Below are 51,711 nucleotides of genomic sequence, written 5' to 3'. Positions count from 1 at the left end.
AAAGCACAATATACTTCCTGAGTTATTTAGCCAAAACTGTTCTCTCACCCCTTTTGCTTTGTATGTAAATTTATTCTTTTGCAAACATAGGAGCCGAAATTTAAAATTAAGTTTTGGCTAAAGCCTTTTGTATTTTTCTTTTTATATCGTATTAAAGCCCAATTCTATTGATAACCTTATTGTATTTTATTTCTTTATAATAAGAGTCTAGTTTCCTTCGGAAAGACAAAGTGAGCGCTTAGATTATCCACACAGTTTGTCATTCCGCAGGAATCTCAACAATTTTAAAACCTTTACAATTTCCTAAAAAAAGCTATGAAAAGTTTTCCATAGCTTCCTGATAATCGATGAGTTCATATTCTCTTTTTCTATATAGTTTTTAATTCTTCAAGATTTGTCCACAAGTGTAGAGTTTTTCAACAAACATTAACTCTCGGTAATTTGTCTATCCGAAAGCTTTGTTTTTATCTTATATTCAAATCCTTTTGTGACTTGCTAATTAAAAAGTTGAATGAATTCTAAAGTACACATAGATTATTTTGAATTCATTTTGAGAATAAAATATTGAAAAATACCTATTTTCAATAATATGATTAACTATTAATCAGTTAATATATTTTTAAATAGCTCAAAGCTATTAAGAGATGTACTTTCAACAGTTAAAAATAATATTTTATCAATTTGGTCTTCTTTGAAATTTTTAGTATTTTTAATTTTATTAATATATAAATAAAAAATAGTTATAAAATCATGCCCCTGCATATAATTTCTAATGTCTAATGTAAAGCTATTAATAATTTCACGATACTTTTCTGTTATAACTTTAGAATTTTTCACTAGATTATTACTATTGATAAATTTATTTAAATATTCTTCTTCATTAAAATTTATATCACCTGTTTTTTTATCAATATTTAAATTACCATCAATTTTAATAAGCTTAGCTCCTTTAAAATTTATTTCCTTTAACAACCTTATTGCAAATATAGGTTTAAGAACTTTGGATAATTCATCAATGATTTTATCGGTAGTAATTGGGAAATTACCTACGGCTATATCAAGGAATTTTTCAACAACGTCTTTACAAAATAGATACGACTCTAAACAACTAAAATCGGTGCGAAGCAGTTGATTGTTAGAAATACTACCTAGATAATCATCAAAATCTTTATCAATGATACATCTTATCTTTATAGTAGGAGAGATATTCTTTAAAATTTCTGAAAAGACAATTAATTTATTCCTATTCGATTTCATATCAAGTCCTAAATTATCTTTTTTTGCTAATTCAGTAAAATCTATTATTTCAATAGGAATAACTGTTCTATCTTTTTTTTGCGTTTTTAAATAGTTTTGAAAAAAAACTTTGTCTGAAGGGCCTTCAACAAATATATCAGTTAGTGTTTTTTCCAATTTATATAAAGCAATAACTTCCTTAAGCTTCTTTTTTACTTCCATTTAGGTTTTCTAGTTTTGTAACATTATCTATATTTGTAGAAAGTAGCTCTAGCGAGTGGGTTGATAAAATATATTGGATATTTTTTTCATTACTGAATTTTAGTAAAGTATCAATCAAGTTTCTTTGCCATTTTATATTTAATGAAATTTCTGGTTCGTCGATGATAAAAATAGTTGCAATTTCAGCTGAAGTGATAGTATTTATAAATAGTAAAAGAAGTTGTTTTTCACCAGATGAGAGATATGAAAACTCAATTTCTTCACCATTTTGTTTAAGTTTAAATCCTGTATTTAGGTGAAATGAAATTGTTTTATTGGTAAAATAATTATTTATAGAAGAGATAAAGGCATTAAGAGTATCTTTAATTTTTTCTAATGCTTCCAGTTTAGCATTAATACTTTCTATATATGGTGCAAGTATAGTTTGAAGTTGCTTTAACTGATTATTGTCTTTTGATAGTGTTATGGTTTCTTTAATTGTTTTGGAGTCAAATTTTTCAATTAGTCCTAATTTAACATATGGTCCAACACGTGATTCAACATTTTCAATTTCTTTAATAAGTTCATTTTTACTCTCAATTTGTTGAATTGCTTTATTTGGAGTAAAAACGTTTTTAATTAAATCAGTAAAAATTACCTGTGAATTCTTTTCTCCAGTTTTTGAACCCGAAATTACTTTGGTTCTTACCCATTCAAATAATCTATCTACAGATGGCTCTAAAGCAACTTTCTTTTCATGTAATAATCTTTTAATGCCTACTTTTTCATAATCCTTAGAAAACAATATATCAGATTCATTTAATATTATATTATTTCTATAAGATTCATTATCTGAAGAATTTATACTGTTAAGTATTTTTCTATCATCAGATAGGTAAAAAACTGAAATGTTTAAATTTTTAATAAATTCTAGGATCTTCAGGTACTTTCTTCCATCTTCGCTACTGTCGTCCAAATCTATTGTAATATCAGGAGTAACCTTTAGGTCAAGTGAAATTGTATTTTTATTATTCTTTTTTACATAGTAATTATACTCACCTATGTAATTGTTATTTTTACGAATTGCACCTATTTCAGCCCCATTGTGGAATTTTATTGAAATTTTTTCAAATTTTGTCTGGGCTAATTTTGTTTTATAACCGCTTTTATTTCTTGTGGAAAGTAGCCAAAATAGCATTTTTAATATTGTCGTTTTCCCAGACCCATTATCACCATATATTATTAGGAGTTGTGATAAATCAAAATTATTATTTGAAGGAATTTCATAATCATAATAGCCAAAAAGCTTTTTGATTTCTATTGATTTGATTGATAGTGGATTCGCTTTGTTTACCATTGATATTAGTTTAATTTATGGTTTATTAATGATTTTTCAGCAAAAAATCATTAATATAACAAATATATAAAAACTTTGTTAGCTGAAATTACGGTTTCCCATAACTCAATACTTACCGCCTCAAAACATCCATTTGTTATTACCTCCTAACCCCTCCAGAACTCTAAAACAACAGCAAAACACCCCTCCCAAGTCCTCCGTTCATTACAAACAAGTATGTTTGAAACTTCCCAAGAACTTGATAACTCTCCTGCAAGTTGGGGGAAACCTCCCAGGACCCCGGGAGGTTTGTTGCAGGTATGTTTGTAACAAAACAAATTTTTCTATATTTGATTGTTAATTTATTAATCCCAAAAAACACAAAAAAATGAAAATTGCCCTCACACAGCTGAGCACTAAAGATCTTGCTACTTTAGCTCAGAGAATTCTTTCTAATGCCCAATCCGGAAAATATCCTGTTATCGACAATCATCCTCTGGTAGGAGCTTTGGCGTCCTCCTATACGGAATACGACAAGGTCTATACAAAGCAGGTCTACAGCGGAAAAGGAAAAGACGTAGCCACTGCCGATCACGAAAGAGATACCGCCTATGCCAATCTGAAATCTTTCCTGAACGGGTATCGTAAGCTGCCTTCTGCGGCCAATTATCAGCTGGCAGAGGATCTCTACGGAGTATTCAAAACTTTTGGGCTGAACCTGGACAGGCTGAGTTACTCTTCACAAACCGCTCAGATGAAGAAGCTTATAGAAGCATTAGAAACTACAGAAAACAAACAGAAGATTACACTTCTTTCTCTGGATGCAGCCTTTGCAGAGATGAAAGCTAAGCAGGATGCTTTTGAAATAGTATTTGCAGAGCAGGCAGGAGCTAATGCCGATCTTCGTCAAATGACGAGTGCGAGTGCTATCCGTAAAGATCTGGAGAAAACATTGAAAACTTATCTTAATCTGCTCACAGTAATGAAAGAAGTATCAGGCTGGGAATTGCTGTACAGTGATACCAATGAGTTGGTGAAGGCTGCAAAGAACTCTACATCAGAGAAGAAAGAGAGTGGTGAAACTCCACAGAAATAAGTTTTGGTTTTTTTGTTGGAGAACCGCGAAGACGCAAGTTTTTAAGCTTAAGTATTTTTTTAGGCGCAGGAACATTTCGACTTCGCTCAATATGAGATTTTCAGCAGGTAATACGTGATTATTTTCCCACAGATTCGCAGATCTATGCCCAAATATCTGCTTAATCCGCCTAATCTGCAGGAGAATATTGAGATTGCTTCACCTTCGGTTCGCAATGACAGTGGTGGTGTGAAATTTTATCGGAGATAAAATCTTTGCGCCTTAAAGCAGTTTTTTTGAATATCATTTTGCGCCTCTGCGTTTACCAACAAAATATGTTTTTTGACGCAAAGCTTTTAATTATTATTCTTTTTAAAATAAGGAAGCAAAGGGATGTGGCTGCGCCACTGATGAAGCGGGATGTAAAACGGCAGCTTCATAAAATCAATCCTGATTGATTCCTCTTTGCCCGCTTGAGTATCGTATTTCTTTAATTTGATCTTTGCGTTTTCAACTACGGAAAAAACTCAGCAATTTGCTGAGTTTTTTATTTTTTCTTAAGGGCATTTAGCTCCTCTTGTAATCTCTGGTTTTCTTTTTTCAAGATTTCTATATAATCTCTTTGGCTTTCTAGAAGGAACTCTGGAACGTTACAATAAAGATTACCATTTATGTTATTTCCAAAACCACTACTTCCAGTAATATTATCAAAATGATTGATCTGCTTTGCTTCCTCTTCTTCAAAGATTTCCTCTACGGGAACTTCCAGAAAACGGGCAATTTTTTCCCATTCATCATTGAAAATCCTTACATCTCCACTTTCTTTTCTGCTGTAGTTAGAGACATCTGTGGCGATGATATCTGCAATCTGTTGTTGCGTGATGCCTTTTACTTTTCTTGCATTGCGTAGTTTTTCTTTTTGCATGACCCGTATTTTCTACAAATATGCAAAATTTTTGTTGGAGAATTGCAAGGGTATAAAGTTTTTATCTTGATGTGTTTTGTAAGATGAAAGAGAATCTGATATTTTCAGCAAGTGGTACGGTATTATTTTCCAAAAAAAATAATAGTAATTCCAACCTATTCTTTCACTAATGCATCTTTATAAGAAAAAAATCCTATGAAAATAACCATACCCAAACCTTGTCATGAAAATTGGAATGCCATGACACCAGATGAGAAAGGAAGATTTTGTGCGGTCTGTTCCAAAACCGTGCGAGATTTCAGAAGAGCCTCGGATGATGAGATTATAGATGTTTTTGCTGATGCTTCGCAGGAAATCTGTGGAGCTTTTAATCCATCACAGCTCAATAGGGATTTGCATTATTCTTATATTAATTCTCTTTTTGTGAAGTTTGCCGTGGGCTTTATGCTGACAACAGGAGGGATTGTAAGTGCTAACGCACAGCAAAATAAAACCTGTGATACCCTAAAGACTGAAGATGAACATGAAATTGTTTTCAGTACTCAGAGAGACAGAAAATGGCTTGGTTCTGTTGCAGTAATGCCTGCCAGTGCTTTATTAGAAGACAAAGAAAAGGAAAATAAAGAAATTGTATCAAAATTATCAGGAGTTATTGGGAAGGTACCTAAAGATAATAGCAATATACGTATTGGTGGAGCTCCTTCAAGCGGAGCAGTCTATAAACCTATGTATATTGTAGATGGGAAAATAAGTGATTTTGAGGCAATAAATGCACTGGATCCTAATCTGATAAAAACAATGAATGTTCTGAAAGGAACTTCTGCTGTAGTAAAGTATGGCGAAAAAGCCAAAGATGGGGTAATCGTAATTACTACAAAAAGAAAAAAATATAAAACAAATTAAGACTCTTTATTTTCCCACAGATCTCACAGATCTTTTTCATATTTATCTGCTTAATCCGCCTAATCTGCGGGAGAATATTGAGATTGCTTCACCTGCGGTTCGCAATGACAGTGGTGGTGTGAAATTTTATCTCCGATAAAATCCTTGCGCCTTACAACAGAAAGTTTTTAATGTCATTTTGCGCCTTAGCGTTTTTCCAACAAAACAGTTATATTATAAAAAACTCAGTATGAAACTGAGTTTTTTTGAAACATTAAGAATATCAATCTTCATCTTAATATTCTTAACTATTTAAATTCACTTAATGGTTTAATGTAATTTATTATTTCACAGCCGCAATAGCCGCTTCATAGTTCGGTTCCTGGGAAATATCCGGCACTTGTTCTTCATAGATAATATTACCTGAAGGATCTATCACCACAACCGCTCTGCTCAGAAGCCCTTTCATTGGAGAATCTACCAGTTCTACCCCGTAGTTCCATCCGAAATCGGAACGGAAATCGGAAAGCATGACTACATTTTTAATTCCTTCTGCACCACAGAATCTTTTCTGGGCAAACGGCAGATCTTTGGAAATACAAAGGACTACAGTATTGGGAAGATTTCCTGCCTCTTCATTGAAATGATGTACAGAAGCAGAACAAACACCGGTGTCTACACTCGGAAAGATATTCAGAATAACGTATCTTCCTTTGAAGGAATCCAGGGTCTGGTCATTCATATTCACATCGGTAAGGGTAAATTTAGGAGCCGGTTTATTCAGTGCCGGCAATTTGGCATAAGTGTGAACTTCTTTTCCTCCCATTAAAACTGTATTGATCGCTTTAGATTTTTGAGCAAAGCCCACCGCAGAGAAGAATAGAAGTGTGCCGCAAACTAATTTTGAAAACATGAAATTTATTTTTAAGCTAAATTATTCTTTTTTCAGGAGCTAAGATTAATTTTAATTCAAATAGATCGAATCTATTGTCAGATTATTTTTTTCAACACAATTTACTTTTACCTTTATATTATTAAACAAGGTTGTTTCAAAGGTGTCATTCTGAATGAAATAAAATGTAATGAAGAATCTCATATAGTAGATTATCATTAAGATTCTTCCTTCGTCAGAATGACAAAAGTCAGATAGTCTGACTTTTGAAACAATTTCAATCTTATCACATAAAAAAATAGAAAGATTTATGAGTTCAGAAAATACAGCATCATTTCATCACAGCATTTTTAAAGGAGAAAACGAAATTCCGGAAGAATATAAAGTTCCGGTTATCCATCAGAGAACCTATCTTTTGAATGGAGAACTGGTAGAATGGAACGGGGAAGTTACCGAAATTTATTCCCCGGTATGCATCCCCACAGAAAACGGATTGGAAAGAAAACTTCTGGGAAGTATTCCGAATATTGGTCCGAACGAGGCGATGGAAGTTCTCGAAGCTTGTGTAAAAGCCTATGATAACGGACTTGGCGAGTGGCCGACAATGTCTGTGGAAGGACGTATCAAATGCATGCAGAAATTCGTATATCTGATGATCCAGCAGAGAGATCTGGTTATCAGACTACTGATGTGGGAAATCGGAAAGACACTGGCCGATTCTACCAAAGAGTTTGACCGTACTGTAGATTATATCAACCAAACCATTGATGCATTAAAAGATCTTGACAGGGAATCTTCCCGCTTTCAACAGGCAGAAGGAACCATTGCACAGATCAGAAGGGCTCCGCTTGGCGTGGTGTTAAGTATGGGACCTTTCAATTATCCTCTCAATGAAATTTTTACCACATTGATTCCGGCTTTGATCATGGGAAATACCATCCTTTTTAAACTGCCAAAACATGGTGTCCTTGCTCATTATCCTTTATTGAACGCATTCAAGGAAGCCTTCCCGAAAGGAACGGTGAATACATTATATGGAAAAGGCTCAGAAATTATCACTCCCATTATGGAAAGCGGGAAAGTAAACGTTCTGGCTTTTATCGGTTCCAGTAAAGTGGCGAACGGATTAAAAAAATTACACCCGAAAGTGAACCGTTTAAGAGCCATCCTGAGTCTGGATGCTAAAAATGCAGCCATCGTTACTAAAAATGCGAATCTTGATGTAGCGGTAAGTGAGTGTATTTTAGGAGCACTTTCTTTCAATGGACAGCGTTGTACAGCACTGAAACTGATATTTGTCCAGAAAGAAGTGGCATTGGAGTTTACAGAGAAATTAAGTGCAGCAGTTTCTGCTTTGAAGGCCGGGCTGCCATGGGAAAAAGACGTTAAAGTAACACCGCTTCCGGAAGTGAACAAACCTGCTTACTTGAAAGAATGTATTGATGATGCCGTGCAGAAAGGCGCAGCAGTCTTGAATAAAGATGGAGGCTATACAGATGAATCTTTTGTTTTTCCAGCCGTAGTATATCCTGTAAACAGTGAGATGAAACTATATCATGAAGAACAGTTTGGCCCTGTGATTCCTGTTGTTCCGTTCGAAGATATAGAAGAGCCTATAGAATATCAGGTGAATGCCTCCCACGGAATGCAGGTAAGTATTTTCAGTGAAGATCCTCATGAAGTAGCAAGACTGATTGATCCTTTTGTAAATCTTGTAAGCCGCGTCAATATCAACTGTCAGGCACAAAGAGGCCCCGATGTTTTTCCATTTACAGGAAGAAAAGACAGTGCAGAAGGAACACTTTCTGTTTTTGATGCACTCCGTTCATTCTCCATCCGGTCTCTGGTGGCGGCAAAACTGACAGATTCCAACAAAGAGCTGCTGAATACTATTGTCAGAGAACATGATTCTAACTTTTTAAGTACAGATTATATTTTCTGATTCTGACTGAAACAGTATTTAACATAAAATAAAAATCCTCAATAAACACCTTGATTTGTTGAGGATTTTTTTAACTTAATACCGGAAATTAGAGTTTTGTGTTATAATAGGATGACATTTTTTATAAATGTCATCTAAGGATCAGTGTGTAAATCATGTCTTCACCCGAAAAAGAATTTTTAGAGAAAATTGAAAAACACAAAGGTGTTATTTTCAAGATCTCTAAAATGTATATGGATAATAAGGACGACCAGAATGACCTCTACCAGGAGATCATTTACCAGGCCTGGAAATCATACGCTGATTTTCAAAAGAGAAGTGATTTCTCCACATGGCTGTACAGAACTGCGCTCAACACAGCCATTGTTTTTCTGCGAAGTGAAAAAAAACGTAGTTTTATACAAAATCAGAATGTGGATGGGCTGAGTGCCAGGCAGGAACCTTATAATGATACGGATGATATGAATATGAAGCGGATGTATGAAGCTATCCATCAACTAAGCCCCATTGATAAAGCCCTTATGTTCTTTTTTTTAGAGGGTTTTTCCGGAAAAGAGATTGCTGTACAGCTGGGAATTACTGAAGTGAATACACGGGTAAAGCTGAAGAGAGCAAAAGAAAAGCTGAAAGAGATCATTACCAGACAGGGAACAGATTCCTATTAAAAATAACACTATGGATTTAGAAAATTTTAAAGAACTTTGGAATAAAGATACAGGACAGGAATCCCCTGAAATTTCTCTGGAAAAACAGAAGGAAATACATTCTCCGCTGCAGATGCTGAAAGTGAATATGGAAACTGAATTCTGGCTGATGATTGTAACACTGCCTTTGCTGTTAACAGGTTTTCCTTTCGCCTCTAAGGATTCTAATATTAAAACGATTTCAGTATTTGTCACGATCCTGACCGTTGCTATTATTGTTTATTTTTATTCCCGCTTCCTGAAATTGTATAAGCTGCTTGGAAAAAACAGTACCAATACAAATTATGATCTGTTTACGCTCAAAACGCAGCTTCTCATCTCGAAAGAAATTTATATCTCATATTATATTTCTTATATCCCGCTTGGATTTCTTTTGTCTCTGATCCAGATCAATTTTCATTTTGACAGGGAATATAACCTGGCTATTTTCGGGATCAGTCTTCTGATTACCCTTTTGTTGATTGCTTTCATTATCAGATACTGGATCTATTATATGTACGGAAGATACATTGATGATGTAGTGCGTCTGGTGGATGAGCTTAACGGAATTGAAATAAGTCCAAAACCTGAAAAGAAAATGACATGGTTTGAACGTTCACAGAGATTTTTTATGAATAAAATGGGAATTAAAGGAAACATCCTGAATACCGTGATATGGTTTGTATCCATGTATTTTTTTATCATTTTATTGCTGACCGTTGTTCTGCTGATCATTATCATAGTGGGAGCAAAATTTGATTTTCTGGATATCGGTTCATTACAGCGAGCTTTAAATAAACTGAATTAGAAATGACTGTATCTTCTGTAAAATTTCTATCTTTAGAACATTGAGTTGTAAAAAAAATATTACATGGATGATTTTAAAAATCAGATGTATTCTATAGAAGAATTTCTGGAGCTTGTAAAGAACAAGCAGGACAGGAAAGCAGCCTTCGACCCGGAATATAATTATGCAGTTTATTCTTCAGCAGACGAATTTAAGCCCGGAATGAAAATTTTTATCGGAGATCCTTTGGATATTGGTGGGGATGATAATGAAATCTTACCTGATTTTGTTTTTCATAACAAGCTCCATTATATGTGTTCTGATGAAAATATTCAGGATGTGGTAGATCTTGCTTTCAGACAGCGTGCTGATATTAGCTCTTCTCAGCTTATCACAGCTCTGAACCATTATCTTGAAAAAGATGATTTCTTAGATTTTAAATAATAAAAGAAGTAAATACACAAAAAACAATCACCTGATATGAAAAAATATCAGGTGATTGTTTTTTTCTCCTAACTGGTCAGGTCAGAAAAAATTATTTCGACTCATGCTATTCCGGGGAAATAGTAAAAAGCTTAAAAAACACACAATGAGACCTGGCAGTATTTTCTGTCAGGTTTTTTTATTTCTTTTGTAAAAATCTGTAACAATTTTTTTAAACGAAAACTAACTCTATAGAGTAAATGCCCATGACCTCATTAGAACAAGAGTTTATAAGTCAGATTGAAAAGCATAAAGGAATTCTGTTTAAGATTTCTAAAATGTATATGACTGAAAAGGATGACCGCGATGATCTTTTTCAGGAGATTACCTATCAGCTTTGGAAAGCATTTCCGGGTTTCAGAGGTGAAAGTGAATTTTCAACATGGCTATACAGAATTGCTTTGAATACAGCTATTATTTTCCTGAGATCAGAAAAGAGAAGAAGCTTTATCGCCCATGAAGACTTTTCTAACCAAATTATTATTCAGGAAGACTATGATTACCGTAAAGAAGAGCGCCTGGCTGAAATGTATCAGGCTATTCATCAGCTTAATCCTATCGACAAGGCCTTTATTTTTTATTATCTGGAGGATTTTTCAGGAAAACAGATTGCAGAACAGATGGGAATTTCAGAGGGCAATGCAAGAGTGAAAATGAACCGGGCAAAAAATAAACTTAAAGATATCTTAAGCCAAATAAAAACCAACCAACATTAAAATCAGTAATCCAATGAATATCGATGAATTGAAAAATACCTGGAACGAAGATATTGTGGAGGAAACTCCCGAAATAACCATAGAACAGAGAAATAAACTGAATCTTCCCCTTGAAAAAATACGTAAAAATATGCGTGTTGAATTCTGGTGGATGATAGGAATCTTTGTCTTTGCTTTTCTGGTGTGCTCTGTGTGCAGACCATTTAAACTTCAGTTGTATATAACAGTTTTGATTGGCTCCATGCTTTTGGTTACCGTTTTCTTTTTCAGTAAGTTCTTTACATTGTACAATGAAATCAGTAATCCCGCTCCAAAAACCTATGATTCTTTGAAAGATCTCGTGATGCAGCTCAATCTTAACAAACAGTATTACCTCTCATACTACATCAGTTTTGCGCCGTTTCTCGTATGCGAGATCCTGATTGTTCTTGAATTTATCCCGTGGCCAAAACCTTTGAGTGAATTGAAGATTGCGGTGATCTTAATTAGTACAGTAACCGTAGGATTATTTTTGCTTTATATTGTAGGAAGGTTCTGGTATAAACGCTACTATGGAAGATATATCCAATATATTGAAGATCTTTTAGAAGAATTAAAAAGATAGAAAAGGTTTCGGCGGGCTGAAAGCCCGCCGAAACCTATATTCATTACTGCCCTTTATGTTCTTTTTCTTTGGCAATTTCGTTTTTTATCCAATCCAGTTGCGGATCTTTTTGATCAATAATATCCTGCATATTTTCAGTAATAGTCACGTCCGGAACAACCCCTTTCCGTGAATCTGAAAAATTAATATTAGGCTGCACCAAAAGCAGCCCTATCGGAAATCTGATTTCAGAATTGGGCAGCTTCTGGTAGGAATAAAATCCGGCCACAGTTCCGTCATTGGCACCTCCGGTTTCTTCTCCCACAAGCGTTGCTCTTTTATCATTCTTAAGTTTGGCGGTAATAATGGAAGATGCTGAGAAGCTGCCTCCGTTGATCAGCACAAAAACTTTTCCATGAAAGGCTTCCTTTTTAGGTTTTGTAGGTTTGTCAGCCTTCATCTTGTAGAATACTTTTCCATCCTTTTTATAGGTACTGAAAGTCTGCGCAAGAAAAAAACTCGGATAAGCGATACTTTTAAGAGCATAATCTAAAGGAGTACTTTTTCTGAAATAATTGGTGCGTAAAGGTGCATTTCTTGAAGTTAGCTGAGAGGGTTTTATCAGAGTAAACGGTGCATCAGCCAAATACGAATACAGGTTATTGATTTCATATAATGAACCGCCGTAATTGTTTCGGACATCTATGATGAGGTAGGAAGATTTTGAATGGTTGATGCTGGCAAAAGCTTTTTTATAAAACTTATCTGAGTAATCCCTTGAGAAGCTTTTTACCTTAATATAAGCAATAGTACTGTCTTTGTCCAGAAACTTGAAGCTTCTGTTATAAGAATCACTTGAAGCTACATAATCATTCAGTTTCTTTTCCGGGGTCTTTTTCTGCATTTCCTTATCCTTTTCAAGATCAGCGTCAGATTTTGTTTCTCTGGTTAAGGTATACGTCTTTTTTTCTCCCTGGTATAGGGTTTCAAGAGTGGCTTTGCTGTCAAAACCATTTTCGGCAGTATAAAAATTAAAGAACAGATCTTTTAAAAAATACGGGTGAAAAGTGGTATTGTCACCATCACTGCTGATCAGGCTTCTGTACTTTTTGATATAATCAGATACAGGTACATTATTGATGGATAAAATTTCAGTTCCCGGCTTTATATGCTCAATAGAATCTTTGTTTTGAATGATATACATTCGGTCTCCCGATATATAATATTCAAAACGGCTGAACATTCCCTTTTGGTGTTCCAGTCTTTTAATTTCTTCTTTCGTAAATTTCTTTCTGGGAATTCTCAATGAAAGATGTCCTTCACGAATTCCGGCAATGACAGGCTGAAGTTTGAAATAAAACTGAAGTGGGGTAAGAGATTCGGTGATCGTTTGCTTGAGACTGTCAAATTTACGCTCCAGTTCCTTTCTGGGAATATACCAGTATAATTGAGGGTGCATTTGCTGTAATTTTGAATACGCAAAGTCCACATCCTCTTTAAGTTGCTCCGGTGGAATACATGAAGCCCGCTGTTCGTTGTGTTTTTTTACAGAGGCACAAGACGAAAAAATAGCGAGAAGAAATATTACCGAATAATTTTTCAATGTATCTGAGTTTTTTTAGGGTGCTAAAATAAAAAGTTTAAAATTAATCCCGACTTAAATGAATAATAAATTTTTAAAATACATGATAAATTTAGTTAAAAAATGGAGTAAAATGGAATATATTTTCATTTAAAAACAAAAGTCAATACATTTGATATTTATTTTGTACAGATGATTTACTGGATTATTACGAGTATAGCTGTTTTAACGGTTACCTTTTTTATCGTGATCAATATGAAGGCGTTTGGCGGCGTGCCAAAAGGGAAAAGACTAAAGCGCATCAGGCAGTCGAAACTCTATAAAAACAGACAATTCCAGAATATCAGCCATACACCTTCCCTTACAGAAGGCTACAAAATGTCAAAAGTGACTTATGATTTCTTTTTAGGAAAAAAAGATCCGCTGCTGAAACCTTTGAAAGAAATTCCATCTCTTCATACCAATCTGAAAAATTTGGATAAAAATAAGGATGTATTGATCTGGTTAGGACATTCATCTTATTATCTGCAGACTGATGGAGTTTCCTTTTTAATAGATCCTGTCCTGAGTCTTTATGGTTCACCTTTCAAATACTTTAATAAAGCTTTCAAAGGATCAGATATTTTTAAACCTGAAGATATTCCGAATATTGACTATCTTGTGATAACGCATGATCATTTTGACCACCTGGATTACCCAACTGTAAAATCTATCGGAGAAAGAACAGAAAAGGCCATTATTCCTTTAGGAGTAGGGGCACATCTGGAAAGATGGGGTTATTCTGAGAGCAAACTTATTGAAGAAGAATGGGGAACAGAAGTTGCCCTGGAAAATAATATAAAAATTGTCTTTACTCCTGCCAGACATTTTTCCGGCAGAAGGGTAAGGCAGAATGATACGCTATGGAGTTCCTATGTTCTGATAACACCTACAAAAAGAATTTTCTTAGGCGGAGATAGTGGCTATGATTCTCATTTTAAAACAATAGGCGAACAATATGGCCCTTTCGATTATGCTGTTCTTGAGAATGGACAATATGGAGAGGCATGGAGGTATATCCATACATTGCCGGAAGATGTTATTCAGGCTGCTATTGATCTTAAAGCAGAACGAATTATCCCGGTTCATGCTGCCAAATTTGCATTGGCACTTCATCCGTGGAATGAACCTTTACAAAAGATAACGGCTCTTGGAAGAGAAAAAAAACTGAACATCCTGACTCCGATGATCGGAGAGGTCGTAGATCTGAATCAGTCAGAACAAAAGTTTACAGCCTGGTGGGAAAGCTGATCAGGCATGCCAGATTTCTTTATATCTTGCGGGATGATTTTCAAACTGTTGTCTTACAAAATCACATTCCGGGTCTACAAGCAAATCTTTCTCTTCTGCGTAGCGTACAAGTTCGTCCAGCAATAGTTTAGCGTATCCTTTTCCCTCACGCTCTTCGTCAAGTTTCGTATAATATACAATTAGCAGTCTTCCGTCAACCTCTATAGACATATAACCTGCCTTTTTCTCATCGATAAGTAGCTGCAATTCATCCTGATATTGAGATACCTGAAACTTTATATTTTCCATAACAATGTAAGATTTGGTTGATCAAAAATAATTTGAGAAAATTTCTTTAAAAACATTCTCTTCATTAAAATTACGAAATTAAACTATATGAAATAATAATTTATGGGAATCTTAACGAATTTTATAACATAAGTGGATAAAAGATAAAAGATAAAAGATAAAAGATATTACCATTAAATATCCGTATGCCAGGATCAATAGAGATGGGCTTAGCCCGCCACACGATATATAATTCTCTACGGCTTTTAGACGAAACTTAAATATGTGTTTTTATAAATCTGCAATGTGTTGATTATTAATGTGTAATAGGGTTGTTACTTAATAATTCTTAGTATATAATCATAACCTTAAAATAATTAATGTTTAAGAATTTAATAAAAAATACAGAAAATAATTCAAAGATAATCAGTTGTTTGTGGTTTTTTTTAACAAATATTAGTATTTGTAATTAATAATTGGCACTTTAATTGACTATCACTTGATAATTATTTTTAAAGTGGAATGAAATGAAAAAGTTAATATTAACAGCATTATTGGTTGGGACATTCAGCTTAAGTTATGCCCAGTCAGATTATTATAATGATTACAGAAGGAGTATCTCTGATATCAACTGGCAAAGAGTAATTACTGATCTTGTGCTTTCAACAACACAGGCTAATCAGATTTATGTGTTAAATGACAGATATCGTGATTATGATACCTGGAATAGAGTGTATGTGGTGGAACCGGGAAGATGGAGAAACGACCGTTATTCAGAGCTGGAAAGAATTCTGGGTAGAGAAAAGTATATCATCTTTAAAAAGAAGTACTACAGAGGACAGAATCCTGTAATTGTTTACGGAAGAAACAAAAACGATTATAAAAAATACCGTAAACAACAGGAAAAGTATTATAAAGATCAGGAGAAATACTATAAAAAACAAAATAAACACCGCGGTCACGGGCATGACGGTGACTGGGATTAAGCCCATTATCAACTCTATCACTTATAACGGCTGACATTTTTTGTCAGCCATATTATTTTTCAATATCTGATGTGATTTATTTTGTTTGATTTTTATAACTTTGATCTATGGAATCACACGAATCACTCAAAGGTTTTTATGAAAGGAATGCTCCCAATCTGGCATCTCAATGTATTGGGGTCAGTAAAATGGGACACTTCAATGTGTTTTCACGGGAATACTGTTCTCCTCTTACCCCATACAGCAGGAGAGATTATTATAAAATTTCATTAATTATAGGAAAGGGAAAGCTTCATTATGCTGATAAATGGATCAAAGTAGACCGTCCTGCATTATTGTTTTCCAATCCCATTATTCCCTATTCCTGGGAAGCGGATGATGAGGATCAGAAAGGCTGGTTCTGCCTGTTTACAGATCAGTTTCTGCATAACGGAAGCCGTATGGGAAACCTTCAGGATTCTCCGCTGTTCAAGATCGGAGGAACACCTGTTTTCTTTGTAAATGAAGAACAGCAGAAAATACTTGCTGAGATCTATACCAAAATGATGACGGAGATCCAGTCGGATTATATTCACAAGTATGATATGCTGAGAGCATATCTTCATCTGATGATTCATGAGACGATGAGAATGCAGCCGGCAGAAAGTTTCGAACCCTATCAGAATGCTTCACAAAGGGTTGCCTCTTTATTTATGGAATTGTTGGAAAGGCAGTTTCCTATCGACAGCCCTGAGGCCTTTTTGAAATTAAAAACGCCGAATGATTATGCCCGGAGTCTTTCCATTCATGTGAATTCTTTGAACCGTTCGGTAAAAGAGATTACAGGAAAAACAACCAGCCAGCAGATCACCGCAAGGATTATTCAGGAAGCCAATGCCTTGCTGAAACATACGGATTGGAATATTTCCGAGATTGCCTACGGATTAGGTTTTGAAGAACCTGCTTATTTCACCAATTATTTTAAAAAACAAACCGGAATTACTCCCAATGCCTTAAGAATGGATGTTGTTTGAATTTTATAATTCTTAGTTTGAATTCTATATCAGGGTTGACTTCCTGATGTTCTAATTTTGTCATGTAAAATTAAATCATACCTATCATGAAATTTAAAAAATTAGGAAACACAGAAGAACAGTTATCAGCAATCGGTTTAGGATGTATGGGAATGAGTTTCGCTTATGGTCCTACCGACGAGCAGGAAAGTATCAATACCCTGCACAGAGCTTTGGATTTAGGAGTTAACTTTTGGGATACAGCAGATATGTATGCCAATGGAGAAAATGAAAAACTGATTTCTAAAGTTTTAGTTCCGAACAGGGATAAAATCTTCATTGCTACCAAATTCGGATTCAGGTTTAAAGATGGTAAGGCAAGCCACAGCGGTGCTCCGGGAACTTATTTCGACGGCTCTCCGGAATGGATAAAACAGGCTGTAGATTTAAGCCTTCAAAGATTAAAGATCGATACAATCGACTTGTATTATGCACATAGAGTAGATCCTAATGTTCCTGTAGAAGAAACGGTAGGAGCAATGGCAGAATTGGTAAAGGCAGGAAAAGTGAAATATCTTGGATTGTCTGAAGCTTCGGCAGAATCTATCAGAAAAGCTAATAAAATTCACCCTATTGCAGCATTGCAGTCAGAATACTCTATCCTTACGAAAGATGTTGAAAATGAGATTTTACCAACCATCAGAGAACTGGGGATTTCTTTGGTTCCTTATTCACCGTTGGCAAGAGGACTCTTCACCAATATCTATGATGCACAAAATCTGGGTGATGACGATTTCAGAAAATCATTACCGCGTTATCAGCAGGAATATCTTGAAAATAATACCAAACTGGCTAACGAAATCAACGAATTTGCAGCTTCCAAAGGAGTAAAAGGAACCCAGCTTGCCTTAGCATGGGTGTTGAATCAGGGAGATGATATTATCCCGATTCCTGGTACAAAACGAATCAAATATCTTGAAGAAAACATTGCAGCCGTCAATATTGAACTTTCTCAATCAGATCTGGATACCATTGATGCCATCTTGAAAAAATACCCTAATGTAGGGGAAAGATACAATGAAGGTTCAATGAAACTGGTGAACAATTAAAGACTATGTCGGATGAAAACTGAGCTTCTTACAATAAAAAAGCTCAGTTTTTTTGTTTTATATTTAAAATGAGTTCGACTATGAACAGAAGAGAATTATTAAAGAACGGATTATTGGCAGGAACATTAAGTATGATTCCTTTTTCCGGTTTACTGGCAGAACAGAAAAAAAGTCTGGTCAAAACAGGAGATGACCTTTCCGGATTTAAAAAACTGCGGCTTGGTGAGCTTGAACTATTTGTTCTCACGGACGGATATATCCATGAAGAAAACCTGAACTCATTCGCTCCCAGAGGAAATGTTACAGAATTGAAATCAATCCTTAAAAACAATTTCAGACCGGAAAATTATATCGATATGGCGATGAATATTCTATTAGTTAAAACAAAAAATAAACTCATTTTATTCGATACCGGAATGGGGATTTTTGCTGATGAAAGAACCGGATTTCTATTAAAAAGTCTCCAAAAAGCAGGATTTTCCGCGAAAGATGTTACTGATGTCTTCATCTCTCACGCCCATCCGGATCACATTGGCGGAGTCGTGGATAAACAAAATCAGTTTATTTTTCCCAATGCTGATATTTTCATCTCCAAAACAGAACATGATTTCTGGATGAAAGCTTCCATCAAAGATTTCAGCAACAGTGCACTGAAAACACAACCTGGATTTCTTAATCAGATTATTCCTGCAATTCAGAATATTTTGAAAACGATTCAGCCCAAACTGAAGTTTTATGACCTTAATCATACATTGTATGATTATTTTAGTTTCCGGTTAGCTCCTGGCCATACACCGGGATTAACCGTTACAACCATCTCTTCAGGAAATGAAAAGCTGATCTATATTGCTGATCTGATCCATTCTGATGTTGTCTTGTTTCCACACCCTGAATGGGGCTATTTTGGGGACACTGATCTGGATATCGCAACAGCTTCAAGAAAAAAACTCCTTCAGCAATTGGCAGATACCAGAATCAGAGCGTTTGCTTACCATTTACCCTGGCCGGGCCTTGGTTACACAAAAAAGAAAACATCCGGCTTTGAATGGTTTCCGGAAGGTTTTATGAATTAGGGAATAGGTTGCAGATAGCAGATCGTAGGTTGCAGGTGAGAGAAAAAGAGGATTAGGGATAAGGAATACGTTACCTGGATTAATAAATACGTGCTCAGTATTCCTCCGGAGGGGTGGCAAAAATTCAAAGAATTTTTGACGGGGTGGTTAACTAAACAGCATAATCGATCCCACACATAAATCATCCATAGCAGCGGACTTTAGTCCGCTTTCATAATCAACATTTATTTATTCGGTTTTAACCACAATTTATTGATCATATATAAACAACAGATCCTCCCAGGCAATGGAAGGATCTGTTTCAAACATAAGAAAAAATTAGAGTTTTATCATTAAGCTTCTCCAAATACCAATTCAGGAGAATACAGCTTTCTGAACATGATGTAAGTTACCGTTAACACAGAAAAAGCAACAATTGCATCTACTGTAGACGGAAAACCGAGTACCGCAATTTTTGAAAAGAAAGCAAAAAGAATATCAAAGAACATTCCTGCAAACACCCATTCTTTTAGTCTCAATAATTTATTGGGAAGCAAAAGAACCAGTACTCCGGAGATTTTAAAAATTCCTAATATATAAATGAAATGAGGCGGATATCCAAGCTGTCGCGTAATATCCCATACAACCGGATTTTTTGTCAGTTCAAAGAAACCGCTGGCTCCAAACCATAATGACATAAAAATAGTTCCTGCCCAATAGATAATTTTTGTAGTTTTTGTTTTCATTGTTGTAATTTTTAGTGATAATTAAATTGTGTGGTATTTTATTTAAAAGCTGTTTTTGCTGATCCTGAGATTTCTCCCGTTCTCCTATTCTGAATAAAGGCGATGACTTCCCAGTTTTCCGGAGAAAAGCCTTCCGGAAGTTTAAATGTTGTGATTCCTTCCTGCTGTTTATTCAATGAGATGAGGTTTTGTTTCTGGACAATCTGCCAGTGATGCAGATGGCGTCCTTCATTTTCGCCTTTCCCCACCTCTGTGGAAGAATGTTTTTCAACCAGATTAATGAGCAACATATTCTGAGGATCTGCGGAAGGTGTTTTATATTGAATATCAATTTTATGCTGAGAAATGGCGGCAGATAACTCTACAGGTGTTTTTTTAGAAGTAATCAGAGCTTTTCGGATGGCATTTCTGATATTATTTTCATCAGATCCTACAAATTCTGTTTTTCCGTTCACTACCAGCTGTGGAGTATAAACCTGTGAATTCAATATTCGGCTGTACTGCTGTTGCCGTTGAGAGTTTTCAGCCGTACTGAACCGGTCCTTCCATCCGAGTCGGTTCCAGTAATCAACATGGTAGGAGAGAAGGTAAACAGGCTCATCTTTGTATTCCTTTTCGATTTTTCCCATTAGTTCATCTGCAGGAGGACAGCTTGAACAGCCTTCTGAAGTAAAGAGTTCCAAAACAGCGAAACCATTATTTTCTGAAGTGGAATGCTGTGCTGTCTTCTGATCTTTATTTTGATGAATAAATGCTGAGGCTGCAAATAATACTGCGGTAAAAGCGCTTACTGTAATTAAGTTTTTTAGTATCATGTCTTTTAATTTGATTCAAAAGTAGACACCTGATAAAGGCAAAAGAATACAAAACAGGTTCAACCGGACAAATTAAGAGGTGAATCCGGAAATTGTGAGGGGAAGTATTTTAAGATGGGAGCGGGAAGCTGGAAGTTTTTGCAGTGTGAAAAGAAATAGCTTTTTATTTTTTAATATAAGCCAGGAAGCTTAAAAAATTAACAATAGAAAACCCTGATCATCTCAATCAGGGCTATAGTATATTTAAATAAAAATTTTATTGATTATAAAGCCTTCAAATACTTCCAGCTTCCTTTCTCCTCTACCTGTCCTCCAGCCACGTAAAGAAACTATGCGTTTTTTCTTTATTAATTAAAAGTTTTTCGGGAGTTTCAACGGTAAGTTTTACCAGTATTTTACGCTGAAAATAATGCTCCATTTCTTTAATCGCTTTAAAATTAACGAGATATTGCCTGTTGACTCTGAAGAATTGTTTATCGGAAACCTGTTCCGCCACCTGCCCTAAAGGCTGGGTAAGAGGAAACTGTTCCTTTGTGAATGTAACCAGATGGGTGATCTCATTATGAATATAAAAATAAGCAATGTCTTCGGTAGGAATGGTGGTGTATTTCTGATTTTTAAAAACCAGAAAACTACTCTTACCTGCGGCAGCAGGCTGGCTGATTTTCTGTATCAGAGACTCCAGGTCCGGAAGTTCATTTTTCTGGAAGAATTTTTTCAGTTCATCAACTTTTCGCAGGGCTTCAGCAATATCTTCCCTGGAAAATGGTTTTAAAACATAATCAACTCCTTTACTTTTAAAAGCATCCAGCATATACTGATCAAAGGCAGTACAGAAAACCACAGGGCAGGTAATCTCCACCGATTTGAAAATTTCAAAGGAGAGTCCGTCCGAAAGATGGATATCCATAAAAATAAGGTCAGGTTTGATCTCCTTTAAGCCTTCAATACTTGTTTCGATACTGTCGTAAACACCCAGTATCTTTGATTCCGGTTTTAAGTCTGAAATTAAATTCTGCAGGGATTTTGCCGCCCTGAATTCATCTTCAATAATGATTATATTCATGGATTAATGGTAGTTTTATCTGAAATGTTTTTTCGTCTGAATGAATGGTAATATCCTTTTCCAATAAATGTTTGTAGCGCATTTTAATATTGTCCAGCCCAACTCCCAAAGAATCTTCAGGAGTTACTTTTCGCTGTATAGGATTTTCGATCACGATATTATCATCAGCACTATAAATTGTAATGTGCAGAGGTTTGCTTTGAGAAACAATATTATGTTTGATACAGTTCTCCACCAATAGCTGAAGGGTAAAAGGAGGAATAAGCGTTTGAGCAGTTTCTTTTCCAAGTTCGTTGGTAAACTTAATCCCTTCTCCAAAACGGGCTTTCTGAAGAAAAAGATAAGAATCCACGATTTTCATTTCTTCCTGAACGCTGATCAGATCCAGCTTACGGCTTTCCAGCGTAAAACGGTAAAAATCAGAAAGTTTGACAATAAAATCAACGGTTTCTTCGTCATGAGTCTCTGCCATTAATTTTAACGTATTCAAACTGTTGAAAAGAAAATGCGGATTGATCTGCTGCTTTAATAATTCATACTGAGCACCCAGATTATCACTCTTTACCTTTTCCAGTTCAAGCTGTATCTGCTGCCCTGTATAGTTGTTCTGAAGCAGCGTAAGAAACATATAGCAAACCAGGTTGATTAAAATTCCCCTTACTTCCACCATCAGCATTACAGGACCAAAATTGATATGAGACAGAATCAGCTGCTGAATCCATGCCAGTCCAAACATAATCACCATCCCGAAAGCCAGTACCACCATCAATCTGGAATAAGAGATATGCTGTCTGCGTTTTCCTGTACGGTTCAGCATATAGATATTGATATACCACATGATGACGGAAAATGCTGCTGTAATGGCCGAGTTTACCGCGGCCTCTTTCCAGTTGAACTCATGAGACGCCAGCTGGGGTACAGAAGATAGAACTCCCAGGAAAATGGAGCTTATCCAGATGATGGCCGGTGAGATTTTTATTTTTTGCTGTTGCATGAAATCTGCTGATTTGAAAAGGTTAAATTAATGTTTTTATTGGAAATATTATGATAAATAGTGAAACAGAAATTTTATTATGGCCTCGCTACAGGACGGTAGCTCATGAAATACTGTATTCTTTCTTTTGGGTTTGAGAAAGTATTCTCAGGCTGATCATTTTTAAGATCATAAGAGACATTTCCGGCACTGTCTGCCTGAACAGTTTCGATACTTACCAGTTCTCCGGTGATGGTTCCGCCAATATACTGAGGATTGTCATGGTATTTCCAGGTAACCAGTTTCATCACAGCACCTGCTTCAGGTGCCGGCTTTTCCCGTGATAAAGATTCCAGTGCTTTTTCATTTCCGTACAATGCCGACATCGTTTTCTTCTTAGGGTTTAAAGAATTGGAGATGAATTGGAGATTTCCCGGGTCAAAAACAACCCTTGAAAGGCCATTATTCGTATTACTATTTTCTTTGCTGCAGGCGGTAAGAGAAACAAGGCTTACCAATAAGATCAGGATTGTATTTTTCATTTTTTCTGTAAATTTTGAATGAGTCTTTGAGTGTTTACTTTCATGGGAACATCAAACAGATATCCTGTTTTTTCAGCGAGTTGTCTGTGGCAGGCAATGCAGGATTCTTTGGCGAAAGAAGCGGCTTTTCCTGTCGGATGAAGATCATCTCCGGAAAATTTTGCAAATCCCCAACCCTCAGTATCTTTATATTGTCTGGAATCTTTTACCATAAACTGCGCATTGATAAACTTTCCGGGTCTGATTTCCCCATCCGGAAGCTCTTCTTGTTTCCATACGGATTTTACTACTACACTTCCGTCCGGCCACGGGTGAAAATTCTCTGTTTCCACAGCCTTTACCGCAATATCATTTCCATAAATTACGCGGATAGAGTTATCAAACAGCGTACTCATACTGATTACTTTCCAGTTTTTAAAATCATCGGTATATCGAACCCCGTTGGGAGAAACCGGGAATTTTGCTGATGCCGGAACAGTTACATTGGATGAGACTTGAGGGGGCTCAATCTTTTTTTGAGCAGATAGGCCTACTGAGGATAATGAAAGTGTATACTTTTTGATCGTTTCAATATCTTTTGCTGTAATCCTGGCTGAGGGATGCAGAAGGGTGTACTCATGGAGAGGCATTTTACCACTTTGCATCATATTGAGAATAGCATACATCTTTCCCTGATGTTCTGCAGGAGATAACTTTTCCCATTCTGAGAAGTTCAGGACTTCTCTGGCTCTTTTGATATCTTTGTTTACAGCCCAGGAAACAGGAGCAAGTTTATCATACCAGCTTAAATTCTGCTGATTGGAATGACAGCTGAAACATGAGTTTTCAAGAATACTGATCACTTCCTTTGGGGCTTCAATTTTTCCTGTAACTGGTCTCCCTTCCAAAGGTGCACTGAATAGCTGCAACCCTCCGAAAATACCTAGTATAGCCAGAAATACGATGGCAATGGGATTTCTTTTTTTCTTTACGGTATCCATAATGAGTATTGTTTTATTTTTCTGGATCAAAAGTAGGCGGGTAGTACATGCTGTGAAACGGAAAACTGTCCGAGCTGGACAAATCAAAAGGCGAATCCGGAATTTTTAACCCCGAAAATCTACAAGAAAAATCCCGGTAACACAATTACCGGGATTTGATTAAATCTGTTGTTTATAAAGTAATACCACCATCTATCACAATTTCAGTTCCGGTGACATACCCGGAAGAATCGTTGTCGGCTAAATAAATAACCAGTTTCGCAACTTCCTCAGCAGTTCCCATTTTCTTTAATGGGATCTGATCTATAAGATGATTTTGAATATTTTTCAACGTTTCTTCATCCAGACCCGCCTTACTCATGATCTCGGTTTGTATAGGACCAGGACTTATCATATTTACTCTGATTTCTCTTGGAGCTAATTCTGCGGCGGCTGTTTTTGCAATGGAGTTCAATGCTGCTTTGCTTGCCTGGTAAGCGGAACTTTTGGGTTTATAGGTAGAAGCCACAATAGAAGATAAAAAGATGACAGAAGCACCATCATTTAATAATGGAATGAATTTGCTTAAAGTAAAATAAGCTCCCCTGAAATTGATGTTCATCACCAGATCAAAATTTTCGGTATCCATTTTTTCAATAGGAGTCAACGTACCTGTAATTCCTGCATTGATAAACAGGATGTCTATTTTCCCGAATTGTTTCTCAATATTTTCTTTTAAAAGATCAATATCGTTAAGGTTGGCCTGATCTGCGATAAAAGGAATGGCACCAAGTGAGCGGGCTGCTATTTCTACAGCATCTTTTCGCCTTCCGGTAATGATCACGGTTGCTCCTTCTGAAATAAGTTCTTTTGCCGCAGTGAATCCGATCCCGCTGTTTCCTCCTGTTACGATAGCCAGTTTGTTACTGAATTTTTTCATTGTAAATTTTTTGACAAAGTTATTTCAAAATGGTATACTTTTGTAACCAGTATCACAGAGTATACCAGTATCATTCGTGATATCACTTAACTTTGCAATTATGGAAAGAGATCAGAATGAAGAACTCAGGGCATTACAGGATACCCTTTATTTTATCGGAGGCAAATGGCGTATTCCTGTTATCAATTCACTGTGTAACGGGAACAGACGCTTCAGGGAAATTGAAAGGAGTATTCCCGGAATTACCACCAGAATGCTTTCTAAAGAACTGAAAGATATGGAACTGAATAAACTGCTAAAACGCACCGTTTATCCCGAAACTCCTGTTTTAATAGAATATGAACCCACAGAATACTGCCGAACCTTTGGAAATATCATCCAGGAAATGATCAACTGGGGCAGGGAGCATAGGAGAGTGATTGTGGAGGATAGATAGGTGAGAGGTTGCAGGCAGTAGATGTTAGGTTGTAGGGATTAGGAATGCACCGACCTCGATGAGTAAATAGGTACTCAACATTCCCCTCCTCTGGAGGGGTGGCAAAAATTTTTTGAATTTTTGACGGGGTGGTTGTACCGATATTTTTTAACGGGGTGGTTACAAAAAAAGCCCCTTAAAAAAGGAGCTTCTTATTTATTTCTTAATATCAGAACGAAATTAGATTCCGTCAATGATTTCATTTAAAACAGTGCTAGGTCTCATGGCTGCATATGTTTTATACGTATCAGCTTTGTAGTAACCTTCAATGTTCTGAGGTTTACCCTGAGCACCAATTAATTCAGCATTGATTACTTCTTCATTTTCCTGCATTGCCTGAGCAACAGGAGCAAACTGAGCAGCAAGTTCAGCATCAGCAGTCTGGTTCGCCAACGCTTCAGCCCAATACATTGCTAGATAGAAGTGAGAACCTCTGTTGTCTATCTGACCTACTTTTCTTGCAGGAGATTTATCTGTAGCTAAGAATTTAGCGTTAGCTTCATCCAATGCATCAGCTAAAACCTGAGATTTTGTATTTCCCTGAGTTTGTGCAAGATGCTCTAAAGAAGCCTGAAGTGCTAAGAATTCACCCAGAGAATCCCATCTTAGGTATCCTTCTTCCAGGAACTGCTCAATATGTTTTGGAGCAGAACCTCCGGCACCAGTTTCAAATAAACCACCACCGTTCATCAATGGTACAATAGAAAGCATTTTTGCAGAAGTACCAAGCTCAAGGATTGGGAAAAGGTCTGTTAAATAATCTCTCAATACGTTTCCGGAAACTGAGATTGTATCTTTACCTTCTCTTGCTCTCTTCAACGTTTCAGTCATAGCGTCTTTTACATCAAGGATTCTGATGTCAAGCCCTGTAGTATCGTGATCAGCAAGATATTTCTCTACTTTTTTGATAATTTCTCTGTCATGAGCTCTTCCTTTGTCTAACCAGAAGATAGCAGGAGTATCAGATAATCTTGATCTGTTTACCGCCAATTTTACCCAGTCCTGGATAGGAGCATCTTTAGTCTGACACATTCTGAAGATATCATCTTTTTCTACTTTCTGAGAAAGAAGAACGTTTCCGGCTTCATCCTGAACTTCTACAGTTCCGTCTGCAACTAATTGGAAAGTTTTATCGTGAGAACCATATTCTTCAGCTTTCTGAGCCATTAAACCTACGTTTGGAACAGATCCCATTGTGGTAGGGTCCAATTTTCCATGCGCTTTCATATCGTCAATCACAGACTGGTAGAAACCTGCATAAGAACGGTCCGGAATGATACAAACGGTATCTTCTTCATTTCCGTCTTTGTTCCACATTTTACCTCCGCCTCTTACAAGAGCAGCCATAGAAGCATCAACAATGATATCTGAAGGTACGTGGAAGTTGGTAATTCCTTTATCAGAGTTTACCATAGCCACTCTAGGTCCTTCAGCAAGAGCTTTTTCAATATCAGCTTTGATGTCAGCTTCCTGAGCATTTCCTTTGATTTTTTCGAAAAGATCAGCAAGACCATTGTTTGGATTAATATCTAAAGATTTGAATGTCTCAGCATATTTAGTGAATACTTCTTTGAAAAAAGTCTCAACAATAGCCCCGAAAATGATAGGATCAGAGATTTTCATCATCGTTGCTTTAAGGTGAGCAGAAAGAAGTACATTTCTGTTTTTAGCTTCTTCGATTGCTTCCTGAACGAATGCTTTCAATGCCTTTAAGTTCATAACAGAAGAATCAATTACTTCACCAGCCTGAAGACCTGCGTAGTCTTTTAAAACAGATTCAGAACCATCGTTACCTTTGAATACGATTCTGTATTTTGTAGCGTTTTCTAAAGTTGTAGAAGTTTCTGTACCATAGAAATCACCATTGTTCATGTGAGCCACATCAGTTTTGCTGTCAGATGCCCAATCACCCATTCTGTGAGGATTAGCTTTTGCATAGTTTTTAACAGCTTTTGGAGCACGTCTGTCAGAGTTTCCTTCTCTTAATACAGGGTTTACAGCACTTCCTAATACCTTGGCATATTTAGCTTTGATCGCTTTTTCTTCGTCATTTTTAGGTTCTGCAGGATAGTTTGGAACTGCGAAACCTTTACCTTGTAATTCAGCAATCGCTGCATCCAATTGAGGTACAGAAGCAGAAATGTTCGGTAACTTAATGATGTTGGCTTCAGGTTTTGTTGCCAATTCTCCAAGTTCTGCCAAAGCATCACCGATCTTTTGGTCGTCTTTCAAAAACTCAGGGAAGTTGGCTAAAATTCTTCCTGCCAAAGAAATGTCCGGTACTGCGATTTCGATATCTGCTGATTTTGTAAAAGCTTTTACGATAGGTAAAAACGAGTGAGTAGCCAGCATTGGAGCTTCATCAGTAAGTGTGTAATAGATTTTTGATTTTTCTGACATTATACTGTTATTTTTTATTTGAAATTTTAAGTCCCACAAATTTAGTAAATATCATTGTTTTATTTAAGATATTTCCATAAAAAAAAGAGGCTTTTGACTCTTTATATTGATATCTGCTTAATTTATGTTCACCTTCCGGTTACATTTATTTTAGAAATAATTTTATAATGTTCAGAGGCTGAACTTTTTGTCCTTAAAATCAGGCTTTTTCAAGGCTGCAGCTATATAGTAATTATGTCTGATAAAACTGATAATCAATAAGATGTTTTTTATTCTCACTTTAAGATTAATTTAACCATAATAAAACCGGAAAAATTTTCTTTTTTGATTACATTTGAAAAAATAAAAAAATAAATATTATGTCAACGACAATCACTTTAAAAGGAAACGAAGTACACACAATAGGAGCATTACCATCAGTAGGAACCACAATAAAAGATTTTGCATTGGTAGATTCAGGATTAAATGTGAAAACACTTCAAAATTTTGACGGAAAGAAAAAAGTATTCAATATTTTCCCAAGTATTGATACCCCTACCTGTGCCGCTTCTTCCAGAAAATTCAATGAGGAAGCTTCAAAGCTTGATAATACAGTGATCATCAATGTTTCTAAAGACCTTCCATTTGCATTAGGAAGATTCTGTGCAGCAGAAGGATTGAATAATGTAGAAACACTTTCAGATTTCAGAAGCAGCTTCGGAGACGATTATGAAGTGACCATCGCAGATTCTCCTATGAAAGGATTACTGAGCCGAGCAGTGATCGTTACAGACGAAAACAACAAAGTAGTATATACTGAGCAGGTTCCTGAAATTGCTAATGAACCTAATTACGATGCCGCTCTTGCAGCATTGAAATAATAAAATAATTTTTGTAGAAAAGCCTTGTGAATATGATTTTGCAAGGCTTTTTTGAATATAAAAACCAATCAAATAACACCAAATGACGTCAAATAATTATCAGAAATATGGAGAAATTTTCCAGGTAGATTCAGATCATTTTGAAGAATTCTATGCTTTGCTTCATGATACAAGGCTTTTAAAATCTGATTTTTTCCTGAAACAGGGGGATAAATGCAAATATCTGGGGTTTATAAAAAAAGGAACCATCAGATGTTTTTATATCAATGATCAGGGGCGCGAAATCAATTTTGCATTTTATTTTGAAAATGAATTTTTCACCGATTATGAAAGCATTCTTTGTGATACTGTATCCAATATGAATATCCAGGCATTGGAAAACTGTGAAATTCTGCTGTTGAGTAAAGATCACCTTCGGAATTTATACAAAAAAGAGGCTTACTGGCAGGAGTTCGGAAGAGTAATGAGCGAAAAAATTTATCTGGATGCCAAAAAACGGATTGATGACCTACTGTGCTATTCCCCTGAAAACAGATATCTCAATTTGCTCAAAAAACAGCCTGCGCTCTTTCAGAAAATAGCCCAGAAACATATTGCCAGTTATTTGGGTGTAACCGAACAGTCACTCAGCAGAATAAGAAGCCGGATTGTAAATTAACTTAAGTTAACGTCTGCTCATATTCTAAGCCGTAGCTTTACCATATCAAATTTAACACAATCATTATGGAACAAAAAGATTTAACCATTATTTTGGTACACGGAGCTTGGGGAGACGGGTCACATTGGCAGTACATTATCCCTTCATTGACAAAAGCAGGATATAAAGTAAGAAGTGTTCAGAACCCATTAACTTCTCTGCAGGATGATATTAATAAAACCACAGACCTTATTGATGCTCAGGAAGGAAAAGTGCTTTTAGTAGGACATTCCTATGGCGGTGCCGTTATCTCAGGAGCAGGACATCATGATAAAGTGGCAGGACTGGTTTATATTGCGGCTTTCGCACCAGATGCAGGAGACAGTCTGGGATCTCTGTTAGGAAGAAGAGAATCGCCGGGTGGAGCAAGCATTTATCCGGATAACAAAGGCTTTTTATGGATCAAATATGATGAATTTAAATCTGCTTTCTGCCAGGATTTAGATGATGACAAAGCTTTGGTGATGTCATTGTCACAAAAACCTATTCACAGTCAGTGTTTTGGAGACGTAGCGGGTGAACCGGCATGGAAGACAATTCCAAGCTGGTACCAGATCTCTTTGCAGGATCGTATGATCCCGGCAGAAACCGAAAAAGAAATGGCAGAGCGGCTTGAACCCGAGAAAATAATTTCGTTGGATGCAGGACATGCCTCACTGGCCTCACATCCTGAAGAAGTGACTCAACTGATTTTAGAAGCTGCGGCTTCCATTTAATCAAGATTCAATTCAATACCTGATTAAGCCTTGTGAATTTTATGTAATTTCACAAGGCTTTTTTATTAAAAAATTTGAACATGGTAAAAAGAATCGTAGCCAATATTAAAACAGATGATCTCTCTAAAGCAGAACAATTTTATCAGGACATTCTTGAGCTGGATATTCTGATGGATCACGGTTGGATTAAAACATTGGGTAATGAGGAAGGAGCCAAAGTTCAGATCAGCTTTGCTGAACAGGGAGGAAATAATACAGAAGTTCCTGACCTGTCCATTGAAGTGGATAATGTGGATGAAATCTATGATAAAATGAAAAATGCAGGCTTTGAAATCACTTATGAACTTACCCATGAAGAATGGGGAGTCCGAAGATTTTTCGTTATAGATCCATTTAATAAGCTGATCAATATACTTTCTCACCAATAAAAACGGTTTTATGAATCCGTATGTTTTACCGTAGTTGATTATTAATAATGATCCGGATCATTAAATAATAAGGTGAATAAAACTTACCTTTACACTTTAATCTTAGAATGAAACGATCAGGAACAGCAGATTTACCTCTTCACTATGGCAAAGTACCGCCATGGCTGTATGAACGCATGTCTGTTCTGGGGCTTTCGATTATTGAAGTCATTCTCATGGATTACGGTAAAGACGAGGTCTTACGCCGTCTGGCAGATCCATTCTGGTTCCAGAGCTTTGGAGCGGTGATGGGAATGGATTGGCATTCTTCAGGGATTACCACTTCCGTTATGGGAGCTTTAAAACGTTCTGTTAACCCAAATTCTCAATCGCTGGGACTTTATATCTGTGGCGGAAAAGGGAAATTTTCCCGCGAAACTCCATCAGAGCTCATTAAAATTGCAGATAAAACCGGATTGAACGGAACAGAACTGGTAAGAGCCAGCAAGCTTTCTGCAAAAGTAGATAATACGGCTATTCAGGATGGCTATCAGTTGTATCTGCACAATTTCATTCTTTCAGACAATGGAAACTGGAGCGTCATTCAGCAGGGAATGCATGAATCAGACGGAACAGCAAGACGTTATCACTGGCACTCGGAAAACATTACCTCTTTTGTAGAACAGCCCCACACAGGAATCAATGGGATTTCAAGAGGAAGAATTCTTAACCTTACCGATACTGAAGCCTCAGAGAACAGGAAAGGAATTCTGGATATTTCCCACACCGATTCTGCAGAAGTGATGAAAGATTTTGCAAGACTGATTCTTCCTGCCCATCATGATGTGCAGGCTTCTGATGTTGATCTGAAACGTCTCGGAGCACTGCTGTATGTTACCAGAGAACAGCAGCCTCAGAATTTTGAAGACCTGCTGATGCTGGAAGGAGTAGGGCCAAGAACCATGCAGTCATTGGCTCTGGTCAGTGAAGTAATTCACGGAGCGCCGTCAAGATTTGCAGATCCGGCAAGGTTTTCCTTTGCTCATGGTGGTAAAGACGGACACCCTTTCCCGGTGCCGATCAATACGTATGACGAAAGTATCAGCATTCTGAGAAAAGGGATTGAAAAATCCAAACTTGGAAATTCTGATAAGCTGAATTCTTTAAATAAACTTCATCAGATCATAGCAAAAGCAGAAAAAGATTTCACTCCGGATTTTGATATTCAGCAGGTGATTGAAGAAGAAAGACAGAATTCCTGGCGTTTTGGCGGAAAAACGGTATTTGGCGATGCCCAGAAACCCAATGCTCCCAAATCAATACAGCTTTCCCTGTTTTAAAAAATATTTCCTGTAAAAAACTTATAATTACTATATCGGCAGATAGTCATTCCCATCCTCCGGAGGGGTGGCGAAAATTCAAAGAATTTTTGACGGGGTGGTTTAAATGGCTGTTTAACATCGTAGGTTTTAAAATAATATTTGTTATAGTGTAGTACATGGCTTTTTATAAAGGTGTTACATTCTTTGTTTAATGTTTCTTGCTTTTAATTCAATTAAAAATTTTACTTTTAAAGACTTAAAAAAATTGACACCAATGACCAATAAAGCCCTAGAAATCTGCTATGATTTCCCTTTCTTTTTCCCCGAAGAGCTTTCTGAAATATTTCAGGCTCATGAAAAAAAATCTTTCCAGAAAGGTGATTTCATTCTTGAGGAAGGAAAAACGGCCAATGAATATTATATTCTTGAAAGCGGATTGGCGCGTTCCTATGTGAATGATTTCAACGGAAATGAAGTAACCACCCACTTTTTTGTAGAAAATGAAGTTATCATTGAGGTGTTGTCAATGTTTCAGCGGGTTCCCTCTCAGGAAAATATCGTTTGTATCACAGACTGCGAGTGCTGGAGGCTGGATTATGATACATTCCAGGAGTTGTTCCATAAAATCCCAAACCTCAGGGAATGGGGAAGATCATGGATGTCTCAGGAACTTTTTGCTTACAAACAAAGATCTGTAGAAATGTTTACCCTTTCTGCCACCAGAAGATACCTGAATCTGCTGGAGCAGAAATCTAAAGTCGTACAATGGGCACCCTTGAAACAAATTGCTTCCTATCTTGGAGTTACAGACACTTCTCTCAGTCGTATCCGTAAGGAAATCGTTTCTCATCCCAAGAAAAATTAAATCTTGCCGTATGACAAGTAGATTTTCATTGCACCTCGGTAATTTTGGATTACAGATTAACACTAAAATTACGAAAAATGAAAGTCAATCAAATTTATGTCAACCTTCCGGTAAAAGATGTACAGAAAACCAAAGAATTCTGGACTAAGGTAGGTTTTTCTATCAATGAACAATTCTCTGATGATAAAGCAACCTGCGTTGTTTTGAATGATACCATCTATGTGATGTTTCTCCAGGAAGATTATTTTATGACCTTCACCAATAAACCTGTTGCCAAAGAAAATATCAGTCAGGTTCTTGTAGCGGTAGGTTTGAACAGCCGTGAAGAAGTAGATAAAATAGTAAACACTGCTGTAGAGAACGGTGCACGGCAGCATGAAGAACCTCAGGATTACGGATGGATGTATCAGAACTCCTTCTGGGATCCGGATGGGCATGGCTGGAATATTACTTTTGCAGATATGTCTCAAATGCCTGCTGAATAAATTAATCCAAATAAAAAATAAATCTTGCCCTATGGCAAGCGCATTCTTACCGAATCCCGGTAATTTTGGATAACAATCACCACTAAAATTTACAAAATGAATATTACCGATATTTACGTCAATTTACATGTAAAAGACGTTCAAAAAACCAGAGAATTCTGGACGAAGCTTGGCTTTTCTATTAATGAACAGTTTTCAGATGAGAAAGCAATATGCGTAGTCATGAAAGAAAATCATATCTACACTATGTTTCTTAAAGAAGAATTTTTCCAAACCTTTACCAACAGACCTTTTGCGAAAGGAGATACTACTCAGGTACTTCTTGCTATCGGAGTCAACAGCCGGGAAGAAGTAGACGGTATGGTAAAAACAGCCATTGAAAACGGAGGGTCAAAATACAGTGAGCCTGTAGATTACGGATGGATGTATCAAAGCAGTTTTGCTGATATCAACGGCCATCAGTGGGAAGTTGTGCATGGTGATGCCTCTCAGATCCCTGCAGAATAATCCATAACACCACAAAATATATCATATGGAAACACAATCAAACGATATAGAAATCATAAAAAATCAGGTAACCAATAACTATTTTGTGATTACGATGAATATCGATGGTATTACCCATGAAGAATCTATGATTTTTCCCAATGGTGAAGCCAATTGTATGAACTGGATTCTTGGACATTTAATTTACATCAGAAATCCATTACTGAATATTTTAGGAGAAGAATCTGTCTGGGACAATGAAAAATTTTCCTTTTATAACAGAGGAGAAATTCCTCTGGACAGGAAAGATGAATTGATCAGTTTTGAAGAATTAAAATCCTATTTAAAACAATCCCAGGATAAGCTGGAAGCAAAGCTCAGCACGCTTGAGAGTTTTAAACCTGAAATGGTTAAAGATATATCAACCTTAAGCCTTCATGAAATCTATCACAGCGGGCAGCTGGGTTACCTCCGTAGAATTTTAGGAAAACCGGGTGCAATAAAATAAATTCTTGCTCTGCTCGGAATGACAAGTGAACCGTCAAAGTTTCCAGACTATTTTTAGAAAAGTACAATTTTATCGCAGATAAAATCCTTGCGACTTAAAAAAGCATAGTTTGTAAAATTCTTAGCGCCTTTGCGTTTCTCCAACCTACTAACCTATAATTTCTAACTTCTAATCTCTGATTAAAAATGAACACACCAAAAGCAAAAAAAATGGAGCTCGTTATTCCGGCTTACAGAATGCATTCCCAAAGCTTTATGAACGTTTTGGACGGCATTTCGGAAGAAGACGCCTTGAAAAGAATTGAAAATAAAACCAATCATATCGTATGGATGGCAGGAAACTTTGTCAACATGCGCTACGGATTAGGTTCAGTACTTGGGCTTCACGGAGAAGACCCTTGCAATGATTTGTTTTTCCAGGGAAAAGCACTGGATGAAAGTTTTAAATATCCAACCCTTGCTGAACTGAAAGAAAACTTTCATACAATTTCAGCCAAAGTCTTTCAAAAACTTCAGGAAGTAACCGATGAAGAGCTGGATGAAATATTTGAAATAGGAATGAACATCCCTTTCATTAAAGAAACAAAACTAAATTTTGTCGGAATGTGCATCGGCCGTGAAGACTATCTCTGCGGGCAGATAGGTCTCATGCGCAGAATTTTGGATTACCCGGGAATGAAATATGATGTGGACGAAAATATTAAATATTAATAATGAATCCAGTAGAAAAAGGCTATAAAAAAGTCAACGGAATCCAATTGTACTATGAAATCTACGGATCGGGAAAACCCGTGGTTTTAATTCATGGCGGAGGCTCTTCTATACTTTATGATTTTAAAGAAGTCATCGCAAGGCTTGAAGGTAAATTCCAGCTGATAGGAATCGATTTACAAAATCATGGCAGAAGTGAGCACCGCGATATGCCGGAAACCTTTGAGCAGGACGCAGACGATGTTGCAGGACTTTTGGCAGAACTCAACATTGAAAAAGCTTCATTCTGGGGATTCAGTAATGGAGGAAGTACGGTGATGCAGATTGGCCACCGACATCCGGGCATTGTTGAAAAACTGGTTGTTGCCTCAGCTTTCTACAAAAGAAGCGGAATGATAGACGGTTTTTTTGAAGGAATGCAGGAAGCAACTTTTGACTCAATGCCGGAACCCTTTAAAATTAATTTCTTAAGCCTCAATCCTGATTTTTCAAAGCTTGAAAACCTTTTTGAGAAAGATTGTACAAGGATGCAGACTTTTCAGGACTGGAATGATGAAGTGCTGAGGTCGATCAAATCACCTGCATTATTTATCAGCGGCGATCAGGATGTGATGAAGCCGGAACATACTACCGAAATGTGGCGGTTGGTGAAAGGCTCCCGGTTACTGATACTTCCCGCAACTCATGGTACTTATATGATGCCGGATTTTGATGGAAGTATTGATACCAACTTAATAGACTTTACCGTCAGAGAAGTAGAAAAATTTTTAAACCATTAAGCGTTTTTTATTCATAGTAAATTAATTAATCCTTAATGGATCAACAGTAGAAACAATATTTTATAATAATAACTTTAAAATTAAAAATCATGGCTAAGTTAAATCCGTATCTGAATTTTGATGGAACAGCTGAAGAAGCGTTCAATTTTTACAAAAGTGTTTTCGGTGGTGAATTCGTTGGTGGAATTCATAAAATGGGCAATGCTCCCGGTACCGAAAATCTGTCAGAAGAAGAAAAAAACAGGGTAATGCACATCGCTCTGCCTGTAGGCGGAGACCTGTTAATGGCATCCGATATTGTACCGGCATTCGGGCAGACTCTTACCGTAGGAAATAATAATTATGTGTCTATTTTCCCTGATTCAAAAAGCGAAGCAGACAGGATTTTTAAAGAACTTTCTGATGGCGGAAACGTGGAAATGCCAATTGAAGATCAGTTCTGGGGAGACTACTTCGGATGTTTTCAGGATAAGTATGGTGTTCATTGGATGGTGAACTATAACGAAGAATCTGCAAAATAATCTTATATTTAACTAATGATAATAAAGAGATGCTCATTTTTGGGCAGCTCTTTATTTAAACTTTTAAAAATATAGAACTATGGATCCAATTAAAATAGACATCACAATTTTAGCACCGGTGGAGAAGGTTTGGAATTATTTCAATGAACCCAAGCACATTACGAAATGGAATTTCGCCCACGAGACCTGGCACTGTCCTAGTTCTGAAAATAACCTTGTCGTAGGAGGCAAATTCAAAAACAGAATGGAAGCGAAAGACAAAAGCTTCGGATTTGATTTTGAAGGCGTATATGATGAAATAATTCCTCATGAGATCATTAAGTATCACCTGGAGGACGGACGAAAAGTGGAAGTTGTTTTCGATAAAATAGATGAGAATACAACAAAGGTGATTGAAATTTTCGATCCGGAAAAACAAAATTCTGTGGAAATGCAGCGGGATGGCTGGTATGCTATTCTCAACAACTTCCACAAATATGTTGAGAATCATTAACAATATTTTTTTGTAGCCATGATCAATCTAGTTATCATGTCAAAGAGTTTAAACTCTATGTATGCTTTTAATTATGACTCTACAGAGCAATTCCTTCACGGAGTTATTGCAATACCGGCAAGAAGAGCCTTAGAAAAAGAAAAAATAAATTCTTTGGAAAAACTTTCAGATTACTCCGAAAAAGAAATCATGCAGCTGCATGGTTTTGGTAAAAATGCAATGATGAAACTGAAGAATTACATGAAAGAAAATCAGGTCTGCTTTAAAGAAGCATAATATATATACAACTGAAAAATTTTGTAGTGTCATTGCAGTAAAACGGATTGGTACCGTTTAAAAGCAAAGGCATAAGATCTGTTTTGCTGTATAGAGAATTAAATTACACCACCTTTATTAAAAATTAAAATTATGAATAACGATATTTTCCCATGTCTCTGGTATGATGGAGACGCTAAGCAGTCAGCAGAATTTTATTGTAAAGTTTTTGGAGGCGAAATCACTGCAGATACTCCTGTTGTCATGAATATTGATTTGTTTGGACAAAGAATCATGCTTCTGAATGGAGGCCCTCAATTCAAAAAAAATGCTTCCATCTCTTTCATGGTCATCTGTGAAACAGAAGATGAGGTTCAAAAATACTGGGATCATCTGCTGGATGGCGGAATAGCTTTGATGGAACTGGGATCTTACTCATGGAGCCCGAAATATGGATGGGTTCAAGATAAATATGGTGTAACATGGCAGTTGTTTCTGGGAGAAAAAGCAAGCGATCAGAAAATAATTCCTACCTTGATGTTTATCCATGGAAATAACGGAAAAGCCAAAGAAGCAATGGAACTTTACACGAAAACTTTTCCCAATTCAAGCATCGGAAATATATTGACCTACGGAGCAGGGAGCGAAGGACATAACATTCCGGAACCGGCAGAAAATGTTCAGCATGCTCATTTTACAATCGATAATTACAGCGTATTCTGTATGGATAATTCCTATGATCACCAGTTTGACTTCAATGAAGGAATATCATTAGTGGTAATGACAGATGATCAGGAGCAAACCGACAAATATTGGAATACACTCACTGCTGGCGGTGGCAGAGAAAGTATGTGCGGCTGGCTGAAAGATAAATACGGATTAAGCTGGCAGATTGTTCCTAAGAGACTCATCCAGCTGATGAATGATTCTAACCAGGAAAAAGCCTATAAAGTTGTTCAGGCGATGATGAAAATGCAGAAAATTATTATTCAGGATCTGGAAGACGCTTATAATTCTTAAATATTTTCGGCGTATTGTTTGATGTGATTTAGAAAAAAGATTTGCATATGAAAACACAGAACAAATCAGACTCTAAGTCAAAAGTCCCTAAAGACGGGGTGTTTCCGGAAATTATCAGGAACGATTATCAGGGAAGCCGGAAGCTGCAGGGTAAAAAAGCTGTTATTTCCGGAGGAGACAGCGGCATAGGACAGGCGGTGGCCGTTCATTTTGCCAGAGAAGGAGCAGATGTCGCCATTATCTATAAAGAAAGTGACGATGATGCTAACGAAACCAAAAGACTGGTGGAAAAAGAAGGGCAGAAGTGTCTTCTGATCAAAGGAGATCTTACCCGGAAAGCATTCAGAACCAAATGCGCAGACAAGATTAAAACAGAGTGGAAGAATATTGATATTCTTGTTAATAATGCAGGAATTCATACTTCAAAAAGCAGTCTGGAAAAAATCTCTGATGAACAGATTCAGGAAACGTTTGATACCAATATTATTTCCATGATTTCATTCACCAGAAATTTTCTTCCGATGATACCCAAAGGAGGACGGATTATTTGTACAACCTCTGTTACAGCATACCGCGGAAGTGACCACTTGTTAGATTATGCGGCAACAAAAGGTGCTGTTTTGTCCTTTATCCGGTCTCTGGCAGATAATCTTGCAGAAAAAGAAATTCTGGTAAACGGAATTGCACCAGGACCTATATGGACTCCATTGGTTAAAGAAGCTTTTGATGACCTTTCCACCTTTGGAAAAGACACTCCGCTGAAACGTGCGGGACAACCTTCTGAAGTAGCACCAGCTTATGTTTTTCTTGCCTCAAAGGATGCAAGTTATATTACAGGAGAAATTATTCATATCAATGGTGGTGATTTTGTCGGAGGATAGAATGAGAAGCTAGAAGTGGTCACAATAACACTCTTACTCTCTGACTCTCAAACTCACCCACCAACGCAGTCACCTGCAACCTATTATCCATCACCTAATCCCTTAAAAAATATATGGAAAAATTATCATATGAAATAGAGATCAATGCTGAACCTGAAAAAGTATGGAGTGTCCTTTGGGGTGATATTACCTACAGACAATGGACAACAGCATTTACAGAAGGTTCTTTTTATGAAGGAACGCTTGAAGAAAATAATATTGTCAAATTTCTTGATCCGAAAAACAACGGAATGTACAGCAGGGTGGAAAAAATGATTCCCAACGAGGAAATAAAATTTTTGCACCTTGGAGAAATTTATGAAGGCATTGAAGTTCCTCAGGACTGGGGAGAAGCTACAGAGGCTTACTTTCTTGAGGAGAACGAAGAAGGCACTTTACTGAAAACAGAAATTCAGACACCGGCAGAATTTAAAGAATTTTTTGAAGAGAAGTTTCCAAAAGCGATGTCACTCGTTAAACATCTTTCAGAAAATCAGCTGTAAATAATTGAGTTAGAATTAAAGAAAAATCTGCGAGCTCTGAGATTACTTCGCTTTGTTCGCAATGACCACCCTAAAAAAAATAAAAAATGGAAACCTTATCATACGAAACAGTAATTGATGCGCCTATGCAGAAAGTGTGGGACATCCTATGGAATCCTGAAACATATAGTGAATGGACCAAGTATTTCGGAGCAGGATCTGTTATGAAATCCGACTGGAAAGTAGGAGGGAAAACCTATTTCCTGAATGCACAGGGGGAAGGAATGGTTTCAACCATAGACAGCATGAACGAGCCCAATCATATTGTGTTCAAACATCTTGGAATGGTAGATAAAGAGGGGCATGAAGATACCCAAAGCAAAGAGGTCATGGAGTGGAACGGGAGCTTTGAGAAGTATTTTCTGATAGACTTTGACGGAAAAACGAAACTTCATGCCGAAGTTCAGGTAGAAAAACAGTGGCAGGATCATATGAATACAGGCTTCACAAAAGGATTGATGGTGGTGAAAAGTCTTGCGGAAGGAGTGAGCCTTGGCTCAGTGTAAAGAAGTTCAACGTTTAAAGTTTAATGTTTAGAGTTGGTATCTTATCCTGAATACTGCTACCTGCCACCTAATATCTACCATCTATAAATGAAATTACTTGTAATACTTTTCGCAACATTTATTCTGGCTTTGCTGGGGACTTTTTTGTTTCAGGGGAAGCCGGATTATATATTTTCAGGGAATCTGGGAATGGCTGTTTTCATCCTATTTACAGGTTTTTCCCATTTTAAATTTCAAAAAGGAATGGCGATGATGATCCCTGATTTTATCCCTGCCAGGATGTTTTGGGTATATTGTACAGGAGTTCTGGAGATTGCAGCAGGAATCGGGCTTATGATTCCGGCCATCCGTGAGATAACAGCAATTTTACTCATTATTTTCTATGTATTGGTTTTTATAGCCAATATCAATTCTTCCAGAAAAAAGATTAATATTTTTAAAGCCGATTACACAGGGCCGGGAATGAAATATCTTTATACTCAAAGGATTCCCATGCAGATTATTCTGATCGTCTGGACCTGGTATTTCGGAATTTATTTACACTAAAAAAGACAGTCTGTAAAGGCTGTCTTTTTTATATAATCGGGATTTTTTTAATTAAATGAGATAAAAATGTAACATTTTATAGGTGTAAAGAGTCTTATTGTAGAAAAGCATGAGTTTTTATTACTCTAAAAATGAAATGCCTATATAACTTTAACCTTTAAAACAGAAGTTATGAATCTAAATCACAACATTTTCGGTACAGCCCTTATTGTACTATCCACCATTATGACCAACGCACAGAGTTCTACTGCCAAACTGCCGGGAGATCCTACTTTGCCATCTTCCAAGGCTAATCTTGAAAAGCTTATTTCCTACGACAAAGGAGATTTTAAATACAAAGTTGAAGATTACTTTGCAAGACCAAAAGCTTCAGCCTTTAAAATCTCTCCTGATGGGAAATATCTTTCCTATAAAGAAAAAGATCAGGAGAAAAAAAATCATGTTTATGTAAAAGATCTTAGCACCGGAAAAATTACCAAAGCTATTGTAGAAAAAGATGATCTGATAAGAAACTATGGCTGGCTGAACAAAAAACGCCTTTTCTATACACAAGATAGAGGCGGAAATGAAAATATCCACCTGTATGCTACCGATACAGACGGAGGAAATCAAAAGGATTTAACACCATTTGACGGAGTAAAAGTGCAGGCCATTATTCCTATAAAAGATACGGATTTTGTTGTGGTTACCATGAATAAAAACAACAAGCAGATCTTTGAGCCTTTTAAAATCAATTTCGTTACCGGGGAAATGACCCAGCTGTATGAAAATAAAGATGTCAACAGCCCTATTGACGATTATCTTTTTGATAAAGACGGAAATCTGAGAGGTTATAGCGTCCTTGAAAACGGATTAACCACAAAAACCTATTATAAAGATCTGCAGACCGCAAAATTCAATCTGATTAAATCTGCAGACTGGTCTGATACCTTCAGTATTATAGAGTTTAATGAAAATTCTAAAAATAAAGATGAAGCGTATGTCGTAACCAATCTGGATAGCGATAAAGCGAGAATTGTACTGTATGATCTTAAAAAGAATGCGGTGATTAAAGAAATTTATTCCAATTCTGTATATGATGTAAGCTCAATAAGCACAGCGGGTAAAAACAGGAACTATGAGCTTGATTATATCAGCTATGAAGGAACCAAGGGAGAAACGGTTCCGGTGAGTAAATTCTATAAGGAAATACATGATAAGTTAAAATCTCAGTTTGGAGATAAGGAATTTGGAATTGTTTCTTCTGATGATAATAATGATAAACTTCTGGTTGTTGTAGGAAGTGATAAGCTGTATGGAACCTATTATGAATACGACACCAAAACCAAGCAGACCAAGCTTCTGTACAACCTGATGCCACAGCTGAAGGAAGAAGACATGGCTGAAATGAGACCTATCGAATTTAAAAGCAGAGACGGGTTGACAATCCATGGATATATTACATTGCCAAAAGCGGCTCTTGAAGGTAAAAAAGTTCCTTTGATCGTAAATCCTCACGGCGGCCCTCAGGGAATCAGAGACAGCTGGGGATTCAATCCGGAAACACAATTGTTTGCCAGCAGAGGTTATGCAACCCTTCAGGTTAACTTCAGAATCTCCGGCGGATATGGAAAATCATTCCAGAAAGCGGGTTACAAGCAAATTGGAAGAAAAGCAATGGATGATGTGGAAGACGGAGTAAAATACGCCATTGAACAGGGATGGGTAGATAAAGATAAAGTGGCCATTTACGGAGGAAGCCACGGAGGATATGCAACATTGATGGGATTGATCAAAACTCCTGATTTATATGCTTGTGGAGTGGATTATGTAGGAGTATCCAATATCTTTACTTTCTTTGATTCTTTCCCGGAATACTGGAAACCCTACAAAGAAATGGTAAAACAGATCTGGTACGATCTTGATAATCCTGAGGAAGCTAAAATTGCTAAAGAGGTATCTCCTGTGTTTCAGATTGATAAGATTAAGAAACCTTTATTCGTAGTACAGGGAGCTAATGACCCAAGAGTAAACATCAATGAATCTGATCAGATTGTAAAAGCAATGCGTGCCAAAGGATTTGAAGTTCCTTATCTGGTAAAATACGATGAAGGACACGGATTTGGAAAGGAGCCGAACAGAATAGAACTTTATAAATCGATGTTGGGATTCTTTGCTGAAAATTTTAATAAGTAAACTATAATTTTATAATGTTTGGAACGGAAGGCTTGGTCTTCCGTTTCTTTTTACCATAAAGTCATTGCGAGCAAAGCGAAGCAATCTTATTAAAACCAGAAGTAGTAGAGTTGGAAAACGCAAAGACGCTAAAAATTTTCACAACAATCTGTATATTTTTAAGGCGCAAGGATTTTATCTCCGATAAAATTGAAGACTGCCTATTTTAGTTTTTTAGCTGATTATGTTGACTAAATAGATTTGAGAAGTCCCATGATTAGAAAATAATAAGACAGATCGCTTGCTGAAAATCTCTGATTTTCTTGCGCCTTACAATTATACATTATAACGATAAAAACTTTGTGCCCTTGCGTTTTCCAACAAAAATATTATTTTACAATTTTATCATTATCATTCATCAATTACCAATTATCACTCACCAACTTAGCCCCGATAGCAGCGGTTACCCCGGAACATGGGTGGAAGAGCCGGAGGGTAAGAGGGTGGGGTAATTTGGCGTGAGGAGTATGAGCGGATAGCGGGAAAAAGCTTCTTTAAACATAAGTAATGAGTAATCCGGGAATAATTGAGAAGATAAAAACATGATGAATAAAAGAAAAATTGAATTGTAAGAAAAATATTTTAAATTTATTAAAGTAAAACCAAAAGGCTAACCGTCATATCAGTATGGAGGTTGTCGAAAAAATAACAATGCCACAGAAGGAGAAAGAAAGCATCATCTCACAAACCGTTTCGAACTACGGAGGGAAGCTGATGTCTTATATTCGTCCGAAAGTGAAAAACACGGAGGATGCGGAAGATATTCTGCAGGAAGTGTGGTATCAGTTCAGTAGCCTTACGAATCTTTCTGAGATCGTAAACGTTGGGGGCTGGCTGTACAGGGTGACGGCGAATAAGATCACAGACCGTTACCGGAAAAAGAAAACAGAAAATCTTGAAGATTTCGTATATGAAGATGAAGACGGCAGTTTTTCTATCAAGGATATCCTTTTGATGGATGAAAGTGCCGGTCCTGAAGTGAAGATGTTTCAGGATGAGATCTGGAAAAAACTGTTTGAGGCGCTTGATGAACTTCCCGAAAAACAAAGGCTGGTCTACGTAGAAAATGAACTGAACGACAAAACCCTCCAGGAGATCGCCGATGAACAGGGAGAAAACATCAAAACCATCATCAGCAGAAAAAACTATGCTGTGAAGCACTTAAGAAACAGATTGAGAAAATTATACGAAGATTTAAAAAGTTAGAAAAAGAAATTATGAATCATAAACACAAAAAGGGTTGGATTTTTTTATTGCTATGCCCGCCATTAATTTTAGCTGCCGTTACATGGATTGTCATGATGCTTTGGAACTGCCTTCTTCCGGAGATTTTAGGAGCAAAAACAATTACTTTCTGGCAGGCCATGGGAATACTGATCTTAAGCAAAATTCTTTTCGGAGGTTTCCACTTTGGCAAAGGGGTGAGAGATTTCAAGGAAAGAAAGATGAGAGAAAAAATGGCAGGCTTATCTCCTGAAGAAAGAGAGAAATTTAAAGAAGTCTGGAGAAATAAATGCTCCGGTGGATTCTTCAACAGAAATAACGAATAATCTGAAATTTTTAAAGAAGTAGTAAAGTAAAAATCAGCATTCATTCGTCTCTATAAAAAACAAGAAGTAGTAAAATTTAAAATTTTGAAAAAATGAAAAATTCAGCATTAAAAGGGGCTCTTGGAGCATTAGCTGTTGCAGGTGTAGCCTTAATCGCTAAAAAAGCAATACAAAGAAGAAGATTTATCAAAGGTATTTTTGATGAGTATGGAATCAAAGAAAAGTCACCTTTCGGACTGGCAGATAAGATCAGAGAAATGAATGAGGAAGACTATCAGGAACTGAAAGGGAAATTCAAAAAAGAATTCCGTTCAAAATGCTGCAAAAAGGATAATACCTGCGAAGCATAAGAAAAGTAAAAACTAAATTGAAATTGTTACATTCCGGCTCGGGAAGCGAAGCTTCCCGAGCCGGAATTTTATTTAAAGTGCTTTCCTGTGAAGACTTTTTAACGCTATATTTGCTATTACTAAATGATATTTCCGGTTATGTTGAAGTGTAAGAATATTTTCTTTGTGCTATTTTCGTTTTTCTCAATCATCATATATGGCCAAAAGTCACAACAAAAACAATATATTTTCTTTTTACATAATAAATTTTTGGAAGACCATTCTTTTGAGGAAAAACATCCGAAATATGGTGTTGCAGAATATGAGACAATACTCAATAAGCTAAAGGATAAAAATACGACTGTTATTTCTGAGAAAAGAAAAGCGAACACAGATCCGTCAGCGTATGCTGAAAAAGTAAAAAAGCAGATTGACAGCCTGATGAAAAAGGGTATTCCTGCCGGAAGGATTACCGTTGTGGGAACTTCGCAGGGAGGATATATTGCACAATATGTCTCTTATTACGAAAAGAATCCGCAATTGAAGTTTGTCTTCATCGGAGCCAGTTTTAAAAATGATTCTTTGGAAAAAGATACAAACTTCAGATTGTATGGAAGGATTCTTTCCATTACGGAGAGATCAGATGACGGACATGTGCCAATGTCGTATGAACAGCGGTTCGTCAGATCCCACCTAAAAGATTTTAAAGAAATAGAACTTAATACGGGATTGAATCATGGCTTTCTTTTCAAAGCACTCAATGAGTGGATTGCTCCCACTAAGGATTGGATTTCCCGTAAGTAATTGCGGTCGGTCTATTACTGTTCAGTTCTTATGATTGAATTTACTACGAAATGATCTGCGTAATCTGCGAGATCTGCGGGAAACACCTTTAATATGAAGTAGAGATTCCTTGCTTTGCTCGGAATGACAAAGGGGCTGTTGAACTCATTCAATTCATGTATTTGTTGAGAAGTACAGTTTTATCGGAGATAAAATCTTTGCGCCTTAAAAATATGCAGACAGCTATAAAAAACTTTGCGCCCTTGCGTTTTTCCAACCAACGGATTATAAGCTATGTTGAGATTGCTTCACATGCAGTTCGCAATGACTTTTTGATCTATACTCCCAACAAAATTTTACCGTAAACATCAAACGCAAAGAAAAATAAATCCTTATTTTTGTATTGCTCAATGAAAGATTACTATTATTTTCTCGGTATATCACAGGATGCTTCAGAAGAAGACGTCAAAAAAGCCTATCGTAAACTGTCCTTAAAATATCATCCCGATAAAAATGACAATGATGACTTTTTTGCGGACCGTTTCCGTGAGATTCAGGAGGCTTATGAAACCTTAAGTGATCGCGCGCTGAGACGTACTTATGATCAGAATTTAGAAAACCATCAGCGAAGTTTCAGGTATAATATTCCGCCAGCCATCAAAACTTTTACAGCGAATAAAATTCATGCGAAAAAAGGAGAGGAGATTATCATCAACTGGCAGACGAGTAATGCCGATGTGGTGAAAGTATTGCCTTTCGGATTAGAAAAGCCGTATGGAGAGAGGATCTTCAAGATCACAGAATTTAAAGACGGAAAATTCCAGCTTCTGCTGCATGCAACCAATTCTCTTTTGCACAAAACGGTTGTTCAGGGAATTACCATCACAGAAGTTTTTGAAAACGATTCTGAAAAGTTCAAAAGTTCGGTGGAAGAAATGTTTAAGCCGCAGCCTGCAACAAGAATAAACAAGTCAGGTCAGCCTAAGATAATGATGCTGATCTGGGGAATTATTATTCTGGCAATTGCGATCTATATGCTGATAAAAAACTTCAGCTAATTGCGTTTATGCCATTTTCTTTCTTCCCGGGCATTTTTTACATCTTTTTCCCTTCTTGAATTTTTTACAGCATGATTTCTTTTCACAGAACATCTCTTCGGTATTGAATGAGTAAGGTGCCAATGGCGGAACTTTAAATGGGATAATCATATTCATGTTGCAAATATATTAATTTAGAATAAATATAATTAATAAAATTTTATAAAATTCTTACAACCTGATGAATAGCAGTTTCAAATTAATTTAAAAGAGTTTTAATGGAAGTAAATTTGAATGACAGAAGCTTTCAGTATAAGAATAAAAATAGATGTTGAACACATTATATTTTTAAAAAAATTCGTTTAATAGATTCAATAATAAGGGTGAAATTTATTGATGATATACACTAATTTAATAATACGCAAAGAACTTAATTATATAGAAATTGATAGTTTTCCTTGTGTATTATGTATAGAATAATGGTTATTATTGATGAAATTAATGCTAACCTTATCATAATTTACGAAATGCAAATTGTGATAAAAATCACAAATAGATGTGTGAATTATCACCTCTCTGGTACTCTTGTGAAATCATTCAAAAAATTGTAATTTTACCCATCTTTTTACAAACAAAATCTAATAAATAAAAATGAATACAGAACAGTTTGTGAGCCGTCACATTTCCCTTAATGAAGCCGATAAACAGGCGATGTTGGAGAAACTTGGCGTTTCTAGTATTGAAGAGTTAATTTCTCAGACCATCCCTTCTTCTATCCGTTTAGAGAAAGATCTTGAGATCTCGGAACCACTTTCTGAATACGAAATGTTGAACCACTCAAAAGAATTGGCATCTAAAAATACTGATTATACAAGTTATATCGGATTCGGATACCACAATACCCTTTTGCCTTCAGCAATCCAGAGAAATATTTTTGAAAACCCTAGCTGGTATACTGCGTATACTCCATATCAGGCAGAAATTGCACAGGGAAGACTTGAAGCTCTTCTTAATTTCCAGACTGTAGTATGCGATCTTACAGGTTTTGCATTGGCAAATGCATCTTTATTGGATGAATCTACTGCTGCTGCTGAAGCAATGCATATGTTCTTCAACAACAGATCTAAAGACCAGAAAAAAGCCGGAGCTAACAAGTTCTTCATTTCTGACCTTGTTCTTCCACAAACCATTTCTGTATTAAAAACAAAAGCTGAAGGGTTAGAAATTGAGATTGTAGTAGGAGATCATAAAACACACCAGTTTGATGGTTCTTATTATGGTGTTTTATTACAATATCCTGGTAAAAACGGAATCGTTTTAGACTATACAGAAGATATTGTAGAATATAAAAAACTTGATCTTCAGGTAGCGGTTGCTTGTGATCCGATGGCTTTGGTTAAGCTAAAGTCTCCTGCAGAAATGGGTGCTGACTGTGCCGTAGGAACTACGCAGAGATTTGGTATTCCATTAGGGTACGGAGGTCCTCACGCAGCTTTCTTCGCTTGTAGAGAAGATTATAAAAGAGATATTCCGGGAAGAATCATTGGGGTTTCTCAGGATATGTACGGAAAACGTGCATTAAGAATGGCATTACAGACCAGAGAGCAGCACATCAAAAGAGAGAAAGCCACTTCAAACATCTGTACGGCTCAGGTTCTTTTGGCTGTAATGGCAGGTATGTATGCGGTTTACCACGGACCAAAAGGATTAAACTATATCGCTGATCAGATTCACTTTAAAGCCAATGCTTTAAAAGGAGGTCTTAAAGCATTAGGATATCAGGTAGTGGAAGAGCCAATCTTCGATACTGTGAAAATCACTATGGCTGAAGATGAGAAAGCAAGACTGGTAAGACTAATGCTTGATCACAGATTAAACTTAAACTATTTCACAGAAGGTGTAGTAAGTATTGCGATCAACGAAAGTACAACATTAGAGAAATTAAACTATCTGATGGCTTCTTTCGCCCAGTTCAAAGACAAGCAGACTTTCAAATTAGAAATAAAAGAAGGATACAGTATTCCTGAAGAAAACTTAAGAAAAGACGAAATTCTTACAGAATCAGTATTCAACAAATACCACACGGAAACAGAATTGATGCGTTACATCAAGCGTCTTGAGAGAAAAGACCTATCATTGACTCATTCAATGATTTCTTTAGGATCTTGTACCATGAAACTTAACGCAGCTACTCAGATGTTACCACTTTCATGGGAAAACTGGGGAGCAGTTCATCCATTTGTACCTGTAAACCAGGCTGAAGGATATCAGGAAATGATCCGTGAACTGGAGAAAGATTTAGCAGAAATTACAGGTTTTGCAGGAACTTCTCTTCAGCCAAACTCCGGAGCTCAGGGAGAATACGCAGGATTAATGGTGATCAGACAATATCATATCTCAAGAGGTGACCACCACAGAAATGTAGTATTGATCCCTCAGTCTGCACACGGTACCAACCCGGCTTCTGCTGCTATGGCAGGAATGAAAATCGTAGTCGTGAAAAACCTTGAAAACGGGGAAATCGACTTCGAAGATCTTAAAGCTAAAACAGAACTTCATTCAGCCAACTTATCAGCTGTAATGATCACTTATCCTTCTACTTATGGATTCTTTGATGCCAACATTAAAGAAATTACCAACCTTATCCATGAGCACGGAGGACAAGTATATATGGATGGTGCAAACATGAACGCTCAGGTAGGATTTACAAGTCCTGGAAATATCGGAGCAGACGTTTGCCACCTTAACCTTCACAAAACTTTCGCAATTCCTCACGGAGGCGGAGGTCCTGGAGTAGGTCCGATCTGTGTTGCTAAACACTTAGTACCTTTCCTTCCTTCCAATGCAAATATCAGAATTGGTTCTAAAGAAGCAATTGACGGTATTTCTGCAGCACCTTACGGCTCAGGATTGATCCTGAACATCTCTTATGCTTATATCAAAATGTTAGGAACTGAAGGTCTTAAAAAGGCTACAGGACATGCCATTATGAATGCTAACTACCTGAAAGAAATTTTAGCAGAGCATTTCCCAATCTTATATTCAAACGAAAACGGAAGAGTAGCTCACGAATGTATCGTAGATTTCCGTCAGTTCAAGTCTTTAGGAATTGAAGTAGCTGATGTGGCGAAGAGATTGATGGATTATGGTTTCCATGCTCCTACCGTTTCTTTCCCGGTTGCAGGTACTTTAATGATTGAGCCTACAGAATCTGAAAGCAAGGCTGAAATCGATCGTTTTGCAGAAGCATTGATCTCCATCAAAAAAGAAATTGATGAAATTGCTAATGGAGAAGCAGATGCAACAAACAACGTATTGAAAAATGCTCCTCACACAGAACAACTGGTGATCTCAGATTCATGGGATAAACCATACAGCAGAGAAAAGGCAGCTTATCCTCTAGAGTGGGTAAGAGACCACAAATTCTTCGCTTCTGTATCAAGAGTAGATGAAGCTTACGGAGACAGAAACCTGGTATGTACTTGTGAGCCGATTGAAGCTTATATGTAATCTCAGTTTTTTAACGATAAAAAAAATCCCTTTCAGTAATGAGAGGGATTTTTGTTTTTATAGTCATTGCGAGCGTAGCGAAGCAATCTCTTTAACGCAAATGTCGCGAGGATTTTTCGATAATTAATTGTTTCAATGTTCGCAAAGGCGTTCCACTCAGCGAAGCTTAAACGATGTGTTTTTCCGACAAATTACGAGCCTTGTACGACCATTGTCATTGCGAGCGTAGCGAAGCAATCTCAATGATTTTTATTTGCTTTTAATCAGTCCTTCAAGCCTGGTCATCATATCATCCTTTTCTTTCAGCACTCTTTCATAAAGTGCAATTTTTTCTTCATGAAGTTGGATGATTTTATCAATAGGATTGTAATTATTGACAATTACCCCTGTCGCGTTATCATGGAAGTTGCTTGCAATAATATTGATAGCCTGTTCTTCATCAAAATTTTGAAATGCTTCCACAGGAATTTTTAAAACCTCAGAAATCTTTTGAAGAAGCGGATCTTCAATGGTTTCTTTCTGTTCCAATAAGGAAATTTTCTTCTGGTTCCAGTCATCCCCTAAATCCAGCGCCAAAGCTTCCTGTTTGATGCCCAGCATTTCTCTGAATCTCTTTACGTTTCTTCCCTGATGTATCTTTTGTTCCATTTGTGGTTTTTAAGCTTATTTGAAGGTTTATGATGAGTAAAGATAAAAAATTGTAGTGATATTAATATGTGGAGCTGAAGATTTGTACCAAATTCTTTTTAATTAAAACAAAATCACCTCCCAAAAAACTGAGAGGTGCTTAGTATTTAAATTCCGGATTGTTATCTTCGTTTAAAACTATACGCCAGCAAAATAGCAAAGCCCATAGTAACGCAGGTTATAATTGAAATGGTTTCAATGGAAATTCCACTTTTCATCTGTGTGTTTTCTTTTTCACATGAAAAAAAGAATAATAATGTCATGAACAGACATACCGATAGTAATTTTTTATCCATAAATGTATTTGTTTGGTTACGAAATATTTACAGCAAAAAGTATACCGAATTTGTAGACTAAGGAATGGGTTTATTGAGTTGTCCGTATAGTTAATACTGGGATTAATGAGTAACAAAGGTTTTCTTATTAATAGCCCTTCGACAGGCTCAGGGTGACAATCCGAATACCAACTGAAATTTTTAAGCGTTGTCAGGCTGAGCCTGTCGAAGCCGGTATTTTACTAAAGAGATAGGTTTTTACTGCTTAATTTTCGGTTAAATTTTGGAAACGTTATCTATTACCAAAATATAATGACAATAATGTATAATGATACCGGCAATGAAAAGAAGAGAAGCTATTAGTATCTCAGTAGTCAGGTGATTTAGGATAAAATGCAGGATCAGGAAAAGTACAGCGGAATAGATCAGGGAAAATACTATAGAATAAAATGCTTTGTTTTGTAGGTAAGAATTCTTGTATTTTCGTTGTAGTAGAAGTATTCTTTGCCAGGTGAGAAAACTAATGGGGATTTGTTGGCAAAATCAAGTTTAAACATTTTGTTTTCACCTATGATGGTGCCGTCAGCAGGAACAATATCAGTTAAGCCCCTTTCTGTGATTGAATGACATACTGCATCAGTGACATTTTTAAACGTTTTGCTATCTTTTATTTCTCTCTCAAAAGTATAAGTAAATGGGAACATATAGTTGTAAACTTAGTTATTTGTTTTTCCTTCATCCCAATAATAAGTG

At 36.6% G+C, this 51,711-nt stretch carries 58 protein-coding genes (1 of these 58 cut by a window edge); 40 read left to right on the top strand and 18 right to left on the bottom strand.

The genetic code is table 11. The features are described 5' to 3' along the window. Positions 1 to 600 precede the first annotated feature (600 nt). The gene (locus tag DEU40_RS14175; RefSeq protein WP_110010424.1) at positions 601 to 1,458 is read right to left on the bottom strand and encodes a DUF4435 domain-containing protein; all 858 of its coding nucleotides are present in this window, start codon (positions 1,456 to 1,458) and stop codon (positions 601 to 603) included. Beyond that, entirely contained in the window at positions 1,436 to 2,794 is a 1,359-nt protein-coding gene (locus DEU40_RS14170; RefSeq protein WP_110010423.1) for an AAA family ATPase, read from the bottom strand. Before DEU40_RS14170 ends, DEU40_RS14175 begins: the two co-directional genes overlap by 23 nt. Positions 2,795 to 3,161: 367 nt before the next feature. Between DEU40_RS14170 and DEU40_RS14165 the strand changes: the two genes are divergently transcribed. After that, positions 3,162 to 3,869 carry a DUF6261 family protein gene (locus DEU40_RS14165; protein WP_110010422.1) on the top strand — a complete coding sequence of 236 codons (708 nt, stop codon included), beginning with the start codon at positions 3,162 to 3,164 and terminating at the stop codon, positions 3,867 to 3,869. Between the two features lie 526 nt (positions 3,870 to 4,395). Here DEU40_RS14165 and DEU40_RS14160 read toward each other — a convergent pair. Beyond that, entirely contained in the window at positions 4,396 to 4,773 is a 378-nt protein-coding gene (locus DEU40_RS14160; RefSeq protein WP_110010421.1) for a helix-turn-helix domain-containing protein, read from the bottom strand. 195 nt (positions 4,774 to 4,968) lie between these two features. On the opposite strand from DEU40_RS14160, the gene DEU40_RS14155 reads away from it, so the two are divergent. Further along, positions 4,969 to 5,676, top strand: coding sequence for a TonB-dependent receptor plug domain-containing protein (locus DEU40_RS14155; RefSeq protein WP_110010420.1), 708 nt, complete (start codon positions 4,969 to 4,971; stop codon positions 5,674 to 5,676). Positions 5,677 to 5,998: 322 nt separating this feature from the next. Here DEU40_RS14155 and tpx (DEU40_RS14150) read toward each other — a convergent pair whose 3' ends face one another. After that, the gene (gene tpx / locus DEU40_RS14150) at positions 5,999 to 6,568 is read right to left on the bottom strand and encodes a thiol peroxidase (protein ID WP_227944349.1); all 570 of its coding nucleotides are present in this window, start codon (positions 6,566 to 6,568) and stop codon (positions 5,999 to 6,001) included. A 289-nt stretch (positions 6,569 to 6,857) separates the two neighbouring features. On the opposite strand from tpx (DEU40_RS14150), the gene DEU40_RS14145 reads away from it, so the two are divergent. From DEU40_RS14145 to DEU40_RS14120, 6 genes are all read left to right on the top strand, one after another. Continuing rightward, positions 6,858 to 8,489 carry an NADP-dependent glyceraldehyde-3-phosphate dehydrogenase gene (locus DEU40_RS14145; RefSeq protein ID WP_110010419.1) on the top strand — a complete coding sequence of 544 codons (1,632 nt, stop codon included), beginning with the start codon at positions 6,858 to 6,860 and terminating at the stop codon, positions 8,487 to 8,489. Between the two features lie 155 nt (positions 8,490 to 8,644). Further along, entirely contained in the window at positions 8,645 to 9,154 is a 510-nt protein-coding gene (locus DEU40_RS14140; RefSeq protein ID WP_110010418.1) for an RNA polymerase sigma factor, read from the top strand. Between the two features lie 10 nt (positions 9,155 to 9,164). Beyond that, on the top strand, positions 9,165 to 9,980 hold the full coding sequence (locus DEU40_RS14135) for a hypothetical protein (protein WP_110010417.1): 816 nt from the start codon (positions 9,165 to 9,167) through the stop codon (positions 9,978 to 9,980). Between the two features lie 63 nt (positions 9,981 to 10,043). After that, the gene (locus tag DEU40_RS14130; RefSeq protein ID WP_110010416.1) at positions 10,044 to 10,403 is read left to right on the top strand and encodes a hypothetical protein; all 360 of its coding nucleotides are present in this window, start codon (positions 10,044 to 10,046) and stop codon (positions 10,401 to 10,403) included. Between the two features lie 245 nt (positions 10,404 to 10,648). Further along, positions 10,649 to 11,158 carry an RNA polymerase sigma factor gene (locus tag DEU40_RS14125; protein ID WP_110010415.1) on the top strand — a complete coding sequence of 170 codons (510 nt, stop codon included), beginning with the start codon at positions 10,649 to 10,651 and terminating at the stop codon, positions 11,156 to 11,158. Between the two features lie 13 nt (positions 11,159 to 11,171). Next, a complete protein-coding gene (locus DEU40_RS14120) occupies positions 11,172 to 11,762 on the top strand; it encodes a hypothetical protein (protein ID WP_110010414.1) in 591 nt (196 codons plus the stop codon). A gap of 43 nt (positions 11,763 to 11,805) precedes the next feature. Here the strand turns inward: DEU40_RS14120 and DEU40_RS14115 are convergent, their stop codons facing one another. Next, positions 11,806 to 13,200 (bottom strand): S41 family peptidase, encoded by a 1,395-nt coding sequence (locus tag DEU40_RS14115; RefSeq protein ID WP_228406520.1) that lies wholly within the window; start codon positions 13,198 to 13,200, stop codon positions 11,806 to 11,808. Between the two features lie 315 nt (positions 13,201 to 13,515). Here DEU40_RS14115 and DEU40_RS14110 point away from each other — a divergent pair, with 315 nt between their 5' ends. Further along, positions 13,516 to 14,613: an MBL fold metallo-hydrolase gene (locus DEU40_RS14110; RefSeq protein WP_110010412.1), complete on the top strand. Its 1,098-nt coding sequence runs from the start codon at positions 13,516 to 13,518 to the stop codon at positions 14,611 to 14,613. Here the strand turns inward: DEU40_RS14110 and DEU40_RS14105 are convergent, their stop codons facing one another. Next, on the bottom strand, positions 14,614 to 14,901 hold the full coding sequence (locus DEU40_RS14105) for a GNAT family N-acetyltransferase (protein WP_062675288.1): 288 nt from the start codon (positions 14,899 to 14,901) through the stop codon (positions 14,614 to 14,616). It lies immediately after the preceding gene. Positions 14,902 to 15,407: 506 nt separating this feature from the next. On the opposite strand from DEU40_RS14105, the gene DEU40_RS14100 reads away from it, so the two are divergent. From DEU40_RS14100 to DEU40_RS14085, 4 genes are all read left to right on the top strand, one after another. Next, on the top strand, positions 15,408 to 15,866 hold the full coding sequence (locus DEU40_RS14100) for a hypothetical protein (protein WP_110010411.1): 459 nt from the start codon (positions 15,408 to 15,410) through the stop codon (positions 15,864 to 15,866). A 107-nt stretch (positions 15,867 to 15,973) separates the two neighbouring features. Next, positions 15,974 to 16,879, top strand: coding sequence for a helix-turn-helix domain-containing protein (locus tag DEU40_RS14095; protein ID WP_110010410.1), 906 nt, complete (start codon positions 15,974 to 15,976; stop codon positions 16,877 to 16,879). 86 nt (positions 16,880 to 16,965) lie between these two features. Further along, positions 16,966 to 17,967, top strand: a complete 1,002-nt coding sequence (locus DEU40_RS14090; RefSeq protein ID WP_110010409.1) for an aldo/keto reductase — start codon at positions 16,966 to 16,968, stop codon at positions 17,965 to 17,967. 80 nt (positions 17,968 to 18,047) lie between these two features. Then, on the top strand, positions 18,048 to 19,040 hold the full coding sequence (locus DEU40_RS14085) for an MBL fold metallo-hydrolase (RefSeq protein WP_110010408.1): 993 nt from the start codon (positions 18,048 to 18,050) through the stop codon (positions 19,038 to 19,040). 332 nt (positions 19,041 to 19,372) lie between these two features. Here the strand turns inward: DEU40_RS14085 and DEU40_RS14080 are convergent, their stop codons facing one another. The 7 genes from DEU40_RS14080 to DEU40_RS14050 form a co-directional block, all read right to left on the bottom strand. Then, positions 19,373 to 19,765 carry a DoxX family protein gene (locus DEU40_RS14080; protein WP_110010407.1) on the bottom strand — a complete coding sequence of 131 codons (393 nt, stop codon included), beginning with the start codon at positions 19,763 to 19,765 and terminating at the stop codon, positions 19,373 to 19,375. A gap of 38 nt (positions 19,766 to 19,803) precedes the next feature. Beyond that, the gene (locus DEU40_RS14075; protein ID WP_110010406.1) at positions 19,804 to 20,580 is read right to left on the bottom strand and encodes a DUF1223 domain-containing protein; all 777 of its coding nucleotides are present in this window, start codon (positions 20,578 to 20,580) and stop codon (positions 19,804 to 19,806) included. A gap of 301 nt (positions 20,581 to 20,881) precedes the next feature. Continuing rightward, positions 20,882 to 21,646, bottom strand: a complete 765-nt coding sequence (locus tag DEU40_RS14070) for a LytR/AlgR family response regulator transcription factor (RefSeq protein WP_110010405.1) — start codon at positions 21,644 to 21,646, stop codon at positions 20,882 to 20,884. Next, a complete protein-coding gene (locus DEU40_RS14065; protein ID WP_110010404.1) occupies positions 21,627 to 22,640 on the bottom strand; it encodes a sensor histidine kinase in 1,014 nt (337 codons plus the stop codon). The genes DEU40_RS14070 and DEU40_RS14065 overlap by 20 nt, the downstream gene beginning before the upstream one ends. Positions 22,641 to 22,717: 77 nt before the next feature. After that, the gene (locus tag DEU40_RS14060; RefSeq protein WP_110010403.1) at positions 22,718 to 23,161 is read right to left on the bottom strand and encodes a hypothetical protein; all 444 of its coding nucleotides are present in this window, start codon (positions 23,159 to 23,161) and stop codon (positions 22,718 to 22,720) included. Further along, the gene (locus tag DEU40_RS14055) at positions 23,158 to 24,141 is read right to left on the bottom strand and encodes a heme-binding domain-containing protein (protein WP_110010402.1); all 984 of its coding nucleotides are present in this window, start codon (positions 24,139 to 24,141) and stop codon (positions 23,158 to 23,160) included. The genes DEU40_RS14060 and DEU40_RS14055 overlap by 4 nt, the downstream gene beginning before the upstream one ends. Positions 24,142 to 24,313: 172 nt before the next feature. Beyond that, positions 24,314 to 25,060 (bottom strand): SDR family oxidoreductase, encoded by a 747-nt coding sequence (locus tag DEU40_RS14050; protein WP_171006331.1) that lies wholly within the window; start codon positions 25,058 to 25,060, stop codon positions 24,314 to 24,316. 100 nt (positions 25,061 to 25,160) lie between these two features. Between DEU40_RS14050 and DEU40_RS14045 the strand changes: the two genes are divergently transcribed. Beyond that, positions 25,161 to 25,496, top strand: a complete 336-nt coding sequence (locus DEU40_RS14045; RefSeq protein ID WP_110010401.1) for a winged helix-turn-helix transcriptional regulator — start codon at positions 25,161 to 25,163, stop codon at positions 25,494 to 25,496. 219 nt (positions 25,497 to 25,715) lie between these two features. On the opposite strand, the gene DEU40_RS14040 is transcribed toward DEU40_RS14045, so the two are convergent. Next, on the bottom strand, positions 25,716 to 27,935 hold the full coding sequence (locus tag DEU40_RS14040) for an NADP-dependent isocitrate dehydrogenase (protein ID WP_110010400.1): 2,220 nt from the start codon (positions 27,933 to 27,935) through the stop codon (positions 25,716 to 25,718). Positions 27,936 to 28,294: 359 nt separating this feature from the next. On the opposite strand from DEU40_RS14040, the gene tpx (DEU40_RS14035) reads away from it, so the two are divergent. The 25 genes from tpx (DEU40_RS14035) (at position 28,295) to DEU40_RS13915 (ending at position 46,507) form a co-directional block, all read left to right on the top strand. Beyond that, entirely contained in the window at positions 28,295 to 28,795 is a 501-nt protein-coding gene (gene tpx / locus DEU40_RS14035) for a thiol peroxidase (protein WP_110010399.1), read from the top strand. A gap of 82 nt (positions 28,796 to 28,877) precedes the next feature. Continuing rightward, a complete protein-coding gene (locus DEU40_RS14030; RefSeq protein WP_110010398.1) occupies positions 28,878 to 29,453 on the top strand; it encodes a Crp/Fnr family transcriptional regulator in 576 nt (191 codons plus the stop codon). A gap of 65 nt (positions 29,454 to 29,518) precedes the next feature. Continuing rightward, on the top strand, positions 29,519 to 30,208 hold the full coding sequence (locus DEU40_RS14025) for an alpha/beta hydrolase (RefSeq protein WP_110010397.1): 690 nt from the start codon (positions 29,519 to 29,521) through the stop codon (positions 30,206 to 30,208). Between the two features lie 80 nt (positions 30,209 to 30,288). After that, a complete protein-coding gene (locus DEU40_RS14020) occupies positions 30,289 to 30,636 on the top strand; it encodes a VOC family protein (protein WP_110010396.1) in 348 nt (115 codons plus the stop codon). A gap of 107 nt (positions 30,637 to 30,743) precedes the next feature. Beyond that, a complete protein-coding gene (locus DEU40_RS14015; RefSeq protein ID WP_110010395.1) occupies positions 30,744 to 31,955 on the top strand; it encodes a DUF763 domain-containing protein in 1,212 nt (403 codons plus the stop codon). 256 nt (positions 31,956 to 32,211) lie between these two features. Continuing rightward, the gene (locus DEU40_RS14010) at positions 32,212 to 32,802 is read left to right on the top strand and encodes a Crp/Fnr family transcriptional regulator (RefSeq protein WP_110010430.1); all 591 of its coding nucleotides are present in this window, start codon (positions 32,212 to 32,214) and stop codon (positions 32,800 to 32,802) included. A 77-nt stretch (positions 32,803 to 32,879) separates the two neighbouring features. Next, positions 32,880 to 33,287 carry a VOC family protein gene (locus DEU40_RS14005; protein WP_110010394.1) on the top strand — a complete coding sequence of 136 codons (408 nt, stop codon included), beginning with the start codon at positions 32,880 to 32,882 and terminating at the stop codon, positions 33,285 to 33,287. 96 nt (positions 33,288 to 33,383) lie between these two features. After that, on the top strand, positions 33,384 to 33,794 hold the full coding sequence (locus DEU40_RS14000; RefSeq protein WP_110010393.1) for a VOC family protein: 411 nt from the start codon (positions 33,384 to 33,386) through the stop codon (positions 33,792 to 33,794). A 25-nt stretch (positions 33,795 to 33,819) separates the two neighbouring features. Then, entirely contained in the window at positions 33,820 to 34,281 is a 462-nt protein-coding gene (locus tag DEU40_RS13995; RefSeq protein WP_110010392.1) for a hypothetical protein, read from the top strand. 185 nt (positions 34,282 to 34,466) lie between these two features. Next, a complete protein-coding gene (locus DEU40_RS13990) occupies positions 34,467 to 34,991 on the top strand; it encodes a hypothetical protein (protein WP_110010391.1) in 525 nt (174 codons plus the stop codon). A 2-nt stretch (positions 34,992 to 34,993) separates the two neighbouring features. After that, on the top strand, positions 34,994 to 35,770 hold the full coding sequence (locus tag DEU40_RS13985) for an alpha/beta fold hydrolase (protein WP_110010390.1): 777 nt from the start codon (positions 34,994 to 34,996) through the stop codon (positions 35,768 to 35,770). An 89-nt stretch (positions 35,771 to 35,859) separates the two neighbouring features. Further along, positions 35,860 to 36,291: a VOC family protein gene (locus tag DEU40_RS13980; protein WP_062675266.1), complete on the top strand. Its 432-nt coding sequence runs from the start codon at positions 35,860 to 35,862 to the stop codon at positions 36,289 to 36,291. Positions 36,292 to 36,370: 79 nt separating this feature from the next. Then, positions 36,371 to 36,784: an SRPBCC family protein gene (locus DEU40_RS13975; protein WP_110010389.1), complete on the top strand. Its 414-nt coding sequence runs from the start codon at positions 36,371 to 36,373 to the stop codon at positions 36,782 to 36,784. 36 nt (positions 36,785 to 36,820) lie between these two features. Then, positions 36,821 to 37,060, top strand: coding sequence for a hypothetical protein (locus DEU40_RS13970; RefSeq protein ID WP_227942545.1), 240 nt, complete (start codon positions 36,821 to 36,823; stop codon positions 37,058 to 37,060). Between the two features lie 132 nt (positions 37,061 to 37,192). Then, entirely contained in the window at positions 37,193 to 38,059 is an 867-nt protein-coding gene (locus DEU40_RS13965; protein ID WP_110010388.1) for a VOC family protein, read from the top strand. 47 nt (positions 38,060 to 38,106) lie between these two features. Next, entirely contained in the window at positions 38,107 to 38,940 is an 834-nt protein-coding gene (locus tag DEU40_RS13960) for an SDR family oxidoreductase (protein WP_110010387.1), read from the top strand. 113 nt (positions 38,941 to 39,053) lie between these two features. Beyond that, entirely contained in the window at positions 39,054 to 39,482 is a 429-nt protein-coding gene (locus DEU40_RS13955; RefSeq protein ID WP_062675262.1) for a hypothetical protein, read from the top strand. An 86-nt stretch (positions 39,483 to 39,568) separates the two neighbouring features. Beyond that, entirely contained in the window at positions 39,569 to 40,027 is a 459-nt protein-coding gene (locus tag DEU40_RS13950) for an SRPBCC family protein (protein WP_110010386.1), read from the top strand. An 87-nt stretch (positions 40,028 to 40,114) separates the two neighbouring features. Further along, positions 40,115 to 40,573 carry a DoxX family protein gene (locus DEU40_RS13945; RefSeq protein ID WP_110010385.1) on the top strand — a complete coding sequence of 153 codons (459 nt, stop codon included), beginning with the start codon at positions 40,115 to 40,117 and terminating at the stop codon, positions 40,571 to 40,573. Between the two features lie 171 nt (positions 40,574 to 40,744). Further along, the gene (locus DEU40_RS13940) at positions 40,745 to 42,748 is read left to right on the top strand and encodes an alpha/beta hydrolase family protein (RefSeq protein ID WP_110010384.1); all 2,004 of its coding nucleotides are present in this window, start codon (positions 40,745 to 40,747) and stop codon (positions 42,746 to 42,748) included. Positions 42,749 to 43,438: 690 nt separating this feature from the next. After that, on the top strand, positions 43,439 to 43,993 hold the full coding sequence (locus DEU40_RS13935) for an RNA polymerase sigma factor (RefSeq protein ID WP_228406519.1): 555 nt from the start codon (positions 43,439 to 43,441) through the stop codon (positions 43,991 to 43,993). Between the two features lie 11 nt (positions 43,994 to 44,004). Continuing rightward, on the top strand, positions 44,005 to 44,337 hold the full coding sequence (locus DEU40_RS13930; RefSeq protein ID WP_047433535.1) for a hypothetical protein: 333 nt from the start codon (positions 44,005 to 44,007) through the stop codon (positions 44,335 to 44,337). Between the two features lie 92 nt (positions 44,338 to 44,429). Beyond that, positions 44,430 to 44,687, top strand: coding sequence for a hypothetical protein (locus DEU40_RS13925; RefSeq protein WP_110010383.1), 258 nt, complete (start codon positions 44,430 to 44,432; stop codon positions 44,685 to 44,687). Positions 44,688 to 44,936: 249 nt separating this feature from the next. Beyond that, a complete protein-coding gene (locus DEU40_RS13920; protein WP_181397970.1) occupies positions 44,937 to 45,470 on the top strand; it encodes an alpha/beta hydrolase in 534 nt (177 codons plus the stop codon). A 389-nt stretch (positions 45,471 to 45,859) separates the two neighbouring features. Continuing rightward, positions 45,860 to 46,507: a J domain-containing protein gene (locus tag DEU40_RS13915; protein WP_110010381.1), complete on the top strand. Its 648-nt coding sequence runs from the start codon at positions 45,860 to 45,862 to the stop codon at positions 46,505 to 46,507. A gap of 6 nt (positions 46,508 to 46,513) precedes the next feature. Here the strand turns inward: DEU40_RS13915 and DEU40_RS22470 are convergent, their stop codons facing one another. Next, complete coding sequence (locus DEU40_RS22470) at positions 46,514 to 46,663, bottom strand: hypothetical protein (RefSeq protein ID WP_171006367.1); 150 nt, start codon at positions 46,661 to 46,663, stop codon at positions 46,514 to 46,516. Positions 46,664 to 47,137: 474 nt separating this feature from the next. Here DEU40_RS22470 and gcvP point away from each other — a divergent pair, with 474 nt between their 5' ends. Continuing rightward, positions 47,138 to 49,996: an aminomethyl-transferring glycine dehydrogenase gene (gene gcvP / locus DEU40_RS13910; protein WP_110010380.1), complete on the top strand. Its 2,859-nt coding sequence runs from the start codon at positions 47,138 to 47,140 to the stop codon at positions 49,994 to 49,996. A 249-nt stretch (positions 49,997 to 50,245) separates the two neighbouring features. Here gcvP and DEU40_RS13905 read toward each other — a convergent pair whose 3' ends face one another. The 3 genes from DEU40_RS13905 to DEU40_RS13890 form a co-directional block, all read right to left on the bottom strand. Next, positions 50,246 to 50,644: a helix-turn-helix domain-containing protein gene (locus DEU40_RS13905; protein ID WP_110010379.1), complete on the bottom strand. Its 399-nt coding sequence runs from the start codon at positions 50,642 to 50,644 to the stop codon at positions 50,246 to 50,248. Between the two features lie 751 nt (positions 50,645 to 51,395). Then, positions 51,396 to 51,662, bottom strand: a complete 267-nt coding sequence (locus DEU40_RS13895) for a hypothetical protein (RefSeq protein ID WP_110010378.1) — start codon at positions 51,660 to 51,662, stop codon at positions 51,396 to 51,398. Positions 51,663 to 51,674: 12 nt separating this feature from the next. Then, positions 51,675 to 51,711, bottom strand: partial view of a YggS family pyridoxal phosphate-dependent enzyme gene (locus tag DEU40_RS13890; RefSeq protein WP_110010377.1) — the 3' portion only. It continues 704 nt past the right edge of the window; 37 of the gene's 741 nt are visible here — the last part of the coding sequence; its start codon lies off the right edge, out of view; its stop codon occupies positions 51,675 to 51,677.

Source organism: Chryseobacterium sp. AG844 (genome assembly GCF_003182335.1).
Lineage (GTDB): Bacteria > Bacteroidota > Bacteroidia > Flavobacteriales > Weeksellaceae > Chryseobacterium > Chryseobacterium cupriresistens.
This window is presented reverse-complemented; position numbering and strand designations above follow the sequence as displayed.

Excerpts from the sequence above, each read along its gene's own strand:
- DEU40_RS14165 (WP_110010422.1), top strand. The coding sequence starts at position 3,162 with ATGAAAATTGCCCTCACACAGCTGAGCACTAAAGATCTTGCTACTTTA.
- DEU40_RS13895 (WP_110010378.1), bottom strand. The coding sequence starts at position 51,662 with ATGTTCCCATTTACTTATACTTTTGAGAGAGAAATAAAAGATAGCAAA.
- DEU40_RS14030 (WP_110010398.1), top strand. The coding sequence starts at position 28,878 with ATGACGTCAAATAATTATCAGAAATATGGAGAAATTTTCCAGGTAGAT.
- DEU40_RS13965 (WP_110010388.1), top strand. The coding sequence starts at position 37,193 with ATGAATAACGATATTTTCCCATGTCTCTGGTATGATGGAGACGCTAAG.
- DEU40_RS13970 (WP_227942545.1), top strand. The coding sequence starts at position 36,821 with ATGTCAAAGAGTTTAAACTCTATGTATGCTTTTAATTATGACTCTACA.
- DEU40_RS13990 (WP_110010391.1), top strand. The coding sequence starts at position 34,467 with ATGAACACACCAAAAGCAAAAAAAATGGAGCTCGTTATTCCGGCTTAC.
- DEU40_RS14130 (WP_110010416.1), top strand. The coding sequence starts at position 10,044 with ATGGATGATTTTAAAAATCAGATGTATTCTATAGAAGAATTTCTGGAG.
- DEU40_RS14140 (WP_110010418.1), top strand. The coding sequence starts at position 8,645 with ATGTCTTCACCCGAAAAAGAATTTTTAGAGAAAATTGAAAAACACAAA.
- DEU40_RS13955 (WP_062675262.1), top strand. The coding sequence starts at position 39,054 with ATGGAAAAATTATCATATGAAATAGAGATCAATGCTGAACCTGAAAAA.
- DEU40_RS14040 (WP_110010400.1), bottom strand. The coding sequence starts at position 27,935 with ATGTCAGAAAAATCAAAAATCTATTACACACTTACTGATGAAGCTCCA.
- DEU40_RS14110 (WP_110010412.1), top strand. The coding sequence starts at position 13,516 with ATGATTTACTGGATTATTACGAGTATAGCTGTTTTAACGGTTACCTTT.
- DEU40_RS13980 (WP_062675266.1), top strand. The coding sequence starts at position 35,860 with ATGGCTAAGTTAAATCCGTATCTGAATTTTGATGGAACAGCTGAAGAA.
- tpx (WP_110010399.1), top strand. The coding sequence starts at position 28,295 with ATGTCAACGACAATCACTTTAAAAGGAAACGAAGTACACACAATAGGA.
- DEU40_RS14025 (WP_110010397.1), top strand. The coding sequence starts at position 29,519 with ATGGAACAAAAAGATTTAACCATTATTTTGGTACACGGAGCTTGGGGA.
- DEU40_RS14070 (WP_110010405.1), bottom strand. The coding sequence starts at position 21,646 with ATGAATATAATCATTATTGAAGATGAATTCAGGGCGGCAAAATCCCTG.
- DEU40_RS14145 (WP_110010419.1), top strand. The coding sequence starts at position 6,858 with ATGAGTTCAGAAAATACAGCATCATTTCATCACAGCATTTTTAAAGGA.
- DEU40_RS14115 (WP_228406520.1), bottom strand. The coding sequence starts at position 13,200 with ATGCACCCTCAATTATACTGGTATATTCCCAGAAAGGAACTGGAGCGT.
- DEU40_RS14045 (WP_110010401.1), top strand. The coding sequence starts at position 25,161 with ATGGAAAGAGATCAGAATGAAGAACTCAGGGCATTACAGGATACCCTT.
- DEU40_RS14005 (WP_110010394.1), top strand. The coding sequence starts at position 32,880 with ATGAAAGTCAATCAAATTTATGTCAACCTTCCGGTAAAAGATGTACAG.
- DEU40_RS13930 (WP_047433535.1), top strand. The coding sequence starts at position 44,005 with ATGAATCATAAACACAAAAAGGGTTGGATTTTTTTATTGCTATGCCCG.
- DEU40_RS14160 (WP_110010421.1), bottom strand. The coding sequence starts at position 4,773 with ATGCAAAAAGAAAAACTACGCAATGCAAGAAAAGTAAAAGGCATCACG.
- DEU40_RS14105 (WP_062675288.1), bottom strand. The coding sequence starts at position 14,901 with ATGGAAAATATAAAGTTTCAGGTATCTCAATATCAGGATGAATTGCAG.
- DEU40_RS13950 (WP_110010386.1), top strand. The coding sequence starts at position 39,569 with ATGGAAACCTTATCATACGAAACAGTAATTGATGCGCCTATGCAGAAA.
- DEU40_RS14075 (WP_110010406.1), bottom strand. The coding sequence starts at position 20,580 with ATGATACTAAAAAACTTAATTACAGTAAGCGCTTTTACCGCAGTATTA.
- DEU40_RS14060 (WP_110010403.1), bottom strand. The coding sequence starts at position 23,161 with ATGAAAAATACAATCCTGATCTTATTGGTAAGCCTTGTTTCTCTTACC.
- DEU40_RS13945 (WP_110010385.1), top strand. The coding sequence starts at position 40,115 with ATGAAATTACTTGTAATACTTTTCGCAACATTTATTCTGGCTTTGCTG.
- DEU40_RS14120 (WP_110010414.1), top strand. The coding sequence starts at position 11,172 with ATGAATATCGATGAATTGAAAAATACCTGGAACGAAGATATTGTGGAG.
- DEU40_RS13940 (WP_110010384.1), top strand. The coding sequence starts at position 40,745 with ATGAATCTAAATCACAACATTTTCGGTACAGCCCTTATTGTACTATCC.
- DEU40_RS13975 (WP_110010389.1), top strand. The coding sequence starts at position 36,371 with ATGGATCCAATTAAAATAGACATCACAATTTTAGCACCGGTGGAGAAG.
- DEU40_RS14155 (WP_110010420.1), top strand. The coding sequence starts at position 4,969 with ATGAAAATAACCATACCCAAACCTTGTCATGAAAATTGGAATGCCATG.
- tpx (WP_227944349.1), bottom strand. The coding sequence starts at position 6,568 with ATGTTTTCAAAATTAGTTTGCGGCACACTTCTATTCTTCTCTGCGGTG.
- gcvP (WP_110010380.1), top strand. The coding sequence starts at position 47,138 with ATGAATACAGAACAGTTTGTGAGCCGTCACATTTCCCTTAATGAAGCC.
- DEU40_RS13925 (WP_110010383.1), top strand. The coding sequence starts at position 44,430 with ATGAAAAATTCAGCATTAAAAGGGGCTCTTGGAGCATTAGCTGTTGCA.
- DEU40_RS14175 (WP_110010424.1), bottom strand. The coding sequence starts at position 1,458 with ATGGAAGTAAAAAAGAAGCTTAAGGAAGTTATTGCTTTATATAAATTG.
- DEU40_RS14090 (WP_110010409.1), top strand. The coding sequence starts at position 16,966 with ATGAAATTTAAAAAATTAGGAAACACAGAAGAACAGTTATCAGCAATC.
- DEU40_RS14055 (WP_110010402.1), bottom strand. The coding sequence starts at position 24,141 with ATGGATACCGTAAAGAAAAAAAGAAATCCCATTGCCATCGTATTTCTG.
- DEU40_RS22470 (WP_171006367.1), bottom strand. The coding sequence starts at position 46,663 with ATGAATATGATTATCCCATTTAAAGTTCCGCCATTGGCACCTTACTCA.
- DEU40_RS14015 (WP_110010395.1), top strand. The coding sequence starts at position 30,744 with ATGAAACGATCAGGAACAGCAGATTTACCTCTTCACTATGGCAAAGTA.
- DEU40_RS14050 (WP_171006331.1), bottom strand. The coding sequence starts at position 25,060 with ATGAAAAAATTCAGTAACAAACTGGCTATCGTAACAGGAGGAAACAGC.
- DEU40_RS13995 (WP_110010392.1), top strand. The coding sequence starts at position 33,820 with ATGGAAACACAATCAAACGATATAGAAATCATAAAAAATCAGGTAACC.
- DEU40_RS13960 (WP_110010387.1), top strand. The coding sequence starts at position 38,107 with ATGAAAACACAGAACAAATCAGACTCTAAGTCAAAAGTCCCTAAAGAC.
- DEU40_RS14125 (WP_110010415.1), top strand. The coding sequence starts at position 10,649 with ATGACCTCATTAGAACAAGAGTTTATAAGTCAGATTGAAAAGCATAAA.
- DEU40_RS14100 (WP_110010411.1), top strand. The coding sequence starts at position 15,408 with ATGAAAAAGTTAATATTAACAGCATTATTGGTTGGGACATTCAGCTTA.
- DEU40_RS13985 (WP_110010390.1), top strand. The coding sequence starts at position 34,994 with ATGAATCCAGTAGAAAAAGGCTATAAAAAAGTCAACGGAATCCAATTG.
- DEU40_RS13915 (WP_110010381.1), top strand. The coding sequence starts at position 45,860 with ATGAAAGATTACTATTATTTTCTCGGTATATCACAGGATGCTTCAGAA.
- DEU40_RS13935 (WP_228406519.1), top strand. The coding sequence starts at position 43,439 with ATGCCACAGAAGGAGAAAGAAAGCATCATCTCACAAACCGTTTCGAAC.
- DEU40_RS14095 (WP_110010410.1), top strand. The coding sequence starts at position 15,974 with ATGGAATCACACGAATCACTCAAAGGTTTTTATGAAAGGAATGCTCCC.
- DEU40_RS14010 (WP_110010430.1), top strand. The coding sequence starts at position 32,212 with ATGACCAATAAAGCCCTAGAAATCTGCTATGATTTCCCTTTCTTTTTC.
- DEU40_RS14000 (WP_110010393.1), top strand. The coding sequence starts at position 33,384 with ATGAATATTACCGATATTTACGTCAATTTACATGTAAAAGACGTTCAA.
- DEU40_RS14135 (WP_110010417.1), top strand. The coding sequence starts at position 9,165 with ATGGATTTAGAAAATTTTAAAGAACTTTGGAATAAAGATACAGGACAG.
- DEU40_RS14020 (WP_110010396.1), top strand. The coding sequence starts at position 30,289 with ATGGTAAAAAGAATCGTAGCCAATATTAAAACAGATGATCTCTCTAAA.
- DEU40_RS14085 (WP_110010408.1), top strand. The coding sequence starts at position 18,048 with ATGAACAGAAGAGAATTATTAAAGAACGGATTATTGGCAGGAACATTA.
- DEU40_RS14170 (WP_110010423.1), bottom strand. The coding sequence starts at position 2,794 with ATGGTAAACAAAGCGAATCCACTATCAATCAAATCAATAGAAATCAAA.
- DEU40_RS14080 (WP_110010407.1), bottom strand. The coding sequence starts at position 19,765 with ATGAAAACAAAAACTACAAAAATTATCTATTGGGCAGGAACTATTTTT.
- DEU40_RS14065 (WP_110010404.1), bottom strand. The coding sequence starts at position 22,640 with ATGCAACAGCAAAAAATAAAAATCTCACCGGCCATCATCTGGATAAGC.
- DEU40_RS13905 (WP_110010379.1), bottom strand. The coding sequence starts at position 50,644 with ATGGAACAAAAGATACATCAGGGAAGAAACGTAAAGAGATTCAGAGAA.